This is a genomic window from Planococcus sp. S3-L1 (genome assembly GCF_030063085.1).
Lineage (GTDB): Bacteria > Bacillota > Bacilli > Bacillales_A > Planococcaceae > Planococcus > Planococcus kocurii.
On record NZ_JASISN010000001.1, the window covers coordinates 230687 to 288357 of the forward strand.

The following is a 57671-nucleotide window of genomic DNA, read 5'->3' on the forward strand; positions in this document are numbered from 1 at the left end:
AACTTGCATACGAACGTCTCGGAGATGAAACAGCTCCTGCGATCCTGATTTGCCATGCATTGACAGGTAACCAATACGCAGTCGGTACTGAAAAAAATCCAGGGTGGTGGGCAGGATTAATCGGACCAGGAAAACCCGTGGATACAACTGTTTTTCAAGTGATTACCTTTAACGTACTCGGAGGCTGTCACGGATCGACGGGTCCTTTATCGAAAAATCCGAAAACAGGAATTCCTTACCGAGCTGACTTTCCAACATTGACAATACGTGATATGGTTCGAGCGGAATATCGTGCATTAAAAGAATTGGGAATTGACCACCTTGCAGGAGTCATTGGCGGTTCCCTTGGTGGAATGAAAACCTTAGAATGGGGAAACCTCTATCCAGATTTTACGGATGCGATTTTTCCGCTAGCTGTCACTCCCTATTACAGTGACTATGGAGTGGCGTTTAATCACATTGGCATATTGGCGATTGAAAGTGATGGGGATTTTAATAATGGAGACTATGTAGATGCGTCTCTTTTGAAGGGGTTTCATGTTGCTAGAATGGCAGGAATGGTTACTTATCGAAGCGGTCATATGTTCAATCGGCGCTTTGGTCGTAGTGGCGATGGCGAAGAATTTGATGTGCAGTCATATTTGAATTATCAAGGCAAGAAATTAGCCGGTCGTTTTGATGCCAATAGCTATGTATTACTGCTGAGAGCTATGAATACACATGATATCCAAGATGCTGTACTAGATGTTCCCGTCTATTCCTTGTCTTTTACGCGCGATTTGTTGTATCCAAGTGAGCTAATGGCTCCGTGGCTTGAAAAACAAAAGACGGCAAGTTGGAAAATCGTTGAAACAGAATTTGGCCATGATGGATTTCTCGTTGAATTTGATAAATGGAGCGGATTTATCGAGAATAAGCTAAAAAGCCTAGTAGTGCCTGAGCTCACCAGATAATTAGTGGATTTCTACTCGCACTGTTTCGCAAGCAAGACGTTGAAAATTATCCTCGATAACAGAAAGGCACCTAAAGGATACGCGTCCATTAGGTGCTTTTCTATGTGTACTTAAGTTAGTCTTCGTCTTTAATATCCACATCTTCTGGTATGGGCATAGTGCGCCATTCTTCTAGCGCTAGCTTGGCTTGTTCCAATTGTTGAAAATGCGCTTCAAATTGAGAGGTATTGATGATGTATTGTTCCCCGTCATGAACTGCGCGGATACGACCTTCTAATACGTAACGATTTACTTGTTCTTCGGGCATGGATAAAAAAGTGGCAGTTTCCTGGACTGTCATGTACATGGGATCTCCTCCTCTTTTCTTTTATTATAATAGAAGAAGACGACTACCTCAAACCATCGGTGTCATCGTGTGTTCGTTAAAAAAAGAATGTTAGTAGACGATGTTCATCATCAATTACCTTGTTTTTTCTTTAGAACTTTAACATCTAGACTTCGAACTGCTCGTTAACAAGAGTTTTTCTATGCGACTAAGATTTTAATATATTAAGCGTTTAGCGATAGGAAAGTAAGGGGATAGTACTAGTGAATACTATACAAAAAAAGGAGGACGATTGTATGAATGATATTGGTAATTCTTTTAGAGGCGTCGGATATACAATTATTGACTACATTCCAAATGTTTTAGGCGCGTTACTATTACTGCTTATCGCGTGGATTGTCGCAACAATTGTACGAGCCATTTTCACCAAAGGGTTAAAAAAAGCAGGTGCAGACCGGGCCATGGTCAAAGGACATATGGCGAAAACAAAAGAAAGTGCAGACAGCATGTTGGATTCCATAGGGAAAATTCTTTATTACCTCATTTTCATTTTGTTTATTCCGAGCGTTTTGCAAGCTTTGGATATGAACAACGTAGCACAGCCAATTTCAAACATGATGAACAAGTTATTGGCATTCCTGCCTAATCTGTTCATGGCCATCATCATTTTAGTCATTGGTTATTTTGTTGCCAAATTTGTGAAGAACCTTGTGTTCAGTCTTTTAACAGCGATAAATATTGATAAATGGTTCAATAAATTTACTAACAAAACAAGTGGTGCTTCGACAAGTACGACAAGAATGGACGCTGGAGACAAAGCAACTCTAGCTAATGTATTGGCTAATGTAGTGTTCGTTATCGTCTTGATTCCGATTTTGACCATTGCGTTAGAAACATTAAACATCCGTTCGATTTCTGAACCAATTGTCAATATGCTCAACCAAGTTCTAAACATGATCCCGAATATTTTCGTAGCGATCATCTTGATCTTAGTAGGTGTATTAATCGGTAAATTTGTGGGAGACTTGTTGATTAGCCTATTGAACGGAACAGGTATCAATCGCTTCTCAACGTATTTGAACACAGACAAAACCAAAACACCGAGCGTTGATATTGCGAACATCATTGGCAAAGTAGTACAAGCGATCATCATCATTTTCTTTACTGTAGAAGCTATGAATGTTTTACAGCTTGATGTATTAAACGGGATTGGTGAAGCCGTAATCGCATACTTACCACTTCTGATTAGTTCGCTAATTATTCTGGGTCTTGGATTAATCGGGGGAAGTGTGCTTGGGAACTACGTGAAGCAGTCTTCAGGTAACCGTTTCCTTGGTACAATTGTCAAATATGCGATTATTATTATTGCTGTATTTATGACACTTGACCAGTTGAACTTTGCAACAAATATCGTTAACCTTGCCTTCCTGTTCATTATTGCGGGACTTGCAGTAGCCTTTGCTATTTCCTTCGGTATGGGTGGACGTGAGTTTGCTAAACGTCAGCTTGAAAATCTTGAGAAGAAAATGGAAAAAGAGAACGACAAACCAAATCTATAAGATTATTTGAAAACTCCCAAAGCTACTTGTAGCTTTGGGAGTTTTTTATTGATTGGTGTGTATTTATGAGCATCCAATTATAAGACGATTAAATGAGTTCCACATTCCCATTTTTGAGGGGTTTATTTAAGTGGAGAGATGAGTTTATGCTGGAATGCATAAATAACTGCTTGAGTCCGGTCATGAACTTCAAGTTTTGCCAAGATATTACTGACATGTGTTTTCACTGTTTTCAAGGCAATAAACAATTGATCGGCAATTTCTTGGTTGGTCAGACCATCAGCTAGCAACAACAAGATTTCCATCTCACGTTCAGTTAACGCGTCGTGTAGAACCCGTTCATGACGCATTTGCTTCATCATTTTTGTCATCACCTCTGGCTCAAGTACGGGAGTGCCATTCATCGTTTCACGAATCGAATCAGCAATCCGTGAAGCTTTTGAAGTTTTTAATATATAGCTAACGGCTCCGGCTTGAAGTGCAGGATAGACTTTGTCGTCGTCGAGAAAGCTTGTGACAATCATAATTTTGGCTTCTGGCCATTGATCAATGATGGATTTTGTCGCTTCTGCACCGTTCATAATGGGCATCACCATGTCCATTAGGATCAAATCAGGTCGCAAGTCCAATGCCAATTGCACGGCTTCTTGCCCGTTTGTGGCTTCGCCAGCAACTTCCATATCTTTTTGAGACTGCAAGTAAGCAGAGACACCTATACGGACCATTTCATGATCATCTACTAACAAGATTCGAATCATTAGGCTTCTTCCTTTCAATTGGAACTTTTACTTCCACAATGGTCCCTTCAGAAGGAACAGAAACAATTTTGCTCGTAGCACCAATTTCGATGGCGCGTTCTTCAATATGTTTAAGGCCGTAAGAAGTCGATTTGGATTGTTCACTTTCAAATCCCACACCATTGTCTTGAATACGCAAAATCGCAAAATTATCGCGTTCAACAAACAAGATATGAACTTCGGTTGCTTTGGAATGGCGCAATGTATTGGATAAAGTTTCTTGCGCAATACGGAACAGATGATCTTCGGCTCCTTTTTGCAGGGGCACTTCTTCTAATTTATGATCAATCGTAAAATAGACTTTTTCTTTAAGTTCACTAACCAATTCAAACAATCCTTGACGCAAGCTTTTGTCGTGAAGAGCGGCGGGACGTAAATGCAAAAGCAGTGCGCGCATTTCCAACTGAGCTTGCTGAATCATTTTTTCTGTCTGCAACAGTCCAGGCTGCACCTCTTCGCTTTCAGTCATCGATGACAGCAGCATGGAAGCAGCAAAAAGTTGTTGAGAAACGGAGTCGTGAAGCTCTCTAGCAAGCCGTTGACGTTCCATAATTAAGCGCTCCTGGATAATCTGATCCTGCGTTTCTGCACGTTCATTGGCAATGCGAGTCAAGCTTTTACGCTGTGATTCTAATAACTTTTGCAATTTTAGAATGGAACTCGACAAATTGCGCGGCAAGGTTTTCATTTGGGCAGCTTGAACGACCGTTTTGTCTTCATTGCGCAAAAGGGCTTGGAAAATCTGTTCGATTTCCTGCACTTTTGATCGCGACAAAGATTCGGTCCACCATGATATGCCGACGGACAGAGCGAGCATCAGAACGAGCAACCAAATGCCCAAAGGAAGGCCAGCGATAAAATCTTCCCACAGAACAGACCAGCTATTGAATGACGGCAAACCAAGCAAAGCAAATAGAATACTGAAGATAATCAAGGCAAAGAGAGATGTGAAAAACAGGCTGCGTGGCACAATCTGTCTCATCTACGAATCACCTCGACGTCCCCCATCCAAGTAGTCACGGATACAATCAACTCAGCTCTGTTGCCTTCGTCCGCAGGATAGCCGTCTTCCGCGTGAATGGTGGTATTGAGAATGCGCTGGCTATCCCCATTGAAAAAACGAGCTTCCCCCAAAAGTGTAGAATAAAAGACGCGTACCGGAACTTCATACGGCACGATAACTTGGACTTTTCCAAAACCTTGTCGTATGGAAATCAATGAAGGTTTTTTAGGTAAAACAGTATGTGTAGTATCTACAAGGATATCCCCGATAAAACCTTGCACATGAATGTCTTTCCACTCGTAAGATTCGATTGGCGTGCTTTGAGCGGCCATTACTTTATTCTGGATTAGACCTGTATCTGCGGAACCTTGTAAAGGGGTAGTCTGAAGCCATGCTTGCCCTTTCCATAGACGAAGCAACAGGTAAATGGCAAGCCCGAAAATCATCAGTCTCAGACTCCACATAGACAAAATAGAAACGCCGATAAGAAAAGCACCTATCCAAAAATAGGATCTTCGGTATTTACTGGTGTTTCTCAGCGCATAGTAAAGAGTTCCGATACCAAGAAGGATCAAAAACACACTGCCATTTCCAAAAAAGGCAGCTTCGACGAATATCAATAATAAAGCACTTAGCAAAAAAAATGCTTGTCTGTTTGTTGGGAAATGTTGCATGGCTTTTGCCTCCTTCTTTGTATCAGAAAAAATGAGAAGAAGAAAAAACTTCTTCTCACTCTATTTTAGACAAGTTCTTTTGGAGTTGTGCTATTTTTTTCTAAAGAATCCAAACGACGTTCCATTGTTGAACGCTCATGCCGCTCTTCAACTTTAGCACCGAGTGTTGTGATGTATAGAGCCATGTCGTCAAAAGAGCCAATGCGTTCAGCGACAAGTTCAGGACTTAGCACTTTGTCCATCTGGTGATGAGCACGCGTGGCATTTTCTTTGCCCATCAATTGCAGTTGCTTTACTTTCATGTCTTTTACTTTGTGTTTCATTTCTTCGTAGCGGTATTCTAAGCCAGTTAGTTCAGCTATGTTTTCACTTAGGTTGTTTTGCAACACTGAAACGCGAGTAGCGTAAGATTGAACTTCCATTTTTGCAAAATCAGCGAGATCAGACTCGCCTGAGGTTTGTGCTAATTCCAATTGTTCGTGGCGCTTAGTGAGCATGGCGGATGCTTCTGCCAATTCTTTCTCTAGTTTACCATTTAGCTGAGCTTGACGTTCAACCCATTTTCCAGTGGTGGTTGTCTGGTTTTCAGCTTCTGTAACGTAGTGATTCAGTAGAACAAGTGGATTTTTCTCCTCATTTTTTACGACGACGGCATCCAAGTCGGTTGCGACAGCAAATTTAAAACGTTCCCATAACGTTATCATATTCATTCTCTCCTTATTTAGTTAGTTTGTTCCATTGTTGTTCAAAGTTCATAAATGGATCGCTTTCTTTTACAGCTGTGACAGAAACGCTTTGGCCATTCCATTTCCGGTAAATCATCCACAATGCGACAAGGGCGGCGACGCCAATCAAAGCAGGTACATTCGAAATGGCTGCAATTCCTCCGATAATCCCTACAGCTACCCAGCATACTTTCGCTAATGTCGAAGTGCTTTTTAAATAGTAATGCACCCCGGCGTAGACGATTAGTAAAGATACGACCAATCCAATCATGTGTCCCAAATTGCTGAGTACGACGATTCCAGCAATGATGCCGAGCGTAATTAACCAAAATTTGTTCATCTTTTTTTGCCTCCTCGTTGATTTCTAAGTTAATTATACGAAGAGAATGAGTTTTTCAATACGGTCTCTGACTGCATCTTTGACTAGGTCTTGGGACGTAGAGTGAGCTAGTCCCGGGAGATGTATTTAATCGCACCGACCGCTTTGGCCAGAGCTCCCGCTAGAAGCCAAGTAAAAAACGCTAGTCTTCGAGCTCTGCTTCGTCCTTGTGCGCGGCGGTGCTTAGAGAGGGGCGAGGGAGAGTTGTTTTGTGAAGGATATGAATTGGAATGCTATACTGTTTTTTATCACATTGAAAAAATGTATCTTTCGTACAGAGATTTATTTTAAAAGAAGAAAGAGGCGTTTTTATGAAAATAGTTGCGGGCATCGGTAGTTTCTTGTTGATTTATACAGCGCTTGTTGCCTATTTGGGCTGGGCGGTTTATGTTTGGCTAACGAGTTTTTTAGAGAGTGTAAATCTGTGGATTTTTGCGGCTTTGTGGTTGGTGGTTGCCTATAGTTATGTAATTGGAAGAATCGGTCACAGATGGCTTGGATTTACGGTGCTCGGTTCTTATTGGTTCGCTTTTTTGCAGTATGCGATTTTGTTGATTCCTGTGGCAAATCTCATTGTGCTAGTGGTGGATTTAAAAAATGATGTGTTTGTTGTAGGTTCATTAACTGCCATTATGTTATTGCTGCTATTTAGTGTCGGCACTTACTTGGCTTACAGTCCGGTTGTTCGAAATCTTGAAATTACCGTAGAAGGTAAAGAGGCGGAACCTCTTCATATGGTCGTAGGTTCCGATTTTCACTTAGGGTTTTTATCGGGCAAGCAACATTTGCAACGTTTTGTTACTAAAACAAATGCGCTTGATCCGGATGTTGTCTTTTTAGCAGGTGATTTAGTGGATGACGATCCGGTTTGGTATGCGCGTTATGGCATGTCGGAAGTCATGGAACAGTTGAAACCAGCTCTGGGTGTTTACGGTGTGTTAGGAAATCATGAGTATTACGGCAAGAAAATTCCATTGCTCGTAAGACTCATGAATAAATCAGGTGTGAAAATATTAAGAGATGAAACTATTTTAGTTGCGAATCGTTTTTATTTAACGGGACGTGAAGATCGTACGAATGGCAATCGGCTGTCGTTGCTTGAGTTGAAACCTGAAAAAGACACGGTGCCTTGGATCGTAATGGACCATACGCCGGCCGATTTGAAAACGCCCAGAGAATTAGGCGCAGATTTGCACATGTCAGGCCACACACATAAAGGGCAGATGTGGCCGAATCATTTATTGACTAAACGAATTTTCGAACTGGATTACGGCTACCGTTTAATCGAAAAGACACATTTTCTTGTGTCTTCCGGATTTGGATTTTGGGGTCCGCCGTTGCGTATCGGAAGCCGTTCAGAGTTATGGTCGATAACGATGAATTTCCGTTCATCTTCTTAAGAGGAGTGTTGTTATGGAAGAATGGATTACTTCAGTCATGTCGGATTATGGCTATTTGGGTATATTTTTTCTAATTATGCTAGAAAACGTCTTTCCACCGATTCCGTCAGAAGTGATTTTAACGGTCGGCGGATTTATGACAACGACGACCACAATGACAATACCGGGAGTGATTTTAGCTTCAACTGCGGGCTCTGTCCTTGGAGCGGTAATTTTGTACGGTGTCGGTTTATTACTAGACGTTGAGCGGCTGGAGAAAATCATAGATAAATACGGCAGTTGGTTGCGCGTAAAAAAGCAAGACATTCATAAGGCCGATAGCTGGTTTGATCGTTTTGGGGTTTGGACTGTATTTTTTGGCCGGTTGGTTCCTTTAGTGCGGAGTCTAATTTCAATTCCTGCGGGTATGTCGAATATGAAATTTGGACTGTTCGTTGGCTTTACGACGCTCGGCACCTTGTTGTGGAATACTGTTTTGGTGTTTATCGGACGAGCAGTGGGAGACAACCGGGAACAAATTATGCATCAGTTTGGTCTTTATTCCAATGTTGTGTACGTCTTATTAGCGTTGAGTATTGTCGTAGCTATTGGGTATTACATCAAAAAAATAAAAACAACAAACGAATAGGAAACTGCTGGCAATTGCCGGCAGTTTTTTAAATTGTTATAATTGTTTAATAATAGAGGATGGAGGATGGGTATGAAGCCAATCGTATTTATTACACAAAAGCTGCCGGATCAAGCAGTAGCTGAATTAGCAGAGCAGTATGAAGTTCGCATGTGGCCGGAAGAAGACACTCATGCACCGCGTGAGAGATTGCTTGAAGAAGCAAAAGAGGCGCATGCACTTTGGACGATGCTATCTGACCAAATAGACAACGAAGTGTTTAGTTCAGCACCGAACTTGAAAATCGTTAGCAACTTAGCAGTTGGCTATAATAACATCGACTTAGAAGCGGCACGGAAGCATGGTGTTACGGTAACCAATACGCCTGATGTTTTAACTGAGGCGACCGCAGATTTAACATTTGCTTTGTTACTTGCGACGGCCCGCAACATAATGGAAGCAGAAAAAACTGTTCGTTCGGGACAATGGAAATCTTGGACACCGATGGGAATGACCGGACAAAATGTTGGCGGTGCTACGCTCGGAATTATTGGTATGGGGCGAATTGGTGAAGCTGTAGCTCGCCGTGCTCAAGGTTTCGGTATGAATATCCTTTACCATAATCGTACGCGTAAAAGTCTTGAAGATGTCCGTTATGCTGAATTTGAAGAATTGCTGAAGGTTTCAGATTACGTGGTGATTTTAACGCCGCTGACACCTGAAACTAAAGGGATGATCGGAGCAGCCGAACTGGCATTGATGAAAGATACGGCTTGTTTGATTAATGTAGCTAGAGGCGGGATTGTTGATGAAACGGCCTTATATGAAGCTTTGAAAGAACAGAAAATATGGGGTGCCGGACTGGATGTATTTGAACAAGAGCCTGTACCACTAGACCATCCCTTATTGACATTGCCAAATCTTACGGTGTTGCCGCATATTGGCAGTGCCACGATTCAAACTCGTTTTGAGATGATGGCATTGAATGCTGAAGCCATTAAAGCATGTCTAGAAAAAAAATCAGTAAAAAATAGAATCTGCTAACTAGCAGAAAAAGTGCAGCTGCTGTAGTAGCTGCCTTTTTTGATTGGGTTATTTTAGCTGCAATTTATAAACTTAGGAAATTCGCGGATTATTCCAAAGCGTCGCTAATTTAGACCAGCCTCGAGCATTACTACTTAATAACTATATAAGCTAAATGAAAGAAACCAAATCTTCTACATCGCTGGTTGCTTTAGGCGAAGTAACTTGTTAAGTAAGAAGGTAGTGTCTATTTTTCCGTTAGTAACGGGAAGACATGGCACAAGCCTTTGGCAACTGGCACCGTGCCGTCCGATCGCGCCAGTTACACGATCCGCAACCTATGGATTCGAAAGCACAGTTGGTTTGCGGGATAGTAACAAGTAGAAATCATGAGTTCAATCAATATAAAGTTGAAGTTTTTCGTTATTTGTTATAAAATGGTTGAGGTTTTTGTTGCTTTTTTGCTACAGAAGCAAATTGAAGAAATAGGAGGTATGATTCATGCAAAATCATACACACAATGTCTTACTGTATTATAAATACGTCGAGGTAGAAGATCCAGAAACCTTTGCTACCGAGCATTTGGCTGCTTGTAAAGAGCTAGAGCTAAAAGGTCGAATTCTTGTTTCTAACGAAGGAATTAACGGAACGTGTTCAGGAACAATTGAGCAGACGGAAGCATATATGAAAATGTTGAAAAGTGATCCACGCTTTTCGGATACAGCTTTTAAAATCGATGCTGCTGAAGGCCACGCGTTTAAAAAAATGCACGTGCGTGCAAAAAATGAAATCGTTCATCTTGGATTAGAAGAAGACATCAACCCGAACGAACTGACCGGCACTTATTTAGAGCCAGTGGAATTTTATAAACAAATGCAAGAACAAGACACCATCGTTTTGGACGCGCGAAATGATTACGAATACGATCTTGGGCATTTCCGTAACGCGATTCGTCCAGATATTGAAAACTTCCGCGATCTGCCAGAATGGATGCGTGACAATAAAGAACAATTTGAAGGCAAAAAAATTCTGACGTATTGCACAGGCGGAATCCGCTGTGAAAAATTTTCTGGCTGGCTGAAAAAAGAAGGATACGAGGATGTTTCTCAACTTCACGGAGGCATCGTTAATTACGGCAAAGATCCTGAAGTAAAAGGTGAATTATGGGATGGACAATTATATGTATTCGACGAGCGTATTGTTGTACCTGTCAATCAAGTTGAACACGTCATTGTCGGCAAAGACCATTTCACAGGAGAACCATGCGAACGTTATGTGAACTGTGCAAATCCTGATTGCAACGCGAAAATGTTGACTTCTGAAGAAAACGAACACAAATACATGCGTTCGTGTTCAGACAAGTGTCGCGAACATCCACGTAACCGTTATGCTTTCGAGCACGGGTTGACTGGAGAGCAAGTACAAGAACGTTTAAATGCATTAAAGGAAGTAACAACAATCTAATAAAAAAAAGCCTCCATAATTTTTGGAGGCTTTTTTGTATTAGAAATCTATATCAATCTTCTTCGTTTAACACAATAGTGCGACCTTTCAATTTCAATAGCAAAGGGATTAATAACCAAGCAGCAGCTACCATCAGTAGAATTAAAGACAGTGGCTTGGTAAAGAAAATCATGAAATCGCCATTTGAAATCGTCAATGCTCTGCGGAGATTATTTTCAATCATGGGCCCTAAAACCAAAGCTAAGACGAGTGGTGCCACAGGGAAATCGTTTTTGACGAGTACATATCCCAGTATTCCACAAGCAAGTAGTAAGAAGAGGTCGAATGTGGTGTATTGGACAGCATATACACCAAAGAAAGAAATCGCTATGATGATGGGCAATAAATATTTTTTAGGGGTTTCAATGATTTTGGCAAATACTTTAACCAAGGGCATGTTCAAAATTAATAACATCAAGTTACCGACAAACATACTGGCGATAAGTCCCCATGCCACTTCAGGATGATCATCAAATAATAATGGACCGGGTTGAATGTTATACATGATAAGTGCTCCCATTAGGATAGCTGTGGTTCCAGACCCGGGTATGCCTAATGTTAAAAGTGGAATCATAGCACCACCAGATGCAGCATTATTGGCTGATTCAGGACCTGCAACACCCGCAATGGCCCCGGTGCCAAATTTTTCAGGAGTTTTGCTGAATTTTTTCTCGGCAATATAAGAGAAAAACGAAGCGAGCGTTGCGCCGGCACCAGGAAGTACACCGATAAAGAATCCTAAAAGAGATCCCCGCATAATTGGTTTTGCACTATCTTTTAAATCTTGTTTAGTAGGAAGGATTCTACCGATTTTAGCAATCGTACCATCTTCATGCTCGCGTTCTAAAATCGTTTTAAATACTTCACCTAGCGCAAACAAACCAACTGCGATTGTTAAAAACTCAAGGCCCGAGTAAAGAACGGGTAAATCGTAAGTAAAGCGAGCAATTCCTGATACCGCGTCAATGCCGATTGTGCCAAGAATCAAACCGAAAACGGTCATCATTAAGGCTTTCGTCATCGATTTTCCAGCCAATCCGCTTACTGCGGCGAGTCCGAGTAACATGAGTGAAAAATATTCAGCGGGTCCGAATTGGAGAGCCACATTGGACAAAGGCTCTGCCAATAATACTAGACCAATCAAAGAAACAATTCCTGCCACAAATGAACCGATTGCTGCAATCGATAAAGCGGCTCCTGCTCTACCTTGGCGCGCCATTTGATAACCGTCAAGCGTTGTGACAACAGAAGAAGATTCTCCTGGTGTGTTCAAAAGAATAGAAGTAGTGGAGCCGCCGTACATCGCACCGTAATAAACTCCGGCCAATAGGATGATGGAACTTGCTGCAGCTGCTTCTGTCGGCATGCCGGAAGTGATTGTTGCAGTTACTGGAATAAGAAGAGCTACACCACTCATGGGTCCAATACCTGGCAATACACCAACAGCTGTTCCAATAAGGACCCCTACAAACGCAAAGAGAATGTTCTGCCACTGGAATGCGATGCTGAAGCCATCCATTAAAAATTGTAAAGTAGTCATTGCCATCCGCCTTTCGTTTTAAAATTCAGGGAATCCCGGTAATGAGCCGCCGAGAAATTCGGCGAAAAGATAGTAGACACCAAACGAAAATGCGGTGGCAATAATCAATGTATGAAGCCATTTTCCACTTTCCATCGTTTGAAAGGCTATGACTAAAAATAAGAAAGTCGTAATGACGTAACCAAGTGTCTCTAAGAAAGCAGCATATAGAACAGCACTAAAGAAAATGATGAAAAACTTTTTGTATTTAATCGGTTCATCGTTTTTTGCACCGGCCTCGTAACGAAAAGTTTCATATAGCAAGCGAGCACTTAAGAGGATCAAAATAGTGCCTAAGCCGATTGGAAAGATATCGGGTCCGACTGCTGAACCGTAAGAACTCTCGGATATTCGCTGGCTTTCCATGACAAATAAAAGGCCGATTAGTAAGAAAATAATGCCAGCAAACCGATCGAAGGTTTTACTCATTGTCTTTCACTCCTTTTAAATTAGAAAACGGCCGAAGCCGCTGTTCTAATTACTTTTGCATATCAAGTGCAGTCAACAACTCAACAATCAATTCTTCTTGAGTTTGTAAATATTTTTCGAAATCCTCGCCGTTTTTGTATTCACTTTGCCAACCATTTTGCTCAAGTTCTTGTTTCCATTCCTCGCTGCCAGACATTTCTTCTAGTTTTTCTGACCAGTACTTGTATGCGGTATCTGACATGTCTTTAGGACCGAAAATACCGCGCCAAATCGTAAATTCAGTATCAATACCTTCTTCTTTGAATGTCGGGATTTCGCTTAAGTCACCTTCTAAACGTTCCGGAGAACTTACGGCCAATACTCGAACATCACCAGATTTCATGTATTCTCCAATCGTAGATGCATCTGTTGCGATGACATCTGCGTTATCGCCAAGCAATGCAGCTACGGCTTCGCCACCACCATCATAAGAAACGTATTTCACTGATTTTGGATCAATGCCATATTCAAATGCTGGCAAAATCCCGACCAAATGATCCATTGAGCCCGGAGCAGAACCACCAGCAAATGTAACCGCTTTTGGATCAGTCTTTACCGCGTCGAGAACATCGGTTAATGTTTGGAATTCAGAATCTGCACGAACAACAATCGCTCCATAATCACGTGTCAGTTGAGCCAGTGGTGTTGTATCCTTATAACCGTATGGACTGTTTCCTTCAGCTTTACTATTGTTGATTAGAATCGGTGGAGATTTAACCATAAGCATGTAGTCATTGTCGACTTCTTTCGTAGCGTATTCTGCCATATAAACGGCTCCACCACCACCGGGTTTATTTTCGACCATAATTGATTCTCCAATGATGCCTGTTGTATTCATAGTTTTTGCAATAGAGCGCGCAGTCAAATCCCAGCCACCGCCCGCTCCAGAAGGGGCCACAATTGTTAGTCCACGTTCGGGATAATCGGACGAACCAGCATCACTAGCTTGAGAATTTTCTTCAGATGAGCAGGCAGCAAGACCAATTGCTAACATACCAGCAAGAGAAACAGCAATCATTTTTTTGAACATATCATTCATCCCCTTTTATAATAGTAAAAAGACAACGCTTTCAGCGCTGTCTTCAACTTATCAGAATATAGGATGAATTCGATGTTTATTGTCATAAGATGGATACTGTGCATATTGTTAATACTGTTCATAAAGTTCACGGAGTGAAAAAATAGCGTCTTTCAGGTCTTCCAATTGTTCCGTAAAGTAATTCTGCTCGGGCCTTCTGGTCTGTTGTTAAGTGTTCAAGATAACGGCGTGCAGTTGAACGGCTCATGCCACAGGCAATTCCCATCTCTTCAGCTGTTATGCCAGTTGAAGAGATCGCCAGTTTTTCTTTTATTTTAATCATTGTACTTGGGTCTATGCCCTTGGGAGTAATCACTTGTTCCATATAAGCTTCGTGGTTTTTGTTCCATAACTGTTCGATCGATTGCTCATTCAAGGAATCGGATTTCTCAAGTGACATGCTTTTCGACTGATAGGCAAGAAGGCTTTTTTGAAAGCGATCAAAAGTCAGTGGTTTGAGCATATAATCAGAAACGCCGGCTCTAAAAGCTTTTTTGACAATGGCTGTTTCAGAAGCAGCTGTGATAAAAATAATATCGGACTCAGGGCTTTCAGATTTGATAAAAGGCAACAAGTCAGTACCTTTCATATCTGGTAAGAATACATCAAGCAAAATTAGTTGTGGCTTTAATACTTGTATCCAATCTTTTGCTTCAGCACCATTATGTGCAGCACCTATTACTTGAAATCCTTGGATTTTCTCAATAAAGCGCCTGTGTATGTCTGCAATCCGCTTGTCATCTTCAATAATGAGAATCTCAATCATCTTCATTTCCTCCGATCGGTATGGAAATAATAAACAAAGCTCCACCAAAATCGCCATTCTCCATCGTTATTTCTCCTTGTAAATCGTGAACATTGCTATAAACTTTTACTAGGCCATAGCCGCGATCGTTGCCATTTTTTGTGGAAATCCGTTCTTTAAAAAGAGTGGAAAGAATGAGTGGATCCACCCCTTTTCCGCTATCTTCAACTTCAATCAAAATTTCATGGCCATTATCAACAAAGAGAAGCCTAACCAAACGTTCATTTTCAGGGAGATAGTCAACGGCTTCAAAGGCATTAGTTACAAGATTACCGAGAATCGAGACAAATAGGCTTTTTTCAAGATAGGAAGGAAGTTTTTCTAAATAACTGTCTTCATCCAGAAGAAATTTGACTTTTAACTCTCTGGCTTTGTTGAAAAGACCGATAACAATGCCACCAAGTAGAGGGTCTTGCAATCGATTCGTAACAAACTGAACGAGTGATTGCTGCTCTTTTGCTTCGCTATGGATAAGATCCATCGCTTCATCTAGTGAGTTTAATTGAATCAGTCCCGAAATCGTATAAAGGAAGTTGTGGTTTTCATGAGTCTGTGAACGGAGCAAATCGGCATATTGCCTAATCTGAGTCAATTCATTGCGAAGACCATCTAGGTCTGACTGCAATCGAAAACTAGAAACTGCTCCCGCGATTTCACCATTAATAACAATGGGGATACGATTAACAATCGTTTTCTTACCACGTATGGTCATGGGGCGATCTAATTGCTGCTCGCCTGTGAGCAGCACTTGAGGAAGTAAGGTATTGGGAAGTACTTCATCAATAAGTTGTCCAATAAGCTTTTTTCCTTTCGGCAACGATAGAACTTCATAGGCTGATGCATTAGCCATTGTGATTTCACCGCTTTTGTTGACCATAATGATGCCTTCTCTGACTGATTCGATTAATGTATTTCTTTCGATAAACAAACTAGCGATTTCTGCAGGCTCCAACCCAAATAATATCTTTTTAATATTTTTAGAGAGAATCATTGAAGCAACTCCGCCAATCGCAATCGCGATTAGCACAATAACAAGAATAGAATCGGCATATTGCATGAAAATGGAGGTCATGTCTGCTTTTAAGAAGCCTACAGAAATAACACCAATGATATTATTCTGCTCATCAACAATCGGTGCCTTTCCTCGAAGAGAAGGACCCAGTGATCCAACTGCTTCTGAGACATACGATTCGCCTTGAGAAATAGCGCGCTCGTTATCATCGCCAACCATTTTCTGACCAATCCGGTCTGGGAGAGGATGCGTATAACGGATTCCTTCTGCATTACCAATGACGACATATTCAGCACCAGTTTGTAGTTGAACTTCATCAGCGATTGGCTGAAGTGAGACATGAGGGCTGTCAGCAGCAAAGCCTTGCACTATATCTGGTCGATCGGCAGTGGTAACAGCAATATTCAAAGCACGTTTTCCCATTTGTTCTTCAATTGCTTCTGAAATCGTAAAATAAAACGATAATCCAACAAAAATCATTATAAATGCTACAAATAAAGCTCCATATAAGAAGATCCTTCGCTGCAAGGGCATCTAAATATCACTCGTTTCCAATATGCTGTCATAGTTAATGGGCTAATTATATAGTCAATAATAGGAGAATTCCATGTTTTTTTAAAAAGAAAAAACGCAAAAGCTTTTACTTTTGCGTCAGTTCTTCTTGCTGTTCTTCACATTCAAAGCAAATCAGTTCTCCGTCTACATAAACTCCATCCAAAAAACCATCACGACAATAGATATCTTTGCCACAATTGCTACACGGTCCGATAAGTTCACGCATCTTGTAAGTCTTCTGCATAAATGTACATGGCGTCTTTGAGGTATTTAGCTAAGCCTTGGCCATGTTGATCAATGTTGCTTGCAAAGCGACTGTCTGACGCGTACAAATCGCCTAATCCACGGAACATTTTGGGCGAACAGTCATAAAAACGATTTAACAGCGTATAGTATGCTTTCATTTCTTTTTGTACCGCTGGTGTTTGTGGAGACAAGTGCATTAAGCTTGCGACCGTATTGTAGATACGGTCTCCTTCACGATTGATTTCGTCCAAATCTTCCTCTTCTTTTGCCACTTGAACGGACTCACTAGAAGTTGAAGGCGATTCTTCGTGCAGTACTGTTTCAACAGGAGCAACGACAACAGTTGAATCTGATTCGTAAGCAGAAGCAATTTGAGAAGTTTCTACTTGTGCCACATCTGGGGAACCGATATCGGGCTTTTGGTATTGTTGAATCAGATTTTCAGCTTTACTGCTAGCAAATGCTGAAAAACGTTCTTGATCAGTCAAATTCTCTGAACCTTGTAACTCCCGCTGAGTCAATTGTGCAGTCTGAATCAGCTTTTCGATGCGCTGTTTTTTCTGTTGAAGTAATTCGATATGCTGAGCTAGTGCATATTCTCGGTCAAAACCTTCAGCGACAAGTTCTTGAATTTTCTTAAGTGAAAAATCCAGCTCTTTTAGGAATAAAATCTGTTGAAGCAATTTCAAATCTTGCCCATTGTAATAACGATAGCGGTTAGTTCCGATGTTGGACGGTTTTAGTAAGCCAATACTATCGTAGTGATGAAGCGTCCGCACACTAACACCGGCTATTTTTGCTACTTCTTGTACTTTGTACAATCTAATCACCTCTCTCTTTAAAATACACTATAACGCACCGTTAGTGTCAAGCATTTATGAGAAATGATGTGGAAATGCGTTGTTTCTTTTTTTTAGGGGTGAAGATCTAAGTTTGGGAGGAAGTTAAAACACATGTCTTATGACATGACTTTCACATCAACAAAATAAATAAATCAGATATTTCAGATATCTCCTATTATTTTCTAGATAATTGTGAAATAATGAAAGTGGAAGCGCTATCAAAGATAGGTAGTCGAGAGGGGTAATGGCGATGAAATTGACTAATTTTGTGAATGGTAAGTGGCAGCAGGCAGAACATGCGGAATTTAGACCTGTTTTGAATCCGGCAAATGGGGAAGAGCTGGCACAAGTTCGAATGTCTACAGCACAGGATGTCGACTTAGCAGTAAAGGCAGCACTAGGAGCACAAAAAAAGTGGGCAAAAGTACCGGCACCTAGACGTGCGGATTATTTATATGAAATTGGTCGACTGATGAAAGAGCGAAAAGAACACCTCGCTCAAGTGTTAACGAAAGAAATGGGGAAAGTGATTGAAGAAGGTCGTGGTGAAGTACAAGAAGGAATTGACATGGCTTATTATATGGCGGGAGAAGGAAGGCGCATGTTCGGCGAAACAACCCCGTCAGAACTGGCCGACAAATTCGCAATGAGCATCCGGTCACCAATTGGTGTCGTAGGATTGATCACTCCGTGGAACTTCCCTGTAGCAATTGCCACGTGGAAATCATTTCCTGCAATTGTTGGAGGCAATGCATTTATTTGGAAACCTGCAACGGAAACGCCGATGATGGCCTATGAGATGGCAAAGATTTTTGAAGAAGTGGGTCTTCCAGAAGGTGTCGCTAATATTGTTTTTGGAGCCGGCTCAGAAGTAGGCACAGCACTTATCGAACATGAAGGCGTAAGGGTTATCTCATTTACAGGATCAACAGAAACCGGTCGCAAAGTAGCAGAAGCAGGAGGGCGCAACTTGAAAAAAGTATCTCTCGAGATGGGTGGGAAAAATGCCGTCATCGTTATGGAAGATGCTGATTTAGATTTAGCCGTAGAAGGTATTCTTTGGAGTGCATTTGGTACAGCTGGTCAGCGTTGCACAGCTTGTAGCCGGGTAATTGTTCATGCCGATGTAAAGCAAGAACTGCAGAAACGGCTGCTTTCGAAAATGGAAACTTTGACAATTGGAGATGGTACAGACGAAACCATCAAAATCGGACCGGTTATCAATCGAAAAGCAGTCGAAAAAATTCATTCCTATATTGAAATCGGCCAGCAAGAAGGAGCTACCTTACTGGTTGGTGGAGAGATTTTGACCGGCGGTATTTACGACAAAGGGAACTATTACGCTCCGACATTGTTCACGGATGTTAAACCCGAAATGCGCATTGCGCAAGAAGAAATTTTTGGTCCTGTTGTATCAATTATCGAAGTGGCAACTTTCGAAGAAGCAATTGATGTGAACAATGGTGTGATTTACGGGTTGTCGAGTTCAATTTATACAGCTGATGTAAATCGTGCATTTAAAGCGCAACGTGATTTAGATACCGGGATTGTCTACATTAATGCGGGAACGACCGGAGCGGAAATTCACTTGCCGTTTGGTGGAACTAAAGGGACTGGGAATGGTCACCGTGATTCAGGCGTTGCGGCATTGGACGTTTTTACAGAATGGAAGAGTGTCTATGTTGATTACAGTGGGAAGTTGCAGCGTGCGCAAATCGATAACGAAGCTTGATTGAGAGGGGATGGGGAGATGAAAATCGTCGTATTAGGCGCAGGATTAATGGGCAAACAAGCAGCTAGGGATTTGGTTGCTGACGAGGCTGTGGAACGCGTCTTTTTAGCAGATCGAAATACAGCTCAAGCTGAAGCATTCAAGGTGCAACTCGGCAATAACAAGCTAGAAGTATTCGAATTGGATGCTAGTGATGACGAGGCATTATCGGCAGCTATTTCAAAAGGTGATATCGTTATTAATGCGCTGTTTTATACTTTTAACGAAAAAGTAGCAGCCACTGCGCTCAAATGTGGTGTTCACTCCGTAGACTTAGGCGGCCATATCGGAGGTGCTACAGATGCAGTGTTAGAGATGCATGATGAAGCTCAGCGAAAAGGGGTTACACTAATTCCCGATTTGGGCGTAGCACCTGGCATGATTAATATTTTAGCAGGGTATGGCGCCAGTAAACTCGACCAGGTTTCCGATATCCGGTTATTTGTTGGTGGAATTCCAGTTCATCCAGAACCACCATTAGAATACAACCACGTTTTTTCACTAGAAGGCGTGTTCGATCATTACACAGACAAATCGCACGTCATTCGTGAAGGGAAATTATTGGAGGTTGAATCTTTATCTGAAATTGAGCATGTGAAGTTTGAGGATTTTGGTGAACTAGAAGCTTTTCATACTTCTGGAGGAACTTCGACTTTGACGGATACTTTCAGTGATATCAATTCGTTGGAATACAAAACTTTGCGTTATAAGGGGCATGCCGAGAAGGTTAAATTATTAGTTGATTTAGGTCTCACTAATCGAACGAAAACAGTGACTGTGGACGGACGTGAAATAAAGCTTCGGTCTGTTTTAAAAGCCGTGCTTGAACCGATAACAGAGCTTGGAGACAAACAGGACGCGGTCGTCTTACGGGTAATGGTGTCGGGCATCAAAGCGGGAGAAGAAATCCGCTACGAATACAATATGGTAACGATTAAAAATCCTGAAACCGGTGTCACCGCAATGGCACGAGCTACGGCTTTTACTATTTCAGTCGTAGCGCAGATGATTGGCAAAGGGATTATAGACAAGCGAGGCGCTTATCCACCAGAAATGATCGTCCCTGGAGAAGAATATATAGCAGAGATGGCGAAACGTGGAGTGGCTATTAAAGAAACTGTTCATCGCTCAGCCCTTCAACAATAAAAAACTAGCGATGGCAGTCTAATTTAGCAGAAAGACTGACAACTATAAAAAAGAGAGGATTCCTATCGGGTCCTCTCTTTTGACGTTCAAATAAGCAGTTCCACCTTTTTTGGCACTAACATTTTCAAACTACTTGGAAGTATTTCGATGTCGAGTGGCGTTTTTAAATAAATTTCGCCGTCCGTATCGACATCCAATTCTGTATCGGTCGCGATGGAAATAGAGCGACCCTGGTAATGAGCGACATGCTCTAATTCTTCTGTTGCAACTTCAGGCTGAGCTAATGAAAACCATTCCCGCAATGCAGCCAAGGATGAGGTTTGGATAATAAATAAATCCAACAAACCATCAGCTGGGTCAATCGTTGCCAGCGGGAAGTTATGAGTGCCAATCGATTTGCCGTTCATAACCAGTACGAGAACACCTTCTTCAGCATAGCTAATCCCATCGATTTTTAAATGCATGGAAAATGGAGTGGCTTGCCGCATGGATTGCAGAGCGCTCATGAAATAACTAATTCTACCGTAACGTTCTTTTAAGAAAGGATCGATGTTAGAAGACGCATCGGTAATCAAACCGATTCCCGCGAAATTCAGAAAAGATCCTCCATTAATTCTCCCAGTATCTAACTGCTTGATTTCGCCGTTGATCAATTCCGATGCTGCTAACTCTAAGTCTAGCGGAATATTCAACGTACGCGCAAAGTCATTGCACGTACCGCTCGGCAATATGGCAAGGGGCGCAGGTGACTCAATTGTCGATAAAGCCCGAACAGCAGAATGGACAGTACCGTCACCCCCCGCAATAAACAGAACATCTGCATCCTTCGCAGCAAGCTTACAAGCTGTTTCAAATTCCTCTGGAGAGTGCGTCTGAATTATTTCGAGTGACTGAGATGCTTGAGCCAAATGAGGTACAGCGAGTCTTAAAACAGCGTCCACCGTAGACGGTCCTGCATTGCCGTTATACAATAATACGGAACGATTGAATTTAGGCATGTCTCTTGCCCTCCTGTAAGTCTGTTTATCTTTATAATTCCACTAACACAAATTATATAAACTACAAAAGCGAGTAAAGCTGTACCTACTAAAGAAGAGGTGTTTACATGACCACGAAATTGTATTACCAGGATTCTGAAATTTCAACTGCAGACGTACGAGTAATGAACAGCGGCAAAGACGAAACCGGCTACTATGTCATTTTAAATCAAAGTTGCTTTTATCCAGAAGGTGGCGGGCAACCGGCAGATACGGGGAAGATTGGACCAGCCAAAGTAGTAGACGTACAGTCTGTGAAAGGTGAGATTCGTCATTACGTAGATATCCAGCTACCGGAAGAAAGTTTTTCTATCCAAATAGATTGGCAAAGAAGATGGGATCATATGCAACAACATGCGGGACAACATTTGTTGAGTGCACTATTTGAAGATAATTTAGGCTTAAAGACACAAAGTTTTCATCTAGGAAAAGAACGAGTTTCCATTGATTTGGATTTGGATACAGCAACAAACGCACAGCTTCAAGAAATTGAAAAAAAAGCAAATAACCTCATCGGACAAGGCCTGCCGATCTCTACGACATGGGTAAATGCTGAACAAGCTAAAGAACTAGCTTTGAGAAAGCCACCAGTCGTGGAAGGGGATATTCGATTAGTTGAAATCGCTGGAATTGATTTGAACGCTTGTGGCGGCACGCATCCGAAAAATACAGCAAGTATTGGTCAGTTGAAAATTATTTCGACTGAGAAAGCAAAAGGCGGTATGCGTATTTATTTTTTATGCGGCAATCGTGCATTGCACTATTTTAATTTCCTAGTAGCAACGACTGATCAGTTAGTTGCACAGCTAAATGCTCCAACGGCAGAACTACCGAATGCAGCAGAAGCCCTACTCACAGACAAGGCAGTAGCTGACAAAGTGATAAAAAGTCTTCAAGAACAAGTGTTAAACTTAGAAGCAAATGCGATTTTACCAGATAATGGTGCCGTATCGAGAGTTTTCGAAAATCGTCCACTTAAAGAATTACAACAACTTGCTCGACTAGTGATCAGTCAGCATCCATTTTCAACGGTGCTGTTGATGAGCATGGCAGAAAATGACGTACGTTTCGTTTGTGCAAAAGGACAACAAGCACAAGGAGATATGCGGGAAGTGCTAAAGTCACTCTTAGCCTTGACGGAAGGCAAAGGCGGCGGAAATGCTCAATTTGCTCAAGGAGGCGGCAAGACTACTGAATTGCCAGAAACATTCATATCTATTTTTTCGGAAGAATTAAAAAACGTTGAGTGAAATGTGTAACTTTTCCAGTGATTCCCTGTCTAATGAGAAAAGGGATGTCTGAAAGGGTGTGAAGTGTCATGAAGAAGAAAAAGATTTGGATCGTTGCTGTCATTGCCGCTGTAGCAATTGGTTTAGTAGTTATTTTTCTCAATGATAAAGTCTCTGTAAGTGCTTCCCCTGTTGTTTTAACGGAACAAGGGTGGAAGGCTAGCTTTTCTTCGCCGCTCCAACTAAAAGCCGTTGATAAGGGGGATGTCTACATTACGGATGCACAAGGCAAACGTGTGGAAGTTGAAATGCGCATTCAGAACAACGGCAAGACATTGGAAATACCAGAAATTACTACCGGCGAATATCAATTACATGTTAGAAAAGCTGCATTGAAAAACAGCTTCATGAAAAGTTTAGTAGACACAGAAATCTTATTTGTTGTACAAGAGCAATTGGAGAAGTTGTCGGGTGAGAAAGAATTAACAGCTTATTTTGTGCGTTTATTGGAGATGCAACAAAATAACCAACAAAATGGCGGCGTTGTTTTAGAAAGTGGAGGAGAAGAGTCAGCAGAATCCACAGACACGGCGTCTGGTACTGGTATGGATGCAGAAAGAAGTTATTCGACTACTAACAATCAAGTGGAAGGGGTAGACGAAGCGGACTCGGTAAAAACGGATGGTTCGTATATCTATTCTATTAGTGAATCACGTGTCATTGTGACAGATGTTCAGAATCCAAAAAAAATGACTGTTGCAGCGGAGCTGTCGTTTGATGATGATATGTATCCCCAGCAACTATTCTTATCAGGAGACACATTAGTAGTCATGGGCAGTTGGTACTCAGCTCAACCAATCGATAATTTCCGTCTACCACATAACTACCGACCGCAGATGGGTGTTACTTCTGTTCATTTATACAACATCAGCAACCCAAAATCTCCTCAACTGCTTCGTGAGTTTGGAACGGAAGGGAATATGAGCGGCGCTAGGTTAACGAATAACATTCTTTACTTTGTTACAAACGTTTATCCCGATTATTGGATGCTAGAAGAACAAGAGGCGCCTGAACTTCGTCCTCATCAATATGATTCGAAGCATGGAGGCGAATTTGAACCTGTAGATTACGACAGCATTGCCATTTTACCTGGAACGGCAGAAGGCAGTTATAGCGTCATCACAGCCATTGATTTGACGGCACCTGACACGAACGATATTTCAACAGAAGGATTTTTGGGTGGCAGTGACCAGCTTTATATGAACCAAGACCATCTTTATTTGACTGCACCTGTGTATGTTCCGTTAACGAATGAAAAGCTACGTGATAGTCCGAGAATGGATGTTTGGCTCCCTCAGCAAGCGAATACAGAAGTCTTTAAATTCAATTTGAGTGGTGTAGATGTTGAGTTTTTAGCTTCTGCAGAAATAACCGGTTCCTTGCTCAATCAGTTTTCCATGGATGAATACGAGGGTCATTTCCGAGCAGCTACAACGGAAGGCGTTGCGTGGGACTTAACCAGCCCTTCAAAAAATCATTTATTCATACTGGATGAGCAGATGAAGCAAGTGGGATCGGTGGAAGATTTGGCTCCTGGTGAGCGAATTTATTCAGCACGCTTTATTAAGGATAAAGCCTACATGGTGACATTTAAAGAAACAGATCCGCTTTTCGTCATTGATGTTTCGACTCCTGCTTCTCCAAAAGTACTTGGAGAATTGAAGATACCGGGCTTCTCTAATTATTTACACCCACTGGATGAAGATCACTTGATTGGTTTTGGTTATGACACAAAGCTAATACCTGTTAAGAACGGAGAACCGCGAGTAGTCGCAGGAGGAATGAAAATTTCCTTATTCGATGTCAGTGACTTTGCGAATCCACTAGAAAAAGACACTGAAATTATTGGAGGACCTGGAACATACTCTGCTCTTCAATACGATCACAAAGCTTTATTTACTCATCAAGAGAAAAATCTATTTGGCTTTCCAATTAGCTTATATGATGAAACTACTGGTGAGTATGTAGAATTTGAAGGTGAAGGAGCATTGATTTACACAATTACTCCAGATGGTATTTCACAAACGGCAAATTTAGTTGAACAAACGAATAATGAGTACGAAGATTGGCATTCAGCTATTCAGCGAATTCTCTATATTGAAGAGGAGCTCTACACGATAGCTACTAGCGAAATCCATAGCTATGGATTGGAGACATTCGAACCAATCAGCGATTTGGTATTCGATTAATACGTAAAGAAGCGAGTGTTATTCGCTTCTTTTTTTATGTTTTAATCAAGATGAAAAGGGAACAGGAACAGTATTCTAAAACTACAATTGGAGGGATAATGATGAAAGCAGTAACGTTTCAAGGAACGAAAGATATGCAAGTGAAAAATGTAAAAGATCCTGAAATTCAGAAAAAAGATGATATTATTGTAAAAATAACGGCAACAGCTATTTGCGGAACAGATTTGCATATCTATCAAGGTGCATTACCGACAACCAAAAACACGGTCATTGGACACGAACCGATGGGAATTGTAGAAGAAGTGGGGCCGGACGTTACTAAAGTGAAAAAAGGCGATCGCATTGTCCTACCGTTCAATATCAGTTGTGGTAAATGTTTTTACTGTAGCAACGAAATGGAAAGCCAGTGTGATAACTCAAACGGCAATCCTCATTTCGATACCGGTGCCTATTTTGGTCTGACGGAACGTTATGGTGATTATTCAGGTGGTCAAGCGGAGTATTTGCGCGTGCCTTATGGAAATTTCACACCCCTGTTGATTCCTGAATCCTCGGAGTTAGAAGATGAATCGTTGCTGTTTTTATCAGACGTCTTACCGACTGCCTGGTGGAGTGTAGAACATGCAGGCGTAAAAAAAGGCGATACCGTAGTTGTTCTAGGTTGTGGTCCTATTGGGCTCATGACTCAGAAATTTGCTTGGATGCAAGGCGCCAGTCGCGTTATTGCAGTAGATGAAATTCCTTACCGAATGGAACTCGCTAAAAAAATAAACAATGTGGAGATTGTCGATTTCAGTAAGCACGACAACACGGGTGCGTTGATTCATGAAATCACGCAAGGTGGAGCACGTGTTGTGATTGACTGTGTTGGAATGGATGGCAAAAAATCGCCAGCAGAAGCCGCACAGCAAAAATTGATGCTGCAGGGCGGAACACTTAGTGCCATTGACATCGCAAAAGATGCAGTAAGCAAATTTGGAACGATTCAATTGACAGGAGTTTACGGATTGACTTATAATCAGTTCCCGCTTGGAAATATGTTTGAGCGCAATGTCACATTGAAAATGGGACAGGCTCCAGTAATTCATTTAATGCCAATGCTTTATCAAAAAATTGAAAACGGAGAATTTGATCCCCGTGAAATTATTTCACATATAATGCCTTTAGAAAGTGCTAGCGATGCTTATCAAATTTTTAATGACCATCAGGACAATTGTACAAAAGTCGTGTTGAAACCATAGTTGATAATGTGCATACGAAAGTATTGACTAAACGCCTCGATTCTTCGGGGCGTTTAGTTTTTTGTCTATCTGCGTTATGATGAATACAGAAATCAACTGCGAGAGGAGCAAACTATGTGACGCAAGTAGGAGAAACCAGACGTGAGCTCGCCTTGGATTGTTTTCTGCTAGCAGGCAGAATTATGATGGAAAGTGGAGCAGAAACCTATCGAGTTGAAGATACGATGATCCGAATGGCTGGTTCACAAAACATGGTAAATTCTCACTGTTTCGTGACGCCAGCAGGTATCATGTTTTCTCCAAGTGAAGAATTGGCTACGCGATTTGTGCGTATTAACAACCGCAGTACAGATTTAGAGAGAGTTGCCCTTGTCAACTCTGTTTCGCGAAAGTTAGTAGCTGGAGAATTTACATTGCAACAAGCTTATGACGAACTGATGACCATTGACCAAACCAATTATCGATTTCATATATGGGTGCAAACTTTGGCAGCTTCTATAACAAGTGCTTGTTTTTTAATTTTATTGGGAGGTAGTTGGATTGATCTTCCTTTTGCGTTTGTGTTTGGAGGCACCGGTTTTATTATTGTAGAAACCATTCTTGAAGAAACTCGTGTGAAGATATTCGCGGAATTCATCGGAGCTTTCATCGTCGGAATTTTAGCCTCTATCGCGGTATATAGCGGATTTGCGACCGATTTGGACACATTGATTATTGGCTCACTTATGCCGCTTGTTCCTGGATTGCTCATCACCAATGCGGTTCGGGATTTGATGGCAGGACATTTCGTATCGGGATTGTCTAAAGGAGCAGAGGCATTTTTAACAGCGTTTGCCATTGGTGCAGGAATCGCGGTAGTTTTATCATTTTAAGGAGGAGATCGCATGAACTGGCCATTAGAAGCATTTCTCAGTTTTTTGGCTGCCGGCGCGTTCGGCGTCATCTTCAATACGCCACGTAGAACGCTGGTCAGCTGTGGACTGGTCGGCATGAGTGGCTGGCTCATTTACCGCACATTTTTCCTGGCCTTTGGAGACTCGGTGCAGGCATCTTTTGCCGGTGCATTTGTTGTCTCTATTGTAGCGCATTTGCTGGCTAAAAAATTCCGTATGCCGATGATTATTTTTAGTATCGCCGGAATTATTCCATTAGTACCGGGGAGCAAGGCGTATAATGCGATGCGGAATATTGTTGAACATAATTATCTAGAAGCCATCTCATTTGCTTCTGAAGCATTGATGGTTTCGGGTGCTGTTGCAATGGGCCTGGTCTTTGCAGAAGTAATGATGCAACTGTTTTTCAAGCGGCAGGCAAAAAGAATACAAAGAAAAATGGGCCTGACACAAGAATAATTCTTGTTTGTCAGACCCATTTTTAAGTTGTTAAAACGTCTGTTTTTATATTTCGAGTAGTCTTTATGACTTTTGTTTCGGGCGCGGGCGCTTTTCTTTGTTGTCTAGCGCAAGCGCCCAGATTCTAGGGTCATAAGTCAATGCGGCAGTGCGGCTGAAAACATGCCGCTTCGCCACATCGCCTTATGCCCGTCGAATCTACATGGGCGCGTGCGCTTTTCTTTGTTGTCTAGCGCAAGCGCCCAGATTCTAGGGTCATAAGTCAATGCGGCAGTGCGGCTGAAAACATGCCGCTTCGCCACATCGCCTTATGCCCGTCGAATCTACACGGGCGCGTGCGCTTTTCTTTTCACCCCAGCCATTTTTCTAGTTCGGTAGCGTTCATCGGGTGCCCGATGATGTAACCTTGTAGGCTGTCGCAGCCCATCGCGCGCAGGAGTTCGAATTGTTCGTTGGTTTCAACGCCTTCAGCAGTTACTTGGAAATCAAGTGATTTGCCGAACTGAATCATACCGTTGATTAATTTTTGGATTTTTTCTTGTTTGGTGATGGACTGAATAATCATTTGGTCTATCTTTATTGAAGATATTGGCAACATGAGCATATAGCGGAACGAAGCATAGCCAGTTCCAAAGTCATCTAATGCAAAACTTATGCCTTCTTGATGGAGGCTCTTCATCTGTGTCATGATTGACCGTTCTGCTTCTGCTTCTAGCGCAAATTTTTCAGTGATTTCAATCATCAACGAACTTGCTTGACAATCATTAATCTTTAATTGCTCAAGCAGCATCTTCGCCATATCTTTGTCTCTGAATTCGTGAATTGAGGAGTTAATGCTAATTTGCAAATCGATGCCTTTTGATTTCCAGTCTTTTAATTGTCGGCATACCGTTTCAACGACGAAACTTCCAATTTCATTGATTAACCCATTTTCTTCGGCAATCGGTATTAGCTCATCGGGAGTAATCACGCCGATTTCTGAATCGGTCCAACGTACCAATGCCTCTACTCTTTCGACTTTGCCGTTTTCCAAATTGACTTGTGGCTGATACAAAAGCTGCAAATCTTTACGATCTAATGCGTATATTAATCGTTTTTCAATATGTGCTTTTCGGCTCAAGCGCTCATGATCGTCGGATGTCAATGCAGAAATTGCGCTGCCTCCACGATCTTTCACTTTCTTGATGGTCGCATAAGAAGCTTTGATTAGATGCATAAAATTTTGCTGATCTTCCGGATATTTTGTAATGGCTCCACTGACTGTTAGTGGCATGGCTGTTCCACCTAAGTAGATGGGGTGCTGTTGCAAATAATGGAGAAATCCTTCAATAAACCAATTGCTTAATGGCGTTACTAAAGCAAATTCATGTAAACCAGCGCGTGTAATAATAGAATCGGAAAAATACATGCGTAGACGTTTAGTGAATTCAATAAGTAACTCATTTTCAGTAGCTGTGTCCGACACATCACGTAAGGTATAAAAACGGTCAATATCAAGAAAAATAAAGGAGAAATGGCGTCCTTCTTCTATGTATTCATTGACTATCTGCTCAAGACGATGACGATTTTCCAAGCCTGTGACCGGATCGATAAAAGCAATTTCCTCAAGATGCTGTTGAGCTTGTTTAGTGGCTGTAATGTCTTTTTCTAGAAAAATATAATAAGTATCTTCATTAGAAAGTTGCATAGGAATAGCTGTTAGATCTACCCAGTAAAGTTCGCCATCTTTTTTTACTTTTTTTGCTTCGCCGTTCCAAATTTTACCTTCTCGTAAAGTGGTAATAACTGAGTCGACAAAACGGACATCTGTTTCGCTCTCTCCAAACATATGCCATACAGGCTTGCTTAAAATGCGTTTAGGTGTCCATTTACTTAGCTTTAAAAATAATGGATTTGCATAGGTAATTAAAAATTCTTGATCGAAATACAGCATCATGAAAGAATCATCTAAACCATTTCTCAAATGATTTAATTCTTTCGAGGAAGAGTCATCTTTATCTGCTTCATCCATTTCATAGATTGTCATCACAAACTGTTGGTCTTCGAATGTGTAGGATTTAGCTACGACAGTCGTATATGCCTTAATTCCTTCGCCTAATTCGATTTCAATATCTTCAAATCTCACCGGTTCCTCGGCATGTAATAACTTATCCCACGAATGCTTGCTTAGAGCTGCCTTCTCAGGATTCATATAAGGAGAGATTTTTCCTGTAACCGCTTCAGATTGTATTTGGAAAACGCGCTCTGCATGCTGGTTACACCACGTAATCAAGCCGTTTTTGTCATTAATGATGATAGGGAAGGGAATATGGTTGAAGACAAGGGTGTCAGTTAGTTTTTTTTGCAGTTCATTCATTCGTTGACGCTCCTTAACCGTAGTTTACTTTCATTATAGAGAAGAAAAGGTCTATCGTCATCCTTTTCCAAATATTCTCTAGTGAGATTTGTAGAATTTTTGCTGTCCTTTCCGCGAAAATCGTGAGAGAATAGGCATAAATCATATGAAAATTGAGGTAAAAAAATGTATAAGAAGTTTTTTGTATTTGTATTCCTACTCTTACTTGTTCCTGTTTCAGTTCAAGCACACACAACTTTATTGTCTTCGACACCTGCTGAAGGCGAGAACATCATGGAAGCTTTAAAAGAAGTACAGTTAGTTTTCGGCACAAAAATCGAAGAAGGCAGCACCATGTCCATCGAGGGAGAAAGTGGTTCTTTTGAATTTGACCGTATCGTCGTTGGAGATAATTCGTTAGTTGGGACCCTTAATGAGGCCTTGCCTAACGGATCTTATCGTATTCTTTGGAATATCATTGGAGAAGACGGTCATCCGATTGAAGGAGAGATTACTTTTGGGGTCTCTATCGAAATTGAAGAAGAAGTGACGCCTGCAGTGGTATCTGAAAAGACAGAAGAGCCAGAAGCAAAAACTATAGCAGCTTCAGAAACAGTAGCGGAAACTCAAACTGAAAGTGACAGCAATCTACTCGTAACAATCTTACTGGTTCTTGCTGCAATTTTAGTGGTTTACGGCATTTATAAATTGCTGTTGAAGAAAAAATGACTTTTTTTACTGGATTTGCTGATGTCTTGTTGTATATTGCTTTTTCCTATCTTGCAGGTTTTGTTGTGTTGCAATTCATACCAGAAGACCGAAAACCATCGCTGTCTACCTCTAAAGTTTTGTTGCTAATCAGTATTGCAGGAATAGCTTTGCTGTCATTTGTCCCTGTGTTTGAATTGACTGTATTTTTGCAGAGTAGTCAGGGGCTAGTAGAAGCTTATCAAAATGCTATTACTGAGTTTCGAATAGGACAAGGATGGTTAATTACCTTATTGTTTAGTATCATTTTGGCAATAGTAATTTATTTAAATGGCAGCCGTTATATTCAAGCCTTTTATTTACTTCTACTTATATTAACTGTCGGGTTTTACAGCCACATTTCAACGATTGATCTATGGGTTGGGTTTGCTCTTCATTCAAGTCATATTCTTTTAATGTCGATTTGGACAGGAGTTTTGCTTCACGTAGCGTGGTTTGCAAAAGATGGAGCGAACTGGCGCAAGTTTCTTATGTGGTTCACGCCACTTGCCTTATTTTGTGTAGCAGGAGTAATTGCCAGCGGAATTATCATTATGTTTTTTTTCGTAGCACCTGCGGATTACACAAATTCTTGGGCCCTGCCGTATGGTCAGTTGCTGTTACTCAAGCATGTAAGCATCGTACCCGTTTTGCTAGCCGCTCTCATAAATGGTTTTCTTAACAAGAAAAAAGATTTTCAGCCAACCTGGCTAAAGGTCGAGAGCTTACTGTTACTGGTAGTCTTTGTGTTTACAGCTTTTATGAGCAAACAAGCGCCGCCTCATGATGTTAATGATACATTGCGGATTGAAGGAAGCGGCTGGTTTATCGACAAGCTCACAGGTCCGTTTTATATTCCCATTGCTGCCGAGCTCGATGTGACTTTGAACGGCTCTCTACTAATGGGTCTCAGTTTGTTATTACTAGCATTAATGGTTGTCGGCTTTTACCGACAATTAAATACTTGGTTGTCGCTGTTTTTTAGTGTAGGATTTATCAGTTGCTTTTATACAGGATTGATGTTGAATCTGTCGTTTTGAGTAATTACGGGCCAATCTTTCGGGATTGGTTTTTCTATGTGGAGGGATGCGGAGATGGATCGTTTAAAAGGAATTTCAATGATATTGATTGGTGCGATGATGTGGGGAGCAACAGGCCCTTTGATGGAGTGGATAATGAATAATTATGCTATCACGGTGCCGTTTCTTATTACGATACGGCTGTCGGTTGCGGGCTTATTATTGCTATTATTTCTAAAGTTAAAAGGAGTTCATATCACAGCCGTTTTTCGCAATAAATACTGGATTCGACCTTTGCTGATTTTTTCTATTCTTGGAATGCTCGGTGTTCAATATAGTTTTGTTGCGGCCATTGAAGCAAGTAACGCAGTAGTTGCAACGTTAATGCAGTTTCTTGCTCCCGTTTACATTATTGTTTTTGTTTCCATTACTCATAAAAAAATGCCACCTGTTTATCAAATTATCGGGATGCTAGGCACGTTAGCTGGGTTGTTTTTACTGTTAACTAATGGCAAGCCTGACCAACTGATTATTAGCGGAGAAGCTGTTTTTTGGGGGATCTTAGTAGGTCTAGCGTTTACTTTTTATACACTTTATCCTGCGCGTCTTATGCAGGAATGGGGAGTATTAGTTGTTGTCGGTTGGTCAATGCTGTTTGCTGGGATTTTCTTAGGGTTAGTAAATCCAATCTTTTTATCAGATGAATGGCCAATTTTAGCTGAGCCAGCAGTTGCTGTGTCCATACTTGCTATTATTGTTATCGGGACAGCTGCTTTTGTGCTATTCCTCAGCAGCATGCGCTATATTACTGCAGTTGAAACGAGTATTCTTTCGTCACTTGAACCATTGACGGCAATGGTTATTTCAATGTTCTGGTTTGGCCAAGTATTGACGAAGATTCAGTTATTTGGTGCACTGGCAATGCTAGTATTTGTCGCTTGGCTATCGCTTGCTGGAAATCCAAAAAAGGAAAAAAAGCAGGTTGATTTGCCACAAACTATAGAGTAATTCTCCACTATATAGGTTGAACGTATCATTTCCACTCGCTGATATTACGCAAAATAGTTGTATTTTAACTTATTAATAGGATAATTCCTGTCTGGTTTTCTAGTCTGTATTGATTTGAAGAGAACGATGCCTTTTTATAGGCATCGTTTTTCTGGTTTAAAATAGAAATTCCTATTCGATATCAGAAAATTATGGCATACTATTGAGTATAAAGGTTCGAGTTTCGAAACGTTTAGGAGGCATTCACATGAAAACCGTTTTCTCATACGCTAAACCATATAAATTTTACATTGTTATTGCGTTGATTTTAATGATTCTGGAATTAATAGTTGAATTGATACAGCCACTTGTCATCGCTCGTATCATTGATGAAGGAATTGTTGCGAAAGATCAAGGTGTCATCATTCAATTAGGAATTGTACTGATGGCTTTATCCGTCATCGCTTTTATTTCGGGTATTGTTAACTCGTATTTTGCCGCGCATGCATCACACAGCTTTTCGTTTGATCTCCGACAGGCTCTCTATGGGCGCATTCAATCTTTTTCATTGGCCATGTTCAATAAATTTCCAGCTTCTGGTTTAATCACACGGTTGACCAGTGACATAACGATGGTTCAGCAAGTTCTCTACATGGGATTACGGATTATGCTACGAGCCCCTTTGCTAGTAGTGGGCAGTATGATTATGGCATTTGTCGTTAATCCAAAACTAGCTCTTTATTTAGTCATTGTTTTTCCTATTCTACTAATTTTTCTGTACGTCATGGTTAAAAAAGGCGTTAGCTATTTTGGCTTTGTTCAAAAACGCTTAGACCGTGTTAACCGTATTGTTCAAGAAAACCTGCAAGCAGTGCGGTTGATCAAAGCATATCTACGAGGGAAATATGAATCTAACCGTTTTTCTGAAGTGGCGGGAGCGTTAAAAGTTGATACGGTAAAAGCATTCAGGGTTATGGAAATTATTTTGCCGATTTTATTATTTGGCATGAACCTTTCTTTATTGGCGGTTCTATGGTTTGGTGCTTTTGAGATTCGTAGTGGTGGAGCGCAAATTGGTGAATTGGTAGCTATCGTCAACTATGCCATGCGAATGACGGGTGCGTTCTCGATGTTTTCTTTTATCATTATGATTTTTGCACGAGCAAAAGCTTCTTCTGAGCGAATTGAAGAAGTGTTGCTAGCAGAAGATGTTCATGAACAAGATGAAATTGGCGAGGTCAAAGCTATTCGTCGCGGAGAAGTCCGATTTGAGCATGTATCGTTCGCTTATCCTGAAACTGCGCAACCAGTTCTAAAAGACGTTTCTTTCCATTTAAGAGCCAATGAAAAACTGGCAATTATGGGGGCGACAGGATCTGGGAAATCTTCTTTACTGCAACTGCTTCCGCGTTTTTATGACGCGACTGAAGGAACTGTGTCGGTGCATGGCCGGGATGTCACAGAGTGGTCGCTGCGCGCACTGCGCAAAACGATTGGCATTGTGCCACAGCAATCACTGTTATTTACAGGAACAATTTCTAACAATCTCTCGTGGGGGAAAGATGAAGTGGCACAGGATGAACTGGCTGATGCAGCGATTAAAGCTCAGATTCATGAAACCGTCGAGCGTTTCCCCAAAGGATATTTTACACGGGTTGGCCAAAAAGGGGTCAATTTGTCTGGTGGTCAAAAGCAGCGTTTGTCTATAGCGCGTGCTTTGGTACGCAAGCCTTCTATTTTGATTTTAGACGACAGCACGAGTGCACTGGATGTAAAAACCGAAGCTGCATTATGGGCAGAACTGGACCGTGAAAATGCAACGATGCTCATAGTCACTCAAAAAATTCGGACGGCAATGAGAGCAGATTGGATTTTACTACTAGAGGATGGCATCGTGTCAGGTTATGGAACCCATGAACAGCTCATGAGGAGTTCGGAGTTGTATCGTCAAATTACGATGTCCCAACAAGAGGAGGAGGTGGATGAATATGTTTGATGCTATTCGTCGTCCTTTCGGTCATGAACCGATTCTGACAAAAGAAGACTTGAGTAAAAACAAAGAAAAGAAAAATGAACGTGCTGAAAATTGGAAATCGACACTGCTGCGAATTTGGAAGTTAGTGGACGAACAACGAACCTTACTCATTGTAGTGTTGGCGCTCGTTTTTGTCAGCTCATCTCTAGCGTTACTAGGTCCTTATTTAATCGGCTTTATCATTGATCAGTATATTGTCCCGCAAACTTTTGCAGGTATGGGCATTGTGGTGCTATGGTTAATTGTTGTGTATATGGGCCATTCCGCATCTTTGTATTTGCAAAATTTTTGGATGGTGGGAATTGCCCAACAAGTTATTTACCGATTACGAACAAGGCTCTTTTCACATCTTCAACGGCTGCCTGTAACTTTTTTTGACAAGCGACAACACGGTGAATTGATGAGTCGGATGACTAATGATATTGAAAATGTTTCTTCAACATTAAATACTTCATTTATCCAAGTGTTTTCAAGTATTTTAACTTTAACAGGTACAGCGATCGTCATGCTGACACTTAGTCCTTTGTTGACGTTATTCACGTTGATTATTATTCCGCTCATGTACATTTCCATTCAATGGATTACGAAACGAACTAGCCGTCTTTATAAAGAGCAACAAAAAGCAATTGGTGAATTAAATGGCATGATTGAGGAAACGATTTCTGGACAAAAAATCATAAAGGCGTTTTCACAAGAACCGCGTGTTATGGAGGATTTCAGAGAAAAAAGTGAACGGCTTCGACACGCTGGATTTTGGGCTTGGACTTATGCTGGATTTATTCCAAAAGTGATGAACTTTCTTAATAACGGAAGCTTTGCGGTAGTAGCTGGTGTAGGAGGAATTCTTGCTTTTAATGGATCCATCTCAATAGGTGTCATCGTTATTTTCACCGAGTATTCACGGCAATTTACGCGGCCGTTAAACGATCTGGCCAACCAGTTTAATACGGTGTTGTCAGCAATAGCAGGGGCTGAGCGTGTTTTCTCGATTATGGATGAGGTAGAAGAAAAAGACGATCAAGTTTTGAATGTGGAGAAAAAATTAGAAGGGCAAGTCGTCTTTGACCAAGTTTCTTTTAAATACGAAGGTTCAGAAGAAGCGTGGACTATTCGCGATGTCAGTTTTACCGTTGGCATTGGTCAAACAGTAGCGCTCGTTGGTGCAACGGGAGCAGGGAAAACGACCGTCATGCAATTGTTAGCACGCTTTTATGATGCCAATAAAGGTGAAATCCGTCTAGATGGCACGCCGATTTCTTTTATGCCTCGCGAAACCTTACGTAAACAAATCGCTTTTGTGTTGCAGGATCCTTTCTTGTTTGAGGCGACGGTCAGTGACAATATCCGCTATGGAAAATTGGACGCGACCGACGAAGAAGTAATAGCCGCCGCAAAAGGTGCCAATGCACACGACTTTATCGCGAACCTGCCGGATGGCTACGATACCATTTTAACTGGAGACGGGTCGATGATTAGTCAAGGACAGAAACAATTGCTGTCAATTGCACGAGCGTTGATTGCTGATCCGGTTATTCTATTGCTCGATGAGGCGACGAGCAGTATTGATACCGTTACTGAGCTGAAAATACAAGAAGCACTTGAGCATCTTATGTCGGGCCGAACGAGCTTCGTCATTGCGCACAGATTGAATACCGTTCGAAAAGCTGATTTGGTGCTGGTTATGGAGATGGGAAAACTGGTTGAATCGGGAACACAACAGCAGTTGTTAAATAAAAACGGTATTTATGCCACTATGCTGGCAGATGCGAAGTCATAAAAATGAGTTTCTCCAAGTCAGATTCGCTCTAGTACAGATAGTCTAATTGGAGAAAAAAGGTCTGTTCCAGTTAATACGGAACAGGCTTTTTGGTTTAACCGTCTTTATTTGTCCTTTTGAGGCGAATACCGGATTCCGCTACTGTATGATAGGATAAAATACAGGGAGATAGTAAAATTTTTTCTGCAAACCGCTTTAGTGGAATTTAAACTTTTAGGAGGTCGTAAGATGGAGTTGTCGTTATCAATCCTTTCATTTCCAGTAGACGAACAAACAGCCAGGGATATGGAGCAGTTGTTGAGCGACTTGCCGACTGAGCATCAAACGGTTCTTCATCCCAACTTGTGGAGAGCTGCTGATTCAAGAGGGTTTGCCGTGATTGCCTACACAGATCAAGAAGAGTTGATTGGCTTTGCCGCAGCAGCAGATATGGTCGGGTTGCATCATTATGAATGGTCACTATTTGTTCATCCGGATTACCGAAGACATTCACTTGGAACCGCTTTAGCAGATGGTGTTTCTCATGCCCTGGAACAGCGCCAAGCGGAAAGTAAACTAGCGGCTTTCGCCGGAGATATGGAAATTTCTGCGTTTATGGAAAGTATCAACTATTACCCAGACTTTAATGAAATAGTGCTTTCTGCTAAGCCATTACGAGATGATAAAGAAACTGAAGGTGTCGAGTTTGTTCCTTATGCAGGTGCAGCGAAAGAATTAATGGAGTTGTTGACCGCGTCATTTGACGACACAATGACACCAATTATGGAGCACAATATGGTAGATCCAGAAAGAGAGATTTGGCTGCTGCAAAAAGACCAGCAGTTAATCGCGACTGCAACGCTTGTGATCGAAGAGAACGCCTTATGGGTAACTGCATTTGCCGTTCATCCGGATCAGCAAGGCCGTGGGTATGGTCAGCAGTTTTTAACGTGGTGTCGGCAGTTGGCGTTTCAGCGGGGACTTACGGAAGTGCTGCTAGACGTCGAAACGGATAATGACGCACTATATGTTTACGAAAAATCCGGATTTCAAAGAATACAGACCATTTCTTACTGGAAAAACGAAACTGTATAATCAAAAAATCATCCGCATCAGCGAACGATTTTCTGGAGTACGTTGCAACTGACAGTCTACTCAACAAATCAGTTGCTGATTTGTTTGTATTCTTTTTTTATGCCGTCCGGATACGTAACTTCGACTTTAATTTCATCGTCCATCCCTGGATAGTCGACGTTGACATCAAACTCAGTAAAGCCGAATGTGTTACCTCCAATATAATTTTGGTCCAAACTACTGTCGGAATGGAGAGATTGTTCTTGATTGTCATTGGTTACAGGGTCAGTTACCTGTTTATCATCTCCACACAGCAAGCAGCCAAACAGAAGATAGCAGTAGAGGCAATGTATTCTTGTTATTAAAAATCATCTGACTTCACCCTTACATTTAGCTTATACTGTGTATATTCCCGGATTTTTAGGGGTTATTCAATTGTTTACAGAAGACCTTACAACTGAGACTAGCAGAGCCTAAGCTGAGAACAAACGGAGTGATTTGAATGAACAATTACGAAAACGGACAAAATATCGCAGCTGCAACCGAAAAGAATATTCGTACAGATTTTAAAGAAAGTATGACCTATGGGGACTACTTGCATTTAGATAAGTTGTTAACAGCACAAGATGGCGTTAGCGGACATCATGATGAAACTTTGTTTATCATCATTCACCAAGTATCAGAACTATGGATGAAGCTAATTTTGCATGAGTTGCAATCAGCTATCGATAACATTACGAAAGACGATTTGCAGCCAGCATTCAAGCAATTGGCAAGGGTATCGCGGATTCAAGCGCAGATTATCCAAGGATGGGACGTCTTGTCTACATTGACCCCTGCTGAATATATGGAGTTTCGTGATGATCTTGGTAACGCCAGTGGATTTCAATCTTATCAATACCGTATGATTGAATTTGCTCTGGGTTATAAAACGAAACACGTATTGAAAATTTATGAAAAAGACGCACCGCTTCACGCGCAGCTTGAAAAAGCGTTTAATGCTCCCGGTCTTTACGATGCGGCGATTCAGAAACTGGCAAGAAGTGGATTTGTGATCGATGAAGAAGTATTGCAACGCGATGTCAGTATGGTTTATGAATCTAATGATAGCGTCCGTGAAGCTTGGAAAACGGTTTATCGTGACGTGGATACTTACTGGGAATTGTATCAATTAGCGGAGAAATTAGTCGATATTGAAGATTGGCTACAGCAATGGCGTTTCCGCCACATGAAGACAGTAGAACGGATTATTGGATTCAAGCAAGGAACTGGAGGTTCATCTGGAGTTAATTACTTGAAAAAAGTATTAGATCAATACTTTTTCCCTGAACTGTGGGAAATACGAACAGATATCTAGGAGGGTTTTTGTGAAAATTTATGCACATAGAGGGTGCTCGGGTAGTTATCCAGAAAATACAGCAGTAGCTTTTCGTGCAGCGGCTGAATTGCCAATCACAGGCGTAGAAATTGATGTTCATTTGACCAAAGATGGTCAAATTGTCGTCATCCACGATGAAAAAGTTAACCGCACGACCAACGGCAAAGGCTACATAAAAGACTTAACGTTAAAAGAATTAAAAGAGCTTGATTGTGGCTCTTGGTATTCTGAAGAGTGGAGCGATGAAAAAATTCTTACGTTGGACGAAGTGTTCGACATTTTTCAAGAGACCAACCACCGACTGAATATCGAGTTAAAATCGGATGTCTTTCCATATGACGGCTTAGTCGATGGAGTAATTGATTTGGCTGCTAAGCGAGGATTTACGAATCGTGTATTGATTTCTTCTTTTAATCACGAAGACATTCAAACAGTTGTGCAAGGAAAACAAGTGGAAAGTGCTATCCTAACATTTGAAGTAATGGTAGACGTCTATGATTACGCGCGCGTCATTGGGACAAAGCGGATCAATGTTTCCTTGCCATCAGCTTTTAGAAGAATGACTACCGACGCATTGAGAAAAGGCGCGATTGTTTATGTTTATACAGTCAATGACATTAGCTATGCAGAGGAATTACAAAGAATTGGAGTTCATGGCATCTTTACGGATTATCCAGAAAAAATGCTCGCCCATTTTGGGTGAACAACTAAAACTAGCAAGCTGAATAAAATGATATTTATCACAAAAGTGAACGGCAAAAAAGCCGAATTGGACTTTTCCAATTCGGCTTTTTTGAATTACCATTTAGCATAATTCTCCTCGATAGACCCGAGAAGTTGCGTGATTTTTAGTTTTTTGCCATCAGCATAGCGTACGTAGCCATTGTAATAGCCAAAAAGTTGATGAATTTCCGACTTAACGAGCCGCGCATCATTTGCGGACACACGTTCAAAAAACGGAGAAAAGGTTAATCTGACATCATCAGAAAACCTACTATGAATCAACCAAGGTCTTTTGTAGTCTTGGCGGTCATAGTGAAACAAGACATCTTCATGGATTTTCGTCATCTTACCGTTAACGAAAAAAGCATTTTCTGTCATTCCTGTGCCATCTGTCCACTTGCCGCCTAAATTCAAGCCGATCACTTTTCCGAGCGAACGTTGGGAAGTCATCGCCCAATTCCGAAGAGATTCTCGGGGCCAAACACCTCGTCCGAAGTCCAATACGGCAAAGCTGTCTAGAGGATCAAACTTAAAATTCTGACTGCCAATTTTAACCATGCCAGTTACGGGCAAAGACATATGCTTACCGGTGAACTGGAAAGTATGACGATTCCAGGGGACAACGACATTCAACGAGTCATAATCTTTAGGGTGCCTAATAACCAAAATCGCTTCTAAATCTTCTCCGTCAAATTCTTTCGCGTTGACAGTGAGATGAGTTGCGTTCTGGCTATGTATAGATTCAATCGTCATAGAATCGCTACGGAAATAGCAAGGAGCCAATGCGTTTTCGGGTAATTTCACATGGCGCGTGAATGGCATGATGACTGTTTTTTCATAAAATCGTTGCGTTTCATAATTAAGGAAATAAACAACACAAACAGTCGCGTAATCGAGATGAGAAATAGTTGCTGAAAACAAAATTTCATCACCGAATATGCACCATGAATTCCATTTTTTTTTACGCATAAAATTACCACGTAAATTACTTTCTACCAAAGGTTGCTTTGCATATCCAATCGCTTTTGGATTTAATTTGCCTCTTGCATCACAAAGTTTTACAAATTCAGTAAGCTCTCGTTCTACATGTTGCATTAAATCCACCTCACCATCATTCTTCTACTCTTATTGTAGCAGAACAAATACTAAATATCCTTTTAGGACGGGTGGATTCAGTTGGAAAGTCTAGAAAGATTAAATGAATATAAGGTCATTAGTCCTATGCTAATTCGACAAAACTGGTTTTCGCCATTGCAAAGCAACTGTCCCTTCTCCAGCATGAACTGCCAGTGATGAACTCAAGTCACCAATTAAAATATCAGCAGCCGGAATTTCTTTAAGGAGCTCTTGTTTTAGACTTTCAGCTTCTTTCATGACGTGACCATGCATGATTTGGAAGCGCTGAACACCATACTCATCATGATCTTTTTTCGCATGATTAATTAAATACTGAATGGCTTTTTTATGTGAGCGAACTTTATCAATCGGTTTTAATTCACCATCAGGGGTCAGCTGAACAATCGGTTTAATCTGCAACAAACTTCCCAAATAATATTGAGCGCCACTCATTCGTCCACCTTTATAAAGTTGGGACAGATTACCGATTAAAATATAGTTACGGAAATCCGCTGTTTCCTTTTCCAATCGCTGCGCAATTTCCATAGCTTCGAGCCCTTGTTTTTCAAGCGTAAGTCCACGTTCAATCAAGCCAGATAAGCCATAGGATAACGCTAGTGAATCGATGGCATAGATTTTAAAGTCACTCATTTCCGCACCAGCAGTAGAAGAGGCAATGGTTCCGCTGAGTTTTGTCGAAGCATGGACAGCAATAGCGCATTCATAGTCATTTTTTAATTTGTCATACAACTCCGCGAATTTTCCAGCAGATGGCTGAGAAGTTTTTGGGAAACTGGTCGCTTCTTTAATACGTTTATAAAGTTCATCGTTCGTCAAATCAATGCCATCGTCAACAAACTCTTCTGTGCCAAAATGAATATTCAGTGGAACGATATAAACGTCCGGATGTGCTTTAAATTCTTCAGTTACAAAGCCAGTCGTATCCATAATCCACGCTATCAGCTTTTTCATAAAAAAACCCCTATCTTTTTTAGAATAATTTGAATACAAAAACTATACCATGGATAATATTTCAACGATAGTACGAGTTGAAAAACTGCTCATAACGAATGAGAAAATCAGCGGAATCGGCTATTGAATGATTTTTCGATATCTGATTTATGCTTAATTACAATAACGATAATCGCTATAAATAGCGGCCAGATGACAAACCATACCTGCAAAAGTAACGCCATTGTTACAAACCCGGTAAAACTTGCAAGCATGGATAAGGTGGCGCTTTTGAACCAAGGATAAAACGCCAAAAATAAAATAAACATAACTAAAAATAAATCCGGTGTTAAACAAAAAGTTACACCGACAAAAGCAGCAATTCCTTTGCCACCTCGGTACTTGAGCCAAAAAGGAAACAAGTGACCGAGAATAACAGCCAAACCGGCGACAGCCATTGCCCAAATAGAAAAATTAAAAAAGAAACCAATCCAGACAACTAACGCGCCTTTTCCAGCATCGCCGAGAAAAGTCAAAACAAACGCTGATTTTCCGAGAATAGCGCCGGCATTTCGAGCGCCGAGATTACCGCTGCGTTGCTGACGTAAATCAACACCTTTCCATTTACCAATCCACCAAGCAGTTAGGAAATTACCGATTAAATAGGATACTAGCCAGTAAACAATCATAGAAAGTCCCCCAATTCCAAAAATAGCTCAAAGTAGAAAGGCCTTCCCTGCATATCAGGAAGGCCTTTATAGAATAGATTAATTTAGCTTGGCTGCTTCGAAAAGGTAGTCGCTAATGACGCGAAGTCCTTTATCAAAGTTCTCCAAATGGAAATGTTCATTGGGTGCATGAAAATTTTCAGATGCCAGTCCGAAGCCCATTAAGACAACAGGCAAGCCAAGAATTTCGTCGAATGCAGCAACAATTGGAATCGATCCGCCCATCCGTGTAAAGGCAGTTGGTACTCCGTAAACTTTCTCGTAAGAACATCCGGCTGCTTGAATGGCAGGGTGATCGAACGGTGTCAAGAAAGGTTTTCCTTTATCAAACTCCGTAATTTCAACAGTTACGCCGGCAGGTTTATGGGATTCAACATGTGCTTTTAGTTTCGCTACGATGTCGTCTGGGTCTTGATTAGGCACTAAGCGACAGGTAATTTTTGTGCTAGCTTCAGCAGGAAGCACAGTTTTGATGCCTTCACCTGAGAAGCCCCCAGTAATGCCGTTTACTTCAAGTGTCGGGCGAATCCAGGTTCGCTCAACAAAAGAATAGCCTACCTCACCAAAGTCCTCCGAAATACCAATTTCCTGTTTTTCGTGTTCAAGATCAAATTCAAGTGCGGCAAATTCTTCGCGCTCTTTGTCTGATACTTCGATAACGTCGTCATAAAAACCTTCTACTTGAATTAAGCCTTCTTTGTCGCGGAACGATTGTAAGATTTCCACAATAGCATGCAATGGGTTTTGGACTGCGCCGCCGTAAAGACCAGAATGCAAATCGCCTTTTGGTCCTTTGACATCAATTTGAATACCAGCAAGTCCGCGCAAACCATAGCATACAGCAGGACGCCCAGGTCCTTGCATGCCTGTATCGGAAATGACGATGATATCCGCCTTTAATAATTCTTGGTTTTCTTCGACGTATTTCGGAAGATTCGGACTGCCGATTTCTTCTTCACCTTCGATAATGAATTTAATGTTCACTGGCAATTCATCGTTTAACTTGAGTAAAGCTTCCACGGCTTTGACGTGCATAAAAACTTGTCCTTTGTCGTCACTTGCACCGCGAGCAAACAATTTGTTATCGCGCACTTGTGGCTCAAAAGGAGCTGATTCCCAAAGGTGTAGAGGGTCTACTGGCTGCACATCGTAATGGCCGTATACGAGTACAGTGGGTTTGCCTTCTGCATGAAGCCAGTCTGCATAAACAACAGGATGTCCATCAGTTTGGTCGATTTTAACATTTTCCAAACCTACATGTTCCATCGCAGTGACCAGCCATTCTGAAGCTTTGTGCATATCGGCTTTGTGTTCAGATAAAGAACTTACTGAAGGAATGCGTAAAAACGTTTTTAATTCGTCTAAATGTGTTTCCCGGTTGTCTTTAAAGTATTGGTCTACAGCTTGAATGTTCATCAGGATCCCTCGATTCGTTAAATTTACGTATAAAAAAAGTATAACATACCAGGTTTTGGTTTTCGACAAGTGGAAATTGGCTATGGTATAGTGTTTACTACGGAAAGAGTTCGTAAAATTTTGTGTTTATGACACTGGAGGAAATAAAATTGTTTATAGCATTAGGTATCTTTTTATTCATGTCGTTTTTCTTATCGGGAAGCGAAACGGCATTGACCGCAGTAAATAGGATGAAGGTCCATCTTCGCGCAGAGCAGGGTGACGCCAAGGCGCAGAAACTGCAGAAATTGATTGCGAAGCCGGACCGAATGATTACAACAATCTTAATCGGTAATAATATTGCCAATATTATGTTGCCAACGCTGGTAACGACAATCGCTATTACTAGAGGATGGGAAGTCGGAGTTGCCACTGCCATTTTGACGGTCATTTTAATTATTTTTGGAGAAGTGTTACCTAAAACCATTTCAGCTACATTTGCTGATAAAGTGGCTTATATTGTTTTCCCAGTTATTAGTTTTATGGTCGTTGCATTGCTGCCGTTAACTTGGTTGCTGGCGCAATTTACAAATATTTTTATTCGTATCATTTCAAAAGGTACAGTAAAAGAAGCGACTATGACGAAAGAGGAATTGCGAACGATGGTTGATATTGCATCGACAGAAGGCACTTTTGAAGAAGATGAATCTGAACGTATCAAAGGAGTTTTGGATTTCCCTCATAAAGACGTATCAGATGTTATGTCTACTCACCGAACAGACACGGTAGGAATTTCCATTGACTCGACCTATGAAGAAGTTCGCGATCTAATCTTAGATTCGTCTTATACGCGTTATCCTGTTTACGAAGAAAGCATGGATAATGTCGTTGGCTTATTTTATTCGAAAAAATTGATTGAATGGTCGATGAATCCGAATTTGACTTTAGAAGAATTGATGGACGATAATCCACTGTTCGTTGTCCAATCGGTTAGTGTGGAAAAAGTCTTTAAGATGATGATGTCGAAGAAAAAGCATATGGCTGTTATTTTAGACGAGTACGGTGGCACACTAGGCATCGTTACACACGAAGACATTATCGAAGAAATGATTGGTCAGGATATCGAAGATGAAACAGATGAAGATGATGATGAATTAGTTTTTGAAATGACCGACAAGATGTTGTCTTGTCATGGGCGTCTTGAAATTGAAGACGTCAACGATATGTTCAACGTTGAAGTGCCAAATGATCATGACACCATTGCAGGATTTGTCATGCAGCAACTGGGTCATGTGCCAGAAGAAGGCGAACAGTTTACCTATGAAAATCTTTACGTTGAAATCAACGAAATGGATCGTAACCGGATTGTTCGCTTAACCATTACAAAAACAGATAAAGAAGAAGTCTCAGTCTAAAAAAACCTCTGTCTCCGGACAGAGGTTTTTTTTGATAGATGACTAGAGAAATCATCTATAGTCATACTATTGTAGGGAAGCGAGCAGAGTAGAAATTTAGAAATAGGTTGAACTAATGATTTCTACTTGTCGATATTCCGCAAAACAGCTGTGTTTTCGGGCCTATAGGATTTGGGATATGCATCTGGTGCGAAAGGACGTCACGGTATCAGTTGCCAAGGGCTTGCGCCGAACTCACTTTGGCTGGACGCACAAGTGAGTTCGGCAGTTCACTTGCCCACGGAAGTCATGCCTAAAGCGGTGTAGAAATTCGGTTTCTTTCATTTAACTTATCTAACTTGAGAAGTGCCCACAACCGAAACTTTCCAGCTGTCAGTTATTAGTTCAATTTATACAATTTCAAATTGCAGGTTCCCAATATTACACATTTGTAAGGAGAATGAAAGTACAAGCGATAGAGTGAAAGCAAAATTTCCGTCAATATAAGGATATAAGACAAAGCGGAAGCGTTGATGGCTTCGCTGGACAATCAGAACGGACGGGGGCACGATCATGGAAACGTTATATACAGAATACAATCGATACATCTACCATTTATGCTTAAAACTAACACGCAATAAAGCAGAAGCGGAAGATTTAATGCAAGAAGTTTGGCTAAAAGTTGTACGCTACGAATCCTCTATTGCTGAGGTGGACCATGTCAAAGCATGGCTGACAACCATCTGTATGAATACGTTCCGTGATCGTTACCGCAAAAATGTAAGACGCAGCAAGCACTTGATACAACAGCCAGAAGGCTTGGACGTTTCTTTGCTTGATCTAATCGCTTCGGATTCAGAAGGTGTAGCTGAATTGTTGGAAAAACAAGATGTTTCCGTTATGATTCGACATAAAATTTCAGAGCTAGATTCGATTTACCGTACGACAATTTTGTATTTTTATGTTCACCAATACTCGTTGATTGAAATTGCCGATGTCATGAAAGTGTCAATCGGTACGGTGAAATCTCGTTTGTTCCGCGGCAAACAACGCTTAAAAGATATGTTGATGGATGATGCTCGGACACGCGAGTACGTCGTAGCCATTTAAAAAAGCAACCGAATTTTCGGTTGCTTTTTTTTATGGAAAAAATTATAAGAATTTTAATCTTTTGCTGGTTATAATGGACTTAAGGGGGAAAGTCTATGAAAAAGAGAAAGTTTAAAAGTGGGAGCAAAAGAAAAAGAATTATTATGAGAAGTCTCGGTGTTCTGGCGTTCCTTTATATCGCAGTTATCGCTTGGCAGACATTTAAGCCTTTACCTGAAGGAGTTTCAACTGCAGGTGATCTTCACAAAGTAGACCAAGTTGAAATGATCTATGACTTGTCGTATGCACAAGACAAAGAAGGTACGGAAACAGAAAGTGAACTGCAGATATTCAATGAAATTTACGCAATGATTGATCAAGCAGAAGAATTCATCGTCATAGACCTTTTCCTTTTCGATAATTACAATGACCAAAAAACAGATTTTCCAGCAGTAGCAGAAACTTTAACAGATCACTTATTAGATAAAAAAGAAAAAAATCCGAATCTGCCAATCTATTTTATCACCGATCCATTAAATTACGGTTATGGATCTTATGACAGCCAATTTCTAGATACATTAGAAACTGAAGGCGTTGAAGTCATTGTGACGGATCTGGACAAGCTACGCGATTCCACACCACTTTATTCCGGATTTTACCGTATCATTTTTCAATGGTTCGATAACAGTGGAAAGGGATGGATACCAAACGGCATGTCGAGTGATGCACCTGATTTAACGGCATCTTCTTATCTGGAAATGATGAATATTAAAGCCAATCACAGAAAAGCGGTCATTACCGAAAAAGAAGCAATCATCAGCTCAGCAAACCCTCACAATGCCAGTGGGTTACATAGCAATATGGCTTTCAAAGTCAGTGGTCCGATCATCAATGATATACTAGCAGCTGAAGAAGCCGTGTCCCAGTTTTCAGGCGGACCGGACTTTCCGAGAATCAAAGCAACTGAACAACAAGGTCAATACGAAGTTCAATACCTGACAGAGCGAAAAGTGTTAGATGCGTTGCTTCCGGATATTGAACAAACAAAAAAAGGAGACTCGATTCAACTGGCGATGTTCTATATCTCAGAGACGAGTGTGGTCAATGCGTTAACGGATGCGGCTAATCGCGGAGTCGACGTGCACCTGATACTAGATGCCAACGAAAATGCTTTTGGTACCGAAAAAACAGGATTGCCGAACCGACCTGTAGTGAATGAAATGCTTGCCGAATCAGATGACCATTTGCAAGTGCGTTGGTATAATGCAGTCGTCGGCCAGTTTCATACAAAATCTATTATGATTCAAAGGCAGGATGAAACAGTCGTCATGGGCGGCTCAACGAATTATACGGAACGAGCATTCAATGACTACAACCTTGAAAGTACATTACGCATCGAAGCACCGAATGACAGTGAACTGACTACAGAAATGACTCAGTATTTCGATCGGCTATGGAGTAACGAGGATGCGCTTTATACACTCGATGTCGAAGAATATCAAGATGATTTCAGCTTTTGGCAACGTGGAATTTATGGCTTCCAAAAACTGTTTAAGTTAACGACTTATTAAAAAAATGCCTCTTCTGGAAAACCAGAAGAGGCATTTTTTCGGTTCTTAAACTTCTTCCGGTTTACCCGCAGAAATCCATTCTTCAACATCCCAGACTTTTGTTGCCAGTCCTTCGTAAAATTCAGGTTCGTGGCTGACCAAAACAATTGTGCCTTTATATGCTTGCATCGCACGTTTCAATTCAGCTTTTGCATCGATGTCCAAGTGATTCGTAGGCTCATCGAAAATGAGCCAATTGCTTTCTTCCATCATCAACTTGCACAGTCGAACTTTAGCTTGTTCGCCACCGCTCAACTGCGTCATTGGACGTGAGATATGCTCGTTTTTTAAACCTGTACGAGCAAGTGCGCCACGTACTTGGCCCTGGTCCATACTTGGGTAAGCTGACCAGATTTCGTCCAGCGGCGTATGAGTTGGTGCTTTGACTTCCTGTTCGAAATAACTTGGCGTCAAATATTCTCCGCGCAGAACATCACCATCGAGCGGTTTGATTTTGCCGAGCATTGTTTTGAGTAACGTCGATTTACCGACACCATTCATGCCGACAAGCGCAATTTTTTCCCCACGTTCGATCATAAACGTTAATGGAGGAAGAAGTGCTTTGTCATAGCCAATCGATAGAGCTTCCGCTTCCACAACATAACGACTCGGACTACGTGTTTCTTTAAAAGCAAATTGTGGTTTTGCTGCAACTTCAGGCTTATCAATGCGGTCCATACGATCCAGCTGTTTCTGGCGAGATTTAGCACGACCCGTTGTAGAAGCACGAGCTTTGTTTTTCGCAATAAAGGTCTCAGTTTTTTTGATCATGTCTTCTTGTCTTTCATAAGCATCCAAATGTTGTTGCTTGCTTAGTTCTGCAAGTTCAATAAATTTCTCATAAGTTGCTGTATAGCGAGTTAAACGTGAAAATTCCAAGTGGAAAATGACGCTCGTAACACTGCTCATAAATTCCGTATCATGTGAAATCAATAGGAAAGCATGTGGGTAGTTTTTTAAATAGTTAACAAGCCATTGAATATGCTCCTCGTCGAGATAGTTGGTCGGCTCATCCAGAAGCAAGACTTTTGGTTTTTCAAGAAGCAGTTTGGCAAGCAAGAGCTTTGTGCGTTGTCCGCCGGAAAGAGCTTCAACATTGCGGTCAAGTCCAATTGCATCAAGACCCAAACCGCGAGCGATTTCTTCCACTTTGCCGTCAAGTGTGTAAAAATCACCAGCATCTAAAGCATCTTGTGCTTCAGCCATTTGCTCAAGCAATTCTTCTAATCGCTCAGGATCCGCATCGCCCATTTGCATCGCGACATCGTTCAGTTCTTCTTCTTTTTTATAAAGAGGTAAGAACGCGTCTTGAAGAGTTTGACGGATTGAACGTCCTGGTTGCAATTGCGTATGTTGATCTAAATAACCATAATGTGTCCGTGGCTGCCATTCAACGCGTCCGTCGTCATGAATGATTTTGCCCGTTAAAATGTTCATCATTGTCGATTTACCAACTCCATTGGCCCCGACTAATCCCACATGTTCGCCTTCGACCAAACGGAATGATACATCGTTAAAAAGAGTACGATCACCGAAAGTATGGCTTAAATTTTCTACTGTTAATAAACTCATTTAATAAATTCCTCCATTATCATAAAAAAAATCGCGGTTACAGATCCGCGAGTTTTTGGTTTAATTCCGCAAGTTGTCGTTCCATTTTTTCTAACCGTAGTTCTGCTTTCTCCACCATGCCAGCGTGTCCAGTCGTTTCGAGCTTTTCGATATCACCTTGATGGCTTACATAATCCATCTTCAGTTCAGCAATCGCATATTCCAATTCCTGCTTGTTCACAAAATCACCCTTATTTTTCTACCAGTGTAACACAAAAACACGGAAATTGAATGCTTTACGATTCCCATTCAATATATAATACCTGTATAATGCCAAAAAAGAACGAAAGGAAGTGACCTGCCATCGATACCTTATTATTTGACTTGATGCTTATTATTTTTCTGGGAGTGCTTTCCCAATGGATCGCTTGGCGTCTTCAGCTTCCTGCTATTGTACTGATGTCAATTGCGGGGCTTCTCGTAGGCCCGATTTTTGAAGTGATTCACCCTGCAGAGAGTTTTGGAGAATTGTTTAATCCGTTTATTTCGTTAGCGGTTGCCATTATCTTATTTGAAGGCAGTTTGAATTTAAATTTTAAAGAAATTCGTAACTTTAGCAAACCCATTTTACGAATCGTTACACTTGGTGCTTTTATCGCCTGGATTGCAGGATCTCTCGCAGCCCATTATATAGCTGGGCTATCGTTTGGTGTAGCGTTTGTTATTGGTGGCTTATTCATCGTTACCGGACCTACGGTTATTTTACCGATGTTGCGGCAGGCTAAGTTAAAATCACGTCCTGCAGCTATCTTGAAATGGGAAGGAATTGTAGTGGATCCTTTTGGTGCGCTGCTCGCTTTGTTTGCGTTTCAATTTGTGTTGTTTGCCATTGGTGATGAGACTGCAGCTGCGTTTGGCTTATTTTTCTTGGCATCATTGTTTGCTGTGGCACTCGGTGCTGGAGCAGGATGGCTAATGGGAATGATGTTCGAAAAAGGACAAGTTCCAGAATTCCTCAAAGCTCCGATGGTATTTGGTGTAGTGTTATTGGTTTTCGTTGTGTCAGACATTGTAATGCACGAAACAGGACTACTAGCAGTTACAGCAATGGGAATGATTATGGCCAACATGAACATTGCGTCTATTAACGATATGCGTCATTTTAAAGAAAATATTTCTGTCTTGTTGATTTCTAGTATTTTCGTCATGCTCACGGCTTCGCTTAGCTTAGAGGTCTTGATCGGTATCTTTAATTGGCAAGTGATTTCCTTTGTATTGGCAATGCTGTTTATCGTTCGACCTTTATCCATCTGGTTGTCGACCATTGGGACGGACTTGACGATTCAAGAAAAAACGCTGGTTGGCTGGATCGCACCTCGTGGCATTGTCGCATTGACCGTCTCGGGGTATTTTGCAGGCGTCTTGCTGGAAGCTGGTTTTGCGGATGCGGAGTTGTTGACCGCTTTAACATTTGCACTGGTCTTTTCTACTGTGATTGTCCACGGCTTTACGATTGGCTGGGTTGGCAAAAAGCTTGGACTTGCGACAGCTGACGATCCAGGGGTCATTATTATCGGTGCTAGCCGGTTCGCGACAAAACTCGGCAAAGTATTAGCGGATCTTGAAAAAAGCGTTTTGATTATAGATTCCTCTTGGGGGCGTTTGCAAGAAGCCCGTCAAATGGGACTAAAGACGTATGCCGGTGAAATTCTATCGGAACATACTGATTATGAAGTTGATTTAACGCCGTATGAAACGATGGTGGTTGCGACTGGAACTGATTCGTATAACGCGCTCGTCGTTAATAATTTTGTTCCAGAAATGGGCCGTGCAAATCTTTACCAGACAGCGATTCAAGAAGGCGACCCAGGCGATTTTCATTCCTCATTGAGTGGTCGAACATTATTTGGAGAAGAATGGAACATCCATAAGTTGGAAACAAAAGCAGAAGCAGGCTACACGATGCGCAAAACACAATTGTCGGAGCAGTTTACTTATGAAGATTTCAAGACAAAATGGTCTAACGATACCATTCCTTTGTTTGTTCAATACGCCCAAGGCAAAATTGAGTTTTTTGCAGAAAACAACAAACTCGAGCCAAAAGCTGGAGACACCATCGTCAGCTTTACTGCATCTTCTCCCGAATCTGAGCGAACGCAGGAACGTTTAGAAAGCAAACGTTCAAAAAACGGAACTCAGGCTAAAGAATGAAATCTCTCTCTCAAAAGTAATTAAGGTACGTAATGTGAAACAGGGTTTGTTATGATGAAGACAAACAGGTTATTGCGATGCTGCAAGTAGATGCAGTCGACAGCAAGAACGTATTTTGAGGAGGACAAGAGAGTATGAAAGTTTTATTAGTAGACGGCACGATCATCGGCAGAAAAACCGGTGCCATTCTGGAACAAATTCAAGTTTATATTAATGAAACCAATCCTGAAATTGAGTTAAAATTATTAAAGTTAGCTGATTACGATCATCAGTTTGTTGATGGGCGACCGCTTGGTGAATACAATGACAGCATGCAAGAAATGGTTCATCGTTTTGAAGAAGCAGATGGCTATATCATCGCAACACCGATTTTCCAAGGATCCATTCCGGGTGTGTTGAAAAATACATTTGATATGCTTCACCCGCGCACGATGCGTTACAAACCGGTATCAATCGTGGCAAATGGTGGAACGTATCAGCATCACTTAGTGATTGAAAATCAGTTAAAGCCGATTCTTGATTACTTCCGCTGTCTTGTAACGCCAAACTATGTATACACGCATACGAGTCATTTTGACGAAACCAATACGATTGTCAGTGAAGACGTTCACAATCGCTTGCGCGAATTGGCACGTGTTTTCGTGCAATATGCTGAAATGAGCAAACATTTGTCGAAAGAAACATTGGATAATCATTAATAAGGTAGTGAAGAAACCTCCCGGATGTGGGAGGTTTCTTCTTTTTGGATTTTATTTGAAATGGGTTTAGGTTTTATTCCACTAATTGGGCTTGCTGTCGAAAAGGAGTAGAATACTGTCCGAATTGGCTAGAATACTGTCCGAATTCCACCCAATACTGTCCAAATTACGAAAATACTGTCGAAACGCTAAAACGCCTCGGGAATCACATACTGCCGATCTTTAAAACGGCCGTGATAAGGCATTTTCGTGCTCGCTAAGAGCTTCGAAGCAATCGAAGGAGACGTGATTCCTGTAAAATCGCGAAATTCTCGGCTGCTGATTGTCGGTTTGACCAAACTGCGGTATTGCCTGAGCGCATCAAGATGCGCGAGAGGATCAGCATGCAGACATGCATTACAACGCCATTTTCCACCACGATAATGGAGCAGGCAATATGGGCAGTTGGGGCATAACACACCAGGTGGAAATGAATCCGTAAGTCCAAGTGACGTAAATGGTTTTATTGAATAGAGCGCGAGTAAGTTTTTCGCCAGTGACTCTGTTTTTCTTTGAGATAATACATCGTGCGGGTGAAGAATCAACAATTGTTCCATGAGGTGTGGTAGTCCAGATGACTGAATCATGATGCGACTGCCTGCGCGAGATTGAATCACAGACGATGGGTACGTAAAAATGATGGCGCCGACAACAGGCAGCTGGATGCGTTGCTTGCGTAAAAATTGTTCCAGCCACTTTTCGTGGCGGCGCAATTGATCGTCTGGATTATTCATGCCATCAATGCTGCCGTCTTTATTGGTTCTGGAAAATTGCCTCAAAGTAGGATCGAAATTGAGCAAGCCAGAAATGCTTTTGATTTCCAAAGCCAATACAAATCGACTAGTCACAAGAACACTATCAATTTGATGGGAAGACATCTCTTTTTGAATGAACAAGTCGTGGATGAAATAATGCGGTAACGAGAGGTCGATTTCGTGCCAAAAGGAGTCTACGCGCAATTCGCCGTGATATCCGGCGGTGATGCGACGGAGTTTTTCTGTCCAGTGGGGATGTCGGGGATGGACAGTGGGCATTCGTTGAAGCAAACTTTCCAGTTGGAAAATTTGAGGGGGCTTTATGCGTGTTTTAATGATCAATCGATCCTCTCCTTTATGTGAAATTACTTTAAATATAGCTAGAATGAGCGTGTTGTGCAAGTGGAATTTGAAGTTAATGGAAGTACTGTCCGGATTGGATGAAATACTGTCCAAATTCGAGAAATACTGTCCAACCCCCAAAAATACTTCTGAAAAGCCAGTCCCAACAGAAAATGTTACACTAATCACAGTAGAAATGAGGGTGAATATAAATGAAATCAATCGTTTTAGCAGAAAAGCCATCCGTCGCACGTGACATTGCGCGTGTATTAGGGTGCGAACAAAAAGGCAACGGCTATTTAGAAGGCAAACAGTATATCGTCACGTGGGCACTCGGCCATTTGGTGACGCATGCGCAGCCAGAGCAATACAACAATGATTTTAAAGAGTGGAAAATGGATACGTTGCCGATTATTCCAAAACCATTTAAATTAGTGCCAATCAAACAATCGATGAAACAATTTAATGCGGTAAAATCTCAATTACAGCGCGGCGATGTCAAAGAAGTCATCATCGCAACAGACGCAGGCCGCGAAGGGGAGCTTGTCGCACGTTGGATTTTAGAGAAAACCAATACACATAAACCGGTAAAACGGTTGTGGATTTCGTCGGTAACCGACAAAGCCATTAAAGACGGCTTTAACAACTTAAAAGACGGGCGTGCTTACGAAAATCTATATGCAGCGGCTGTTGCACGCGCAGAAGCGGATTGGGTCGTCGGGATTAACGCAACACGCGCACTAACTGTTAAATACAACGCACAATTATCAACAGGGCGCGTACAAACGCCGACACTTGCGATGATTGCGGAACGCGAAAAGCAAATTCGCAACTTCCAACCGAAACCTTATTACGGTATGCAAGCCATCACCGATCAAGCAAAATTCACGTGGACAGATGGCAACTCGACACAATCATTTGATAAAGAAAAAATTGACAAGCTATTCAACAAACTCGAAAACACACATGAAGGCACCGTAACGGACATTAAAATCACGCCGAAACGTCAGCCAGCACCGCCTTTATTTGATTTGACCGAACTGCAAAAAGAAGCTTATAAGCGCTATAGCTGGTCGGTGAAAGAAACACTTAACACGCTGCAAAATTTATACGAGCGCTATAAAATCGTGACATACCCGCGTACAGACTCGAAACATTTAACGAGTGATATGCGCGATACGTTAAAAGATCGCGTAAAAGCAGTGCAAGTCGGACAGTACCGCAGTTTGTCGGCAATGATTTTGAAAAATCCAGTGGCTCCGCAAAATGGCGTCATTGATGACGCGAAAGTATCCGATCACCATGCCATTATCCCGACGGAAGAAACACCACCGCTGCACGAATTATCAGACAAAGAGCATAAATTATACGACATGATCGTCAAACGGTTTCTTGCTGTATTTTATCCGCAATACGAATATGATCAAACGACGGTCAAGCTAACGGCTGGAGGCGAAACGTTCCAAGCAAAAGGCAATACCGTTCGCAATGAAGGCTGGAAACGTATTTATAAAGACGAAAACGATAATGACGATACGACATTGCCAGCGTTTGAGAAAGGTCAGTCGTTGACACTCAAAGGCATTGCGTTAACAGATGGCAAAACCAAGCCACCTGCATTTTTCAATGAAGGAACGTTACTTGGCGCCATGGAAAATCCAGCGCAGTTTATGAGTGGCGAAACAAAAGAAGTGATTCAAACGCTTGGCGAAGTGGGTGGACTTGGCACAGTAGCCACACGAGCTGACGTCATCGATAAATTATTTAATACCTTTTTGATCGAGAAAAAAGGCAAAGATTTGACGATTACGTCAAAAGGTCGCCAGTTGCTGGAGCTTGTTCCGGAAGACTTAAAGTCTCCGAAACTGACCGCCGATTGGGAGCAGCAATTAACGAAAATTGCGAAAGGCCAATTGAAAAAAGATGACTTCATAAAAGAAATGATTGTCTTTGCTGAAAAATCGGTGTCAGATATTAAAAAGAGCGATAAGAAATTCAAACACGATAACATTACTGGCAAAATGTGCCCGGATTGTGGGAAACCGCTTCTTGAAGTCAACGGTAAGCGTGGCAAGATGAACGTCTGCCAAGATCGTGAATGTGGTTACAAAAAACAAGTAGCGATGCAAACCAATGCGCGCTGCCCAAATTGTCATAAAAAATTGGAATTGCAAGGTGAAGGAGACGGCAAGATTTTCGTCTGCAAATGTGGTCATCGTGAAAAACTATCAGCATTTGAGAAACGCAAAAAATCCGGTCAATCCAAAGCCAACAAAAAAGACGTCAATAAATACTTGAACCAGCAAGATGAAGCCCCTCAAAATACCGCAATGGCCGAAGCCTTGAAAAAATTATTAGGTCAAAGCGAATAGAATCTTGAGGCGTATGATGATATGCTGTGACTAAAGAATCTTTTCAAAGCAAGGGGAGAGGTTATGGCGAAGAAAATGGTGAAAACCAATGCAGCACGTATGCTTGATAAAAGTGGAATCTATTACGAACTGCTTCATTACCGTACAGAAGACGGCAAAGTAGACGGAGTTTCTGTCGCTGCAAAAATTGGTTTTGCTGTAGAATTTGTATACAAAACGCTGGTTGCAACGGGGGCATCAAAACAGGCTTACGTCTTTGTCATACCCGTTGCAGAAGAATTGGATTTTAAAAAAGCCGCCAAAGCCACTGGTGAAAAGAAAATCGAAATGCTACCGGTCAAGGAAATCTTGACATTAACTGGCTATATTCGTGGGGGTTGCTCTCCTGTTGGCATGAAAAAACCGTTCCCGACCTTCATTTCCTCAGAAGCTGGACAACTAGATGAAATAATCGTTTCTGCTGGTAAAATTGGTGTTCAGCTGAAACTAGCTCCTAATGAACTGCTGGCTGCAACAACTGGTCAGTTTGCCGAGTTGACAGCATCAAGTCAATAGAGCATCCATCCATTCGCGTTGAATGGGTGGATTTTTCATATCACAATAAAAGAAAGAAGGATGTTGATGAAGCGTTCGCTATTTTATCGCTGGCTGTTCTTTATCGTTGGATTGATTGTCCTCGCTCTTGGCTTTACAATGACCATAAAAGGCAGCAAATTAGGAATTGGGCCGTGGGATGTGCTACACGTCGGATTGTATTTAAAATTTGGACTGACCATTGGTACGTGGTCAGTCATTGCCGGTTTCACACTGATTGGGAGTACGGCTTTCTTTACGCGAAGGATCCCGCAAATCGGTACTTTTTTAAATATGTTGCTCGTCGGAGTCTTTATCGATGTTTTTAATTTTTTAATTCCTGATATTCAAACCTTGGTCGGACAAATTGTGATTTTGTCTGCCGGAATTATTATTTCAGGCTACGGCGTCGGTCTTTACGTATCACCGAAAATTGGTGCAGGTCCTCGGGATAGCTTGATGATGCTGCTCGTTGATAAGACAGGACTTAGTATTAGTGTCGTTCGAGCAGGAATTGAAGTAGGAGTGGCATTACTGGGTTGGTTGCTCGGTGGACCTGTTGGCATTGGAACCATTGCCGTTGCTTTGTTAACTGGTAGAATTGTACAAGTTTCTTTGCCACAATTTGAAAGATTGTTAGTAACACTGATCGGTGAAAAAGAAAATCTGCCGCCCGTTCTGAAAGTTTAAGAGTTAGGCGTGTGTAACTTATTCTAAAGTGATGTGAAGTCTAACTACAAGTAGAGCCTGGCATTGGTTGCCGGGCTTTTTTGTGCCTCAATTTTAACGCATCCAAATTAAAGATACTAATGCATTTCACAACTCATGATAGTTGAAACCCATACGGCAATATGTTATAAATAAAACCTAGTAAGTCTATTGGTTTTGTAAAATACGAATTTAACGGAGGATTTTATGGGTCGAGAATTTGTAGAAATATTTGATGAGTGGGTTCATACCTATGATGATTCAGTTAGTGGAAAAGACGAGGAATACAAAGACGTCTTCTTAAAATACAACGAAATCTTGCAGGCAGTGGCTGATGCAGCCAGTGAGCCAGTTATCGAGTTTGGTGTCGGTACCGGAAATTTGACTGAAAAACTTCTTGAACGCGGGCTGCAAGTAGTAGGAATCGAACCCAACCAAGCGATGCGTAAAGTAACTGCAGAAAAAATGGCAGACTTAAAAGTAATCGACGGAGATTTTTTGGAATTTGAAGCCGGAATTTCACCGCA

General features: G+C 41.4%; 53 protein-coding genes (2 of these 53 running past the window's edge). 30 read left to right on the forward strand and 23 right to left on the reverse strand.

All coding sequences use genetic code 11. From position 1 onward, the window contains the following. Window positions 1-953, forward strand: the 3' portion of a protein-coding gene (gene metX / locus QMF37_RS01145) for a homoserine O-acetyltransferase MetX (protein ID WP_283476089.1). Its footprint begins 61 nt before the window's first position; only the last 953 of its 1014 coding nucleotides appear in the window; its start codon lies beyond the left edge, outside the window; the stop codon is at window positions 951-953. Window positions 954-1068: 115 nt separating this feature from the next. On the opposite strand, the gene QMF37_RS01150 is transcribed toward metX, so the two are convergent. Further along, window positions 1069-1299 carry a helix-turn-helix domain-containing protein gene (locus tag QMF37_RS01150; protein ID WP_058384347.1) on the reverse strand — a complete coding sequence of 77 codons (231 nt, stop codon included), beginning with the start codon at window positions 1297-1299 and terminating at the stop codon, window positions 1069-1071. Window positions 1300-1574: 275 nt separating this feature from the next. Here QMF37_RS01150 and QMF37_RS01155 point away from each other — a divergent pair, with 275 nt between their 5' ends. Next, window positions 1575-2837 carry a mechanosensitive ion channel gene (locus QMF37_RS01155; RefSeq protein ID WP_071153132.1) on the forward strand — a complete coding sequence of 421 codons (1263 nt, stop codon included), beginning with the start codon at window positions 1575-1577 and terminating at the stop codon, window positions 2835-2837. 122 nt (window positions 2838-2959) lie between these two features. Here QMF37_RS01155 and QMF37_RS01160 read toward each other — a convergent pair whose 3' ends face one another. From QMF37_RS01160 to QMF37_RS01180, 5 genes are all read right to left on the reverse strand, one after another. Next, window positions 2960-3595 carry a response regulator transcription factor gene (locus tag QMF37_RS01160; RefSeq protein WP_078080692.1) on the reverse strand — a complete coding sequence of 212 codons (636 nt, stop codon included), beginning with the start codon at window positions 3593-3595 and terminating at the stop codon, window positions 2960-2962. Continuing rightward, entirely contained in the window at window positions 3570-4616 is a 1047-nt protein-coding gene (locus tag QMF37_RS01165) for a sensor histidine kinase (protein ID WP_058384350.1), read from the reverse strand. Before QMF37_RS01165 ends, QMF37_RS01160 begins: the two co-directional genes overlap by 26 nt. Beyond that, window positions 4613-5311, reverse strand: a complete 699-nt coding sequence (gene liaF / locus QMF37_RS01170) for a cell wall-active antibiotics response protein LiaF (protein ID WP_058384351.1) — start codon at window positions 5309-5311, stop codon at window positions 4613-4615. The genes QMF37_RS01165 and liaF overlap by 4 nt, the downstream gene beginning before the upstream one ends. A 65-nt stretch (window positions 5312-5376) precedes the next feature. Beyond that, entirely contained in the window at window positions 5377-6015 is a 639-nt protein-coding gene (locus tag QMF37_RS01175) for a PspA/IM30 family protein (protein ID WP_071153133.1), read from the reverse strand. A 13-nt stretch (window positions 6016-6028) separates the two neighbouring features. Next, window positions 6029-6376 carry a lmo0954 family membrane protein gene (locus QMF37_RS01180; RefSeq protein WP_071153134.1) on the reverse strand — a complete coding sequence of 116 codons (348 nt, stop codon included), beginning with the start codon at window positions 6374-6376 and terminating at the stop codon, window positions 6029-6031. A gap of 350 nt (window positions 6377-6726) precedes the next feature. Here QMF37_RS01180 and QMF37_RS01185 point away from each other — a divergent pair, with 350 nt between their 5' ends. From QMF37_RS01185 to trhO, 4 genes are all read left to right on the forward strand, one after another. Next, window positions 6727-7815, forward strand: coding sequence for a metallophosphoesterase (locus QMF37_RS01185; protein ID WP_283476094.1), 1089 nt, complete (start codon window positions 6727-6729; stop codon window positions 7813-7815). 13 nt (window positions 7816-7828) lie between these two features. Next, window positions 7829-8443: a DedA family protein gene (locus tag QMF37_RS01190; protein ID WP_071153136.1), complete on the forward strand. Its 615-nt coding sequence runs from the start codon at window positions 7829-7831 to the stop codon at window positions 8441-8443. A gap of 72 nt (window positions 8444-8515) precedes the next feature. Next, window positions 8516-9466 (forward strand): 2-hydroxyacid dehydrogenase, encoded by a 951-nt coding sequence (locus QMF37_RS01195; RefSeq protein WP_071153137.1) that lies wholly within the window; start codon window positions 8516-8518, stop codon window positions 9464-9466. Between the two features lie 480 nt (window positions 9467-9946). Continuing rightward, window positions 9947-10909: an oxygen-dependent tRNA uridine(34) hydroxylase TrhO gene (gene trhO, locus QMF37_RS01200; protein ID WP_071153138.1), complete on the forward strand. Its 963-nt coding sequence runs from the start codon at window positions 9947-9949 to the stop codon at window positions 10907-10909. 52 nt (window positions 10910-10961) lie between these two features. On the opposite strand, the gene QMF37_RS01205 is transcribed toward trhO, so the two are convergent. From QMF37_RS01205 to QMF37_RS01235, 7 genes are all read right to left on the reverse strand, one after another. Further along, window positions 10962-12488 (reverse strand): tripartite tricarboxylate transporter permease, encoded by a 1527-nt coding sequence (locus QMF37_RS01205; protein WP_058384358.1) that lies wholly within the window; start codon window positions 12486-12488, stop codon window positions 10962-10964. An 18-nt stretch (window positions 12489-12506) separates the two neighbouring features. Continuing rightward, complete coding sequence (locus QMF37_RS01210; protein ID WP_071153139.1) at window positions 12507-12956, reverse strand: tripartite tricarboxylate transporter TctB family protein; 450 nt, start codon at window positions 12954-12956, stop codon at window positions 12507-12509. A 49-nt stretch (window positions 12957-13005) separates the two neighbouring features. Continuing rightward, window positions 13006-14025, reverse strand: coding sequence for a Bug family tripartite tricarboxylate transporter substrate binding protein (locus tag QMF37_RS01215; protein ID WP_283476099.1), 1020 nt, complete (start codon window positions 14023-14025; stop codon window positions 13006-13008). 136 nt (window positions 14026-14161) lie between these two features. Continuing rightward, window positions 14162-14839, reverse strand: a complete 678-nt coding sequence (locus tag QMF37_RS01220) for a response regulator (RefSeq protein WP_481861785.1) — start codon at window positions 14837-14839, stop codon at window positions 14162-14164. Further along, a complete protein-coding gene (locus QMF37_RS01225) occupies window positions 14832-16370 on the reverse strand; it encodes an ATP-binding protein (RefSeq protein WP_283476101.1) in 1539 nt (512 codons plus the stop codon). Before QMF37_RS01225 ends, QMF37_RS01220 begins: the two co-directional genes overlap by 8 nt. Window positions 16371-16530: 160 nt before the next feature. Beyond that, entirely contained in the window at window positions 16531-16671 is a 141-nt protein-coding gene (locus QMF37_RS01230) for a hypothetical protein (RefSeq protein WP_169835278.1), read from the reverse strand. After that, window positions 16664-17512, reverse strand: a complete 849-nt coding sequence (locus tag QMF37_RS01235; RefSeq protein ID WP_071153142.1) for a MerR family transcriptional regulator — start codon at window positions 17510-17512, stop codon at window positions 16664-16666. The genes QMF37_RS01230 and QMF37_RS01235 overlap by 8 nt, the downstream gene beginning before the upstream one ends. A 271-nt stretch (window positions 17513-17783) precedes the next feature. Between QMF37_RS01235 and QMF37_RS01240 the strand changes: the two genes are divergently transcribed. Both QMF37_RS01240 and QMF37_RS01245 read left to right on the forward strand, forming a co-directional pair. Continuing rightward, window positions 17784-19265, forward strand: coding sequence for an aldehyde dehydrogenase family protein (locus QMF37_RS01240; RefSeq protein ID WP_078080690.1), 1482 nt, complete (start codon window positions 17784-17786; stop codon window positions 19263-19265). 18 nt (window positions 19266-19283) lie between these two features. After that, the gene (locus tag QMF37_RS01245) at window positions 19284-20450 is read left to right on the forward strand and encodes a saccharopine dehydrogenase family protein (RefSeq protein WP_078080689.1); all 1167 of its coding nucleotides are present in this window, start codon (window positions 19284-19286) and stop codon (window positions 20448-20450) included. A gap of 86 nt (window positions 20451-20536) precedes the next feature. Here the strand turns inward: QMF37_RS01245 and QMF37_RS01250 are convergent, their stop codons facing one another. Beyond that, window positions 20537-21448, reverse strand: coding sequence for a diacylglycerol/lipid kinase family protein (locus tag QMF37_RS01250; protein WP_283476104.1), 912 nt, complete (start codon window positions 21446-21448; stop codon window positions 20537-20539). A 107-nt stretch (window positions 21449-21555) separates the two neighbouring features. Here QMF37_RS01250 and QMF37_RS01255 point away from each other — a divergent pair, with 107 nt between their 5' ends. From QMF37_RS01255 to QMF37_RS01275, 5 genes are all read left to right on the forward strand, one after another. Then, complete coding sequence (locus QMF37_RS01255) at window positions 21556-22737, forward strand: alanyl-tRNA editing protein (RefSeq protein ID WP_071153144.1); 1182 nt, start codon at window positions 21556-21558, stop codon at window positions 22735-22737. 68 nt (window positions 22738-22805) lie between these two features. Further along, window positions 22806-24965 carry a beta-propeller domain-containing protein gene (locus QMF37_RS01260; protein WP_283476105.1) on the forward strand — a complete coding sequence of 720 codons (2160 nt, stop codon included), beginning with the start codon at window positions 22806-22808 and terminating at the stop codon, window positions 24963-24965. A gap of 101 nt (window positions 24966-25066) precedes the next feature. Then, window positions 25067-26206: a zinc-dependent alcohol dehydrogenase gene (locus tag QMF37_RS01265; RefSeq protein WP_071153145.1), complete on the forward strand. Its 1140-nt coding sequence runs from the start codon at window positions 25067-25069 to the stop codon at window positions 26204-26206. Between the two features lie 116 nt (window positions 26207-26322). Next, the gene (locus tag QMF37_RS01270) at window positions 26323-27078 is read left to right on the forward strand and encodes a threonine/serine exporter family protein (protein WP_058384369.1); all 756 of its coding nucleotides are present in this window, start codon (window positions 26323-26325) and stop codon (window positions 27076-27078) included. Between the two features lie 12 nt (window positions 27079-27090). Then, complete coding sequence (locus tag QMF37_RS01275) at window positions 27091-27558, forward strand: threonine/serine exporter family protein (RefSeq protein WP_058384370.1); 468 nt, start codon at window positions 27091-27093, stop codon at window positions 27556-27558. 349 nt (window positions 27559-27907) lie between these two features. On the opposite strand, the gene QMF37_RS01280 is transcribed toward QMF37_RS01275, so the two are convergent. Continuing rightward, window positions 27908-29914 (reverse strand): bifunctional diguanylate cyclase/phosphodiesterase, encoded by a 2007-nt coding sequence (locus tag QMF37_RS01280; RefSeq protein ID WP_058384371.1) that lies wholly within the window; start codon window positions 29912-29914, stop codon window positions 27908-27910. Window positions 29915-30079: 165 nt separating this feature from the next. Between QMF37_RS01280 and QMF37_RS01285 the strand changes: the two genes are divergently transcribed. From QMF37_RS01285 to QMF37_RS01310, 6 genes are all read left to right on the forward strand, one after another. Beyond that, a complete protein-coding gene (locus tag QMF37_RS01285) occupies window positions 30080-30622 on the forward strand; it encodes a copper resistance CopC family protein (RefSeq protein WP_071153147.1) in 543 nt (180 codons plus the stop codon). After that, on the forward strand, window positions 30619-31680 hold the full coding sequence (locus tag QMF37_RS01290; protein ID WP_078080687.1) for a copper resistance D family protein: 1062 nt from the start codon (window positions 30619-30621) through the stop codon (window positions 31678-31680). Before QMF37_RS01285 ends, QMF37_RS01290 begins: the two co-directional genes overlap by 4 nt. A 54-nt stretch (window positions 31681-31734) precedes the next feature. Beyond that, a complete protein-coding gene (locus QMF37_RS01295; RefSeq protein WP_071153148.1) occupies window positions 31735-32667 on the forward strand; it encodes a DMT family transporter in 933 nt (310 codons plus the stop codon). Window positions 32668-32914: 247 nt separating this feature from the next. Continuing rightward, on the forward strand, window positions 32915-34642 hold the full coding sequence (locus QMF37_RS01300; protein ID WP_071153149.1) for an ABC transporter ATP-binding protein: 1728 nt from the start codon (window positions 32915-32917) through the stop codon (window positions 34640-34642). Then, on the forward strand, window positions 34635-36458 hold the full coding sequence (locus QMF37_RS01305) for an ABC transporter ATP-binding protein (protein ID WP_151897526.1): 1824 nt from the start codon (window positions 34635-34637) through the stop codon (window positions 36456-36458). The genes QMF37_RS01300 and QMF37_RS01305 overlap by 8 nt, the downstream gene beginning before the upstream one ends. A gap of 228 nt (window positions 36459-36686) precedes the next feature. Beyond that, window positions 36687-37532, forward strand: coding sequence for a GNAT family N-acetyltransferase (locus QMF37_RS01310; protein WP_283476110.1), 846 nt, complete (start codon window positions 36687-36689; stop codon window positions 37530-37532). A gap of 68 nt (window positions 37533-37600) precedes the next feature. On the opposite strand, the gene QMF37_RS01315 is transcribed toward QMF37_RS01310, so the two are convergent. Next, entirely contained in the window at window positions 37601-37747 is a 147-nt protein-coding gene (locus QMF37_RS01315; protein ID WP_283476111.1) for a hypothetical protein, read from the reverse strand. Between the two features lie 266 nt (window positions 37748-38013). Between QMF37_RS01315 and kynA the strand changes: the two genes are divergently transcribed. After that, the gene (kynA, locus tag QMF37_RS01320; protein ID WP_058384379.1) at window positions 38014-38868 is read left to right on the forward strand and encodes a tryptophan 2,3-dioxygenase; all 855 of its coding nucleotides are present in this window, start codon (window positions 38014-38016) and stop codon (window positions 38866-38868) included. Window positions 38869-38878: 10 nt separating this feature from the next. Next, a complete protein-coding gene (locus QMF37_RS01325; protein ID WP_283476112.1) occupies window positions 38879-39592 on the forward strand; it encodes a glycerophosphodiester phosphodiesterase family protein in 714 nt (237 codons plus the stop codon). A gap of 95 nt (window positions 39593-39687) precedes the next feature. Here the strand turns inward: QMF37_RS01325 and QMF37_RS01330 are convergent, their stop codons facing one another. From QMF37_RS01330 to QMF37_RS01345, 4 genes are all read right to left on the reverse strand, one after another. After that, window positions 39688-40707: a DUF2804 domain-containing protein gene (locus QMF37_RS01330; RefSeq protein ID WP_058384381.1), complete on the reverse strand. Its 1020-nt coding sequence runs from the start codon at window positions 40705-40707 to the stop codon at window positions 39688-39690. A gap of 129 nt (window positions 40708-40836) precedes the next feature. Beyond that, entirely contained in the window at window positions 40837-41700 is an 864-nt protein-coding gene (locus QMF37_RS01335; protein WP_283476113.1) for a DegV family protein, read from the reverse strand. A gap of 107 nt (window positions 41701-41807) precedes the next feature. After that, the gene (locus QMF37_RS01340; protein ID WP_283476114.1) at window positions 41808-42368 is read right to left on the reverse strand and encodes a glycerol-3-phosphate acyltransferase; all 561 of its coding nucleotides are present in this window, start codon (window positions 42366-42368) and stop codon (window positions 41808-41810) included. Window positions 42369-42446: 78 nt separating this feature from the next. After that, on the reverse strand, window positions 42447-43823 hold the full coding sequence (locus tag QMF37_RS01345; RefSeq protein WP_481861787.1) for a dipeptidase: 1377 nt from the start codon (window positions 43821-43823) through the stop codon (window positions 42447-42449). Between the two features lie 149 nt (window positions 43824-43972). Between QMF37_RS01345 and QMF37_RS01350 the strand changes: the two genes are divergently transcribed. The 3 genes from QMF37_RS01350 (at window position 43973) to QMF37_RS01360 (ending at window position 47856) form a co-directional block, all read left to right on the forward strand. Next, complete coding sequence (locus QMF37_RS01350; RefSeq protein WP_071153154.1) at window positions 43973-45217, forward strand: CNNM domain-containing protein; 1245 nt, start codon at window positions 43973-43975, stop codon at window positions 45215-45217. A 552-nt stretch (window positions 45218-45769) separates the two neighbouring features. Next, on the forward strand, window positions 45770-46306 hold the full coding sequence (locus QMF37_RS01355; RefSeq protein WP_058384386.1) for an RNA polymerase sigma factor: 537 nt from the start codon (window positions 45770-45772) through the stop codon (window positions 46304-46306). A gap of 95 nt (window positions 46307-46401) precedes the next feature. Beyond that, a complete protein-coding gene (locus QMF37_RS01360) occupies window positions 46402-47856 on the forward strand; it encodes a phospholipase D-like domain-containing protein (protein WP_283476116.1) in 1455 nt (484 codons plus the stop codon). Window positions 47857-47901: 45 nt separating this feature from the next. On the opposite strand, the gene QMF37_RS01365 is transcribed toward QMF37_RS01360, so the two are convergent. Together QMF37_RS01365 and QMF37_RS01370 are read right to left on the reverse strand one after the other, a co-directional pair. After that, window positions 47902-49467, reverse strand: a complete 1566-nt coding sequence (locus QMF37_RS01365; RefSeq protein ID WP_058384388.1) for an ABC-F family ATP-binding cassette domain-containing protein — start codon at window positions 49465-49467, stop codon at window positions 47902-47904. Between the two features lie 37 nt (window positions 49468-49504). After that, the gene (locus QMF37_RS01370; protein ID WP_058384389.1) at window positions 49505-49687 is read right to left on the reverse strand and encodes an SE1832 family protein; all 183 of its coding nucleotides are present in this window, start codon (window positions 49685-49687) and stop codon (window positions 49505-49507) included. Between the two features lie 146 nt (window positions 49688-49833). On the opposite strand from QMF37_RS01370, the gene QMF37_RS01375 reads away from it, so the two are divergent. Continuing rightward, a complete protein-coding gene (locus tag QMF37_RS01375; RefSeq protein ID WP_283476117.1) occupies window positions 49834-51657 on the forward strand; it encodes a cation:proton antiporter in 1824 nt (607 codons plus the stop codon). Window positions 51658-51791: 134 nt separating this feature from the next. After that, the gene (locus QMF37_RS01380) at window positions 51792-52355 is read left to right on the forward strand and encodes an NADPH-dependent FMN reductase (RefSeq protein ID WP_071153157.1); all 564 of its coding nucleotides are present in this window, start codon (window positions 51792-51794) and stop codon (window positions 52353-52355) included. Window positions 52356-52543: 188 nt separating this feature from the next. Here QMF37_RS01380 and QMF37_RS01385 read toward each other — a convergent pair whose 3' ends face one another. Further along, window positions 52544-53734 (reverse strand): NERD domain-containing protein, encoded by a 1191-nt coding sequence (locus QMF37_RS01385; protein ID WP_283476120.1) that lies wholly within the window; start codon window positions 53732-53734, stop codon window positions 52544-52546. Between QMF37_RS01385 and QMF37_RS01390 the strand changes: the two genes are divergently transcribed. From QMF37_RS01390 to QMF37_RS01405, 4 genes are all read left to right on the forward strand, one after another. Then, the gene (locus QMF37_RS01390; RefSeq protein ID WP_283476122.1) at window positions 53704-55863 is read left to right on the forward strand and encodes a DNA topoisomerase III; all 2160 of its coding nucleotides are present in this window, start codon (window positions 53704-53706) and stop codon (window positions 55861-55863) included. The genes QMF37_RS01385 and QMF37_RS01390 overlap by 31 nt on opposite strands. Before the next feature lie 63 nt (window positions 55864-55926). After that, window positions 55927-56418 (forward strand): Cys-tRNA(Pro) deacylase, encoded by a 492-nt coding sequence (ybaK, locus tag QMF37_RS01395; protein ID WP_283476123.1) that lies wholly within the window; start codon window positions 55927-55929, stop codon window positions 56416-56418. Between the two features lie 66 nt (window positions 56419-56484). After that, window positions 56485-57126 (forward strand): YczE/YyaS/YitT family protein, encoded by a 642-nt coding sequence (locus tag QMF37_RS01400; RefSeq protein WP_058384395.1) that lies wholly within the window; start codon window positions 56485-56487, stop codon window positions 57124-57126. A 225-nt stretch (window positions 57127-57351) separates the two neighbouring features. After that, window positions 57352-57671, forward strand: the 5' portion of a protein-coding gene (locus QMF37_RS01405; RefSeq protein ID WP_058384396.1) for a class I SAM-dependent DNA methyltransferase. Its footprint extends 316 nt past the window's final position; 320 of the gene's 636 nt are visible here — the first part of the coding sequence; the start codon lies at window positions 57352-57354; its stop codon lies beyond the right edge, outside the window.

Bases quoted from the DNA above. Each gene is read 5' to 3' on its own strand.
- QMF37_RS01150 (WP_058384347.1), bottom strand. From the start codon at position 1,299: ATGTACATGACAGTCCAGGAAACTGCCACTTTTTTATCCATGCCCGAA.
- QMF37_RS01155 (WP_071153132.1), top strand. From the start codon at position 1,575: ATGAATGATATTGGTAATTCTTTTAGAGGCGTCGGATATACAATTATT.
- QMF37_RS01160 (WP_078080692.1), bottom strand. From the start codon at position 3,595: ATGATTCGAATCTTGTTAGTAGATGATCATGAAATGGTCCGTATAGGT.
- QMF37_RS01165 (WP_058384350.1), bottom strand. From the start codon at position 4,616: ATGAGACAGATTGTGCCACGCAGCCTGTTTTTCACATCTCTCTTTGCC.
- liaF (WP_058384351.1), bottom strand. From the start codon at position 5,311: ATGCAACATTTCCCAACAAACAGACAAGCATTTTTTTTGCTAAGTGCT.
- QMF37_RS01175 (WP_071153133.1), bottom strand. From the start codon at position 6,015: ATGATAACGTTATGGGAACGTTTTAAATTTGCTGTCGCAACCGACTTG.
- QMF37_RS01180 (WP_071153134.1), bottom strand. From the start codon at position 6,376: ATGAACAAATTTTGGTTAATTACGCTCGGCATCATTGCTGGAATCGTC.
- QMF37_RS01185 (WP_283476094.1), top strand. From the start codon at position 6,727: ATGAAAATAGTTGCGGGCATCGGTAGTTTCTTGTTGATTTATACAGCG.
- QMF37_RS01190 (WP_071153136.1), top strand. From the start codon at position 7,829: ATGGAAGAATGGATTACTTCAGTCATGTCGGATTATGGCTATTTGGGT.
- QMF37_RS01195 (WP_071153137.1), top strand. From the start codon at position 8,516: ATGAAGCCAATCGTATTTATTACACAAAAGCTGCCGGATCAAGCAGTA.
- trhO (WP_071153138.1), top strand. From the start codon at position 9,947: ATGCAAAATCATACACACAATGTCTTACTGTATTATAAATACGTCGAG.
- QMF37_RS01205 (WP_058384358.1), bottom strand. From the start codon at position 12,488: ATGACTACTTTACAATTTTTAATGGATGGCTTCAGCATCGCATTCCAG.
- QMF37_RS01210 (WP_071153139.1), bottom strand. From the start codon at position 12,956: ATGAGTAAAACCTTCGATCGGTTTGCTGGCATTATTTTCTTACTAATC.
- QMF37_RS01215 (WP_283476099.1), bottom strand. From the start codon at position 14,025: ATGTTCAAAAAAATGATTGCTGTTTCTCTTGCTGGTATGTTAGCAATT.
- QMF37_RS01220 (WP_481861785.1), bottom strand. From the start codon at position 14,839: ATGATTGAGATTCTCATTATTGAAGATGACAAGCGGATTGCAGACATA.
- QMF37_RS01225 (WP_283476101.1), bottom strand. From the start codon at position 16,370: ATGATTTTTGTTGGATTATCGTTTTATTTTACGATTTCAGAAGCAATT.
- QMF37_RS01230 (WP_169835278.1), bottom strand. From the start codon at position 16,671: ATGCGTGAACTTATCGGACCGTGTAGCAATTGTGGCAAAGATATCTAT.
- QMF37_RS01240 (WP_078080690.1), top strand. From the start codon at position 17,784: ATGAAATTGACTAATTTTGTGAATGGTAAGTGGCAGCAGGCAGAACAT.
- QMF37_RS01245 (WP_078080689.1), top strand. From the start codon at position 19,284: ATGAAAATCGTCGTATTAGGCGCAGGATTAATGGGCAAACAAGCAGCT.
- QMF37_RS01250 (WP_283476104.1), bottom strand. From the start codon at position 21,448: ATGCCTAAATTCAATCGTTCCGTATTATTGTATAACGGCAATGCAGGA.
- QMF37_RS01255 (WP_071153144.1), top strand. From the start codon at position 21,556: ATGACCACGAAATTGTATTACCAGGATTCTGAAATTTCAACTGCAGAC.
- QMF37_RS01260 (WP_283476105.1), top strand. From the start codon at position 22,806: ATGAAGAAGAAAAAGATTTGGATCGTTGCTGTCATTGCCGCTGTAGCA.
- QMF37_RS01265 (WP_071153145.1), top strand. From the start codon at position 25,067: ATGAAAGCAGTAACGTTTCAAGGAACGAAAGATATGCAAGTGAAAAAT.
- QMF37_RS01275 (WP_058384370.1), top strand. From the start codon at position 27,091: ATGAACTGGCCATTAGAAGCATTTCTCAGTTTTTTGGCTGCCGGCGCG.
- QMF37_RS01280 (WP_058384371.1), bottom strand. From the start codon at position 29,914: ATGAATGAACTGCAAAAAAAACTAACTGACACCCTTGTCTTCAACCAT.
- QMF37_RS01285 (WP_071153147.1), top strand. From the start codon at position 30,080: ATGTATAAGAAGTTTTTTGTATTTGTATTCCTACTCTTACTTGTTCCT.
- QMF37_RS01290 (WP_078080687.1), top strand. From the start codon at position 30,619: ATGACTTTTTTTACTGGATTTGCTGATGTCTTGTTGTATATTGCTTTT.
- QMF37_RS01295 (WP_071153148.1), top strand. From the start codon at position 31,735: ATGGATCGTTTAAAAGGAATTTCAATGATATTGATTGGTGCGATGATG.
- QMF37_RS01300 (WP_071153149.1), top strand. From the start codon at position 32,915: ATGAAAACCGTTTTCTCATACGCTAAACCATATAAATTTTACATTGTT.
- QMF37_RS01305 (WP_151897526.1), top strand. From the start codon at position 34,635: ATGTTTGATGCTATTCGTCGTCCTTTCGGTCATGAACCGATTCTGACA.
- QMF37_RS01310 (WP_283476110.1), top strand. From the start codon at position 36,687: ATGGAGTTGTCGTTATCAATCCTTTCATTTCCAGTAGACGAACAAACA.
- kynA (WP_058384379.1), top strand. From the start codon at position 38,014: ATGAACAATTACGAAAACGGACAAAATATCGCAGCTGCAACCGAAAAG.
- QMF37_RS01330 (WP_058384381.1), bottom strand. From the start codon at position 40,707: ATGCAACATGTAGAACGAGAGCTTACTGAATTTGTAAAACTTTGTGAT.
- QMF37_RS01335 (WP_283476113.1), bottom strand. From the start codon at position 41,700: ATGAAAAAGCTGATAGCGTGGATTATGGATACGACTGGCTTTGTAACT.
- QMF37_RS01340 (WP_283476114.1), bottom strand. From the start codon at position 42,368: ATGATTGTTTACTGGCTAGTATCCTATTTAATCGGTAATTTCCTAACT.
- QMF37_RS01345 (WP_481861787.1), bottom strand. From the start codon at position 43,823: ATGAACATTCAAGCTGTAGACCAATACTTTAAAGACAACCGGGAAACA.
- QMF37_RS01355 (WP_058384386.1), top strand. From the start codon at position 45,770: ATGGAAACGTTATATACAGAATACAATCGATACATCTACCATTTATGC.
- QMF37_RS01360 (WP_283476116.1), top strand. From the start codon at position 46,402: ATGAAAAAGAGAAAGTTTAAAAGTGGGAGCAAAAGAAAAAGAATTATT.
- QMF37_RS01365 (WP_058384388.1), bottom strand. From the start codon at position 49,467: ATGAGTTTATTAACAGTAGAAAATTTAAGCCATACTTTCGGTGATCGT.
- QMF37_RS01375 (WP_283476117.1), top strand. From the start codon at position 49,834: ATGCTTATTATTTTTCTGGGAGTGCTTTCCCAATGGATCGCTTGGCGT.
- QMF37_RS01380 (WP_071153157.1), top strand. From the start codon at position 51,792: ATGAAAGTTTTATTAGTAGACGGCACGATCATCGGCAGAAAAACCGGT.
- QMF37_RS01390 (WP_283476122.1), top strand. From the start codon at position 53,704: ATGAAATCAATCGTTTTAGCAGAAAAGCCATCCGTCGCACGTGACATT.
- QMF37_RS01385 (WP_283476120.1), bottom strand. From the start codon at position 53,734: ATGGCTTTTCTGCTAAAACGATTGATTTCATTTATATTCACCCTCATT.
- ybaK (WP_283476123.1), top strand. From the start codon at position 55,927: ATGGCGAAGAAAATGGTGAAAACCAATGCAGCACGTATGCTTGATAAA.
- QMF37_RS01400 (WP_058384395.1), top strand. From the start codon at position 56,485: ATGAAGCGTTCGCTATTTTATCGCTGGCTGTTCTTTATCGTTGGATTG.